The sequence below is a fragment of the Natrinema sp. LJW11 genome (genome assembly GCF_056135975.1).
Map to the genome: position 1 here is coordinate 56,769 of NZ_JBWBDM010000003.1, position 55,036 is coordinate 111,804.

Sequence of the window (55,036 nt, forward strand, 5' to 3'; positions counted from 1 at the left end):
GGTGGACGATCGCGGCGAGTCCGGCGGTCGCGAACAGCACGACGAGGAGGCCGGCGAGCAGCGCCGGCGAGAGGAGGTCCCCGATCGACCGGTCGTAGGTGGAGACGAAAATCAGCGCCGGCAGCGCGACGTAGTAGGCGACGGCGTTCAGCAGTTCGGTCCGCCGCCGGTCGAGGATCCCGGTCGTCCGCAACCCGGCTCCGACCAGCAACACGACGAGCAGCGCCAGCAGCCGACCGACGACTTCCATATCCCGCTCGAGTCGACTCGCGGGTTTGTACCGTTCGATCTCGAGCGACGGGACGATGGTGAGTCCCCTGGTCCGGCCGACTCGAGACCGAAAGCGATGACCGCGTCGCCCGACACGATCAAACGTTCATGGCGCTGGACGACGTGGAAGGCCTCGAGGAGATCGAATCACAGTGACCGAGAGCACCCTGTCGGACGTTCCGACCCGAATCAGAGCGGGGCTCCGAACCCGACTGCAGCGCCTTCGCTGGTGGGTCGCGCTGCGAGTCGGCGGCGCTCCGAACTGTGCGGTCTGTGGCGACGAGGCGGCGTGGATCGCCGAGACCGAGGACGAACCCCGTTGCTTTCGTCACATTCCGAGCGAGGGGATGGACGCGATACGAGACGTAGAACCCGCCGACTGTTTCACCGACTGGGAGAGCGACGCGTACTCTCGAGACTGACGGAAGGGAGTATCGGCGAACTCGAGGAAACGCCGGATTTGGCAACTCCGGAGACGTATCTGCCGAATCGAAATCTTTGTAGTAGAAACTATTCCAAATTGACGTATGGATAGAACGGATTGGTTCCTCGCGCTCATCACTTTTTTGTTGGCTGTAATCGCCCTCGAAACCGTCTCAGATGCGACGAACGAAGTCTTTCTAGATATTGGTGGTACCGCCTCGTTATTGGTGATCTTCCTCTTGCCGCTCTATCTGCTCGTCCACGTCGTGATGAACCATCACGAGGAACCGGACTGGTAATCGAACTCCGCTGTAAGTGGTGAGTTCACTACCGATGTCTGCGAGGGATGAAGTCGAGTTCGGAGGTGTGTGGACCGGACTGAGTACCATCCTCATCTCAGTGCTTGCATTGGGCGTATTCGTGCTCACGTCGGACCCGATCAACGTCGGTGGCGTCGTAGCGAGTATCGCCTTCGGCGCTTTCGGTCTTGCACAGCTCCTTGCTCCCCGACTGGCACCGTGGTTCGCTAGTCTCTCTCCTCGCTGGACTGGTCTCTTCTGGATACTCGTTGGTCTGGGGCTCGCCGTGCTCGGTGTTATCTCCTCGGTGACAGCCCGCCAATTCCCTAGTAGCCTACTAATAGGGACTCTATTCGTTCTCTACGGTTGCCTCACCGCACTTGATCCGTAAACACGGACAGAATATCCTGAATAAAGAAGTCGTCCCACTATTTACTGATGACAGAACGAATCAACTGCTCAGAAACGGGTTCGCAAGAAACGTAGTGGGTTGGGGCAGAGTTGAACTGCCGATCTCCTCCATGTCAAGGAGGTGTCATAACCAGACTAGACTACCAACCCGCCTGGTTTCGCGGTCACACAGCCCGACGCACGTCGTCACGCTGTCTGCACTCAGTCGTTGCCCGCCGCTACAATTGAAGGTTTCGAATCGACCGCCGTACGCGAGTCGCCCCCACGCGCCGGGGCGATACGCTTAAGTCGATGTACTCATTTGGTCATTACAAGACAACTACGTACATTGGTGTTCACTATGCAGGAATACGTCGAACGAGTGACGGAGGGGGACGACCTCACGCAATCGGACGCTCGAGCGGCTTCGACGGCCGTTTTCGAGGGTGCGACGGAGGCACAGATCGGCGCGCTGCTGGCGGCGCTCCGCGCGAAAGGCGAGACGGAGGCCGAAATCGCCGGGTTCGCCGAGGGGATGCGCGGCGCGGCCAGAACGATCGATCCCGACCGGGAGCCGCTGGTCGACACCTGCGGAACGGGCGGCGACGACTACGACACGATCAACGTCTCGACGACGAGCGCCATCGTCGCGGCCGGGGCCGGCGTTCCGGTGGCCAAGCACGGCAACTACTCGGTCTCGTCGTCGTCGGGCAGCGCCGACGTGCTCGAGGAAGTTGGCGTCGACGTCGAGGCCGAACCGCCGGCCGTCGAGGCGGCCATCGAGGAGGACGGCATCGGATTCATGCTCGCGCCGGTGTTCCACCCGGCGATGAAGGCCGTCATCGGGCCGCGCAAGGAACTCGGCATGCGGACGATTTTCAACGTTCTCGGGCCGCTGACGAATCCGGCCGGGGCCGACGCGCAGATCGTCGGCGTCTACGATCCGGAGCTCGTCCCCGTCCTCGCGGACGCGCTGTCCCGAATGGACGTCGACCGCGCGCTGGTCGTCCACGGCGCGGGCACCGACGAGATCGCGATCCACGGCGAGACCGTCGCCGCCGAGGTCGACGGCGATTCCGTCGAGGAGTACACGCTCGAGCCCGCGGATCTCGGTCTCACGGAACGCGATATCGACGACATCGCCGGCGGCCTGCCGAAGGAAAACGCGGCCGACATGCGCGGGATCGTCGAGGGGAGTATCACGGGTGCGAAACGCGACGTGATCCTCGCGAACGCCGGCGCGGCGATCTACGTCGCCGGCGAAGCCGACTCGCTCGAGGCGGGTGCCGACGCGGCCCGCGAGGCGATCGACTCCGGTTCCGCGGCGCGGAAACTCGACCGACTCCGCGGCGCGACGGCGGAGCCGGTCGGGGAGGAGCGATGACCCGCGTCAAGGTCTGCGGACTGACCACCGAATCCGACCTCGAGGCGGCGGTCGAGGCGGGCGCGGACGCGGTCGGCATCATCTGTGACGTTCCGGTCGACACGCCGCGAGAGGTCTCGCTCGAGCGGGCCGCAGCGCTCGCGGCGGCGACGCCGCCGTTCGTGACGAGCGTGCTGGTAACGATGCCCGCGGGGCCCGAGGAGGCGATCGAGCTGGTCGAGACGATCGAACCCGACGCGGTTCAGATCCACAGCGACATCCGGGTCGGCGACCTCGCGTACCTGCGCGCGAAACTCGAGGCCGAGATCCTGCTCGCGGTCGACGCCGACGACGCGACCACCGCCGAGATTTACGACGACATCGTCGACGGACTCGTCGTGGACACGGCGGGCGAGGACGGCGGCGGCGGAACCGGTCGTACCCACGACTGGGAGCGGACCCGGACGGCCACCGCGGACCTCGAGTCGCCGCTGATCCTCGCGGGCGGACTCACGCCCGAGAACGTCGGCGACGCGGTCCGGACCGTCGACCCGTTCGCCGTCGACGTGGCCAGCGGCGTCGAGGACAGCGGCGGCGTCAAGGACATCGACGCCGTGCGATCGTTCGTCGACCGAGCGAAGAACGCCCGCCGACCGGCACAGCCGTAACTGACTTACATGGACGATTCTACCGCCACCGTATCCGAACCGCCGACCGTCGACGTCGACCGTGAGACGTTCCGCGAGCACGCGGGGTCGAGCGCCGACCGCTCGGACCGACCCGCCGTCGTTCGCACCGTCGCCACCCTCGACGTCGAGACGACCCCGCTCGCCGCCTACGCGGCGCTTACCGGCCGAACGGCTGCGAGCGATCGCGAGCGTGCCCCGTACGCCTTCCTGCTCGAGAGCGCCGAGAAGACCGCCTCGAGCGACCCCGACGGTGCCTTCCGACCGAGCGCCGCGGACGCGGAGCGCCACGCGCGGTACTCCTACGTCGGGTACGAACCCGAGGCCGTCGTGACGGTCGAGTCGGGCGAGGCGACCGTCGAAGCGCTCACCGACGACGCGCCGCTCGACGCGATTCGGACGGACAGCGAGGGCGACACCGTCGACGCGCTTCGGGCCGCGATGCCGGACGTCCGTCTCGAGAACGTGCCCGACCACGACCGCCAGCACCTCGAGGGCGGGCTGGTCGGCTTCCTGGCCTACGACGCGGTCTACGACCTCTGGCTCGAGGAGGTCGGCTGCGAGCGCCCCGACTCGCGGTTCCCGGACGCGCAGTTCCTCCTGACGACGAAGACGCTGGCGTTCGACGAGCGCGACGGCACGCTCTCGCTGGTCTTCACGCCCGTGCTCGAGGCCGACGACGACCCGGACGAGGTGTACGACGCGCTCCGGGACGAAGCCGCCGCGGTCGCGGCAACGCTGCGCGAGGCCGAGCGGCCCGAGACGGGCGGGTTCGTCCGCGAAGACGAGAGCTCGGGTTCCAGGGCGGAGTACGAGGAGAGCGTCCGTCGAGCCAAAGAGCACGTCCTCGACGGGGATATCTACCAGGGCGTCGTCTCCCGCACGCGGGAACTGTACGGCGAGGTCGACCCGCTCGGCTTCTACGAGGCGATGCGGGACGTGAACCCGTCGCCCTACATGTACCTGCTCGATCACGGCGATCTCACCGTCGTCGGCGCCAGTCCCGAGACGTTGATCTCCGTCCGCGGGCGCGAGGTCATGTCCAACCCCATCGCCGGTACCTGCGATCGCGGCTCGAGCCCCGTCGAGGATCGCCGCCTCGCGGGCGAGATGCTGGCCGACGGGAAGGAACGCGCCGAGCACACGATGTTGGTCGATCTCGCGCGAAACGACGTTCGCCGAGTCTCGGAGCCGGGATCGGTCCGCGTCGACGAGTTCATGAACGTCCTCAAGTACAGCCACGTCCAGCACATCGAGTCGACGGTGACCGGCGAACTGACCGCCGACTCGGATGCGTTCGACGCGACGCGAGCGTCCTTCCCCGCCGGCACCCTCTCGGGCGCGCCGAAGATCCGTGCGATGGAGATCATCGACGACCTCGAGTCCGACCCTCGCGGTCTCTACGGCGGCGGCGTCGGCTACTACTCGTGGACCGGCGACGCGGACTTCGCGATCGTGATTCGGACGGCGACCGTTGAGAATGAAGGCGACCAGGATCGGATCACGGTTCAGGCCGGTGCGGGCCTCGTCGCCGACAGCGATCCCACCGCCGAGTACGAGGAGACCGAGCAGAAGATGGGCGGCGTCCTCGCGGCACTCGAGGAGATCGAACTACCGGGCGGTGACGATGACTCGAGTCCGGACGACGAACCCGGTGCGACGGCGGAGGTGAGCCGATGAGCGCGACCGCGACCGAAGAACGGGACACCACTACGGACGGGGACGGGAAGACGAACGCGGACGCGGACCCACTGACGGTCCTGTTCGTCGATAACTACGATTCGTTCACCTACAACCTCGTCGAGTACGTCAGCCAACTGGCCGGCACCGAAACCGAGATTCTGAAGAATACGGCATCGCTCGAGGCCGTTCGCGCCGTCGATCCCGACGCGATCGTCATCAGCCCGGGGCCGGGCCATCCGAAAAACGACCGCGACGTCGGGGTCACGATGGACGTGCTCCGGGAGATCAGCCCCGACGTGCCGACGCTCGGCGTCTGTCTCGGTCTCGAGGCCGCCGTCTACGAGTACGGCGGGACGATCGGCCGTGCCCCCGAACCGATCCACGGGAAGGCCTCCGCGGTGGACCACGACGGCGACGGCGTCTTCGAGGGGGTAGAGCAGGGCTTCCGCGCCGGTCGGTATCACTCGCTGATCGCGACCGAGGTCCCCGACTGCTTCGAGGTGTCGGCGACCGCGGAACACGGGGAACACACGCTCGTGATGGGCGTGCGCCACCGCGAACATCCCCTCGAGTGCATCCAGTTCCATCCGGAAAGCGTGCTCACGGCCGTCGGACACGATATCATCGAAAACTTCCTCGAGTCGGTCTGATACGGCTGCTGTCAGTCAGTTCCGATGCGACCGCGAGACGGACTGCGGTCGCACCGGTAAACCGTTACAGCAGACCGTATGACCGGCGGACCGACCGCGCGGGACGGCAGGGGTATTCCGAGAGCGAACAGCCCGGGGCGCCGGCGGTCTAGAACGGCAGAAACGACAGGTCGGTGAACCCGGCGGCGTAGAGTCCGGCGAGGACGACGGCGGCTACGATGCCAATGCGGACGGCCAGTTTGATCGCGATTTTGATTGCGACGACGGCGACGGCGAAGGCAGCCAGTCCGGCCAGTACGAGGAGGATCGTCGGCCCCGATGTCAGTGCTTCGATCATATGCGACCCCGCGTGCTGCAGGGACGTAATCTTTCTGGATATCGTGACTGACTCTCGAGAGTGACTGACTCGAGTGGCGCTGTCGTCCCGAGACACCGAACCACCCGCGAAAGAGAAAATCGCATGAAGGCGACGTACTCCAATCGTTCGCAGTCACTTTCAGTTCGGTCTGAAAATCGTTAAGTCGGTCGGCGACGTAGGACGTAGTAACCACACAGGCGGCCGTCTCGGCGGCCGCGGGAGGCGGCGAAACGATAGGTTACAGAGGCATCAATACAACTATAGTTGCAGTAGTACAAGAAAAGTGGGACAACAACACCACGTTTTATGATGGATGCATGAATACCGAACCTTCGTTACGAATGATGAGAGCAACGACCCGGATTGACGCCAGAATCGGTGTGCGCCAGCGGTGTAACGACGAGGTGACGCGCGCATGAGCGATGTCGAACTCTCCGCGGCGGATCTGACGCTCCCGATCAAGCGATCCGACGGGGACACCCTGGCGGAGCGATTGACGGAGAACGCCTACGAGAACATTTTGCCGGCCCGCTATCTGCGGAAGGACGCCAACGGCGATCTAATCGAGACGCAGGAGGACCTCTTCGATCGCGTCGGCACGAACATCGCGCTGGCCGAAGCCGTCTACGAGGCCGAGAAGCGCGACCTCGAGATCACGGTCACGCCCGACCAGCTGAAGCCCGACCACCCGCGACGAGACGAACTCGCCGCGGAGGTCTTCGGTGAGGGCGTCACGGCCGACGACGACGTCGAGACGGTCCTGACGGAGCGCAACGTCAACAAGTTCGCCTACGACACGATCGTTCCCGAACTCCCCGACGAGGTACGGGACCACGTCGAGGACGTCGCCGAGACCTTTACCGACGGGATGGAGTCGCTCTCCTTTATGCCGAACTCGCCGACGCTGATGAACGCGGGCAACGAACTCCAGCAGCTCTCGGCCTGTTTCGTTATGTCGCCCGACGACGACCTTTCCGACATCCACGAGACCGCCAAGAAGGCGGCCGAGGTCTTCCAGTCCGGCGGCGGCGTCGGCTACGGCTTCTGGCAGCTGCGACCCTACGGCGACTCGGTCGGCTCGACCGGCGGCATCGCGTCGGGCCCGATCACCTTCATGCGGACCTACGACCAGCTCTGCGAGACCATCGCGCAGGGCGGGACCCGCCGCGGTGCCCAGATGGGCATCATGCGCGTCTCCCACCCCGACGTCATCGAGTTCATCCACGCCAAGAACAAGGACGTCTCGCTCGCCCACACGCTGCGGCTGAACGACCCGGACGACTACACCTACACCACCTTCTCGGAGGCGCTCGAGGAAGCACGCGACCTCATCGACGAGGACGGACGCGTCCCCAAGCACCTGCGCAACGCCGTCGAGGGCCACCTCTCGAACTTTAACATCTCCGTCGGCGTCACCGACGGCTTCATGGACGCGGTCCGGAACGACGAGGAGTACACCTTCACCAACCCGCGGACCGAAGAACCCCACATCGCCACCGAGGAGACCAAGGAGATGTACAGCCGGTACGATCTCGGCGAGCACGTCGAGGTCGGCGAACCCCTCTCGATCCCGGCGGAACTCGTCTGGGAGCGCATCGTTCAGGGCGCCCACGAGAACGGCGAGCCCGGGGTCATCTACCTCGAGCGAGTGAACAAGGAACACTCCTTCGACGTCGAGAAGCAAGACGACCACCGGATGCTCGCGACGAACCCCTGCGGCGAGCAACCCCTCGAGGAGTACGAGGCCTGTAACCTCGGCCACATCAACCTCTCGACGCTGGCGGCTCTCGACGCGCCCGACTGGCGCGTCTGGTCCGACGAGCACGGCGACGAGTACGACTCCCAGGAGGCGGCCGTCTCGGCCTTCCTCGAGGAGGCCATCGACTACGCGGAGTTCGACGAGCGCATCGAGTACGGCACGCGCTTTTTGGAGAACGTCGTCACGATGTCGGACTTCCCCGTCGAGGAGATCGAGGAGAAGGTCCGCGACATGCGCAAGATCGGTCTGGGCGTCATGGGTCTCGCCCAGCTGTACGTCCAGCTCGGGATCAAGTACGGGAGCGAGGAGGGCAACGAAGTTGCCAGCCAGCTGATGACCCACATCAACCACGGCGCGAAGGCGACGAGCCACGAACTCGCCGAAGAGCGCGGCTCGTTCAACGACTGGAACGAGTCGAAGTACGCGACCCCGACCGAGTATCGCGAGTGGTTCGAGCGCCAGACCGGCGAGGACGCCGACGACTGGAAAGACGGCTTCCCCATCCGCAACCACAACGTCACGACCATCGCCCCGACCGGGACGACCTCGATGGTCGGCAACACGACGGGCGGCTGTGAACCCATCTACAACGTCGCCTACTACAAGAACGTCACCGACGACGTGCAGGGCGACGAGATGCTCGTCGAGTTCGACGACTACTTCCTCCGCGTCCTGGAGGACAACGAGATCGACGTTGACGCGGTCAAGGAAGAGGCTCAAGAGCAGATGGCGACGAACCAGTTCGACGGCGTCGAAGGTCTCTCGACGGTGCCGGACGCGATCGGCGAACTGTTCGTTATCACATCGGACGTCTCGGCGAAACAGCACGCTGCGGTGCAGTGTGCCTGCCAGAACGGCGTCGACTCGGCCATCTCGAAGACGGTCAACGCGCCCAACGACTCCACGCTCGAGGACGCCAAGGAGGTCTTCGAGTGGGTCTACGAGAACGGCGGCAAGGGGGTCACCTACTACCGCGACGGCACCCGATCGAAGCAGGTGCTGACGACGCGCGCCGACAACGCCGACTTCGCCGACGAGACCGAGGCCGCACAGGCGCTGGTCGAGCAGATCGACGAGATCTTCGGCGGACTCGAGGCATTCCTCGAGAGTCAGGAAGTCCAAGACGTCCTCGGAGAGGGCGCCGACTCGCTGTTCGGCGACGGCCGCCAGCCGGTTCAGGTCGACTTCACCGAGAAGCGCGAGCGGCCCGACGCCTTGCAGGGCGTCAGCCAGCGCATCGACACCGGCTACGGGAAGATCTACGTGACGATCAACGAGGATCCCGAGACCGGGCAGCCGTTCGAGCTGTTCGCGAACATCGGTCACTCCGGCGGGTTCACGAACTCCTTCACCGAGGCGCTGGCGAAGGTCATCTCGACCTCGCTGCGCTCGGGCGTCGACCCCGAGGAGATCGTCGACGAACTCTGTGGCACCCGCTCGCCGAAGGTGGCCTGGGACAAGGGCGAACAGATCCAGTCCATCCCGGACGCCATCGGCACCGCGATGCGCCGGTACCTCGAGAACGAGATCGACAAGCCGTACCCGAAACAGCAGACGCTCGAGGAGTCGGCCGACGCGGACCTCGGCGAGTACGACGGTCCCGAGACCGACGGCGGCGCGGCCGCCGTGGAGAGCGGTCCGTCCGCGGATGCGAACGCCGACGCTGACGACGCGACGCAGGACCTCATCGACGCCGGCGAGTCGCCGGAGTGTCCCGACTGCGGCTCGCTCGCGCTCGAGTTCAGCGAAGGCTGCAAAACCTGCAATAGCTGCGGCTGGTCGGAATGCTGAGCGCTGAGTAAGGCCGTTTCGGTGCTGTCGATTCTGCCGTTTTTCTCGGCTTCGTTTTCTCCCTCGTGTTCCCGTCGCCGAGCCGCCGGAACACCACACTTAGCATCGCCCGGTGAGAACACTGGCGTATGACTGTAGACGGCGGGGCAGGGTCGGACGGGACCGACGCGGCCGGCTCGAGCGATCGAGCGACCGGCGCGCCGCGCTGTCCACACTGCGAGGCCCCGATGTACAAGCGCCACTGCAAGTACGTCTGTCCCCAGCACGGGGCCATCATCGACTGCAGCGACCCCTTCCGTTGAGATCGCGGTAGTTGCGAGTCGAGCCGACTCTTTCAGCGGCCGACTCGAGCCGTGAGTCGCCCGGAACCCCTACAAGACGGCGGTCTGTGGTCTCGAGCAACGAACACATGTCCGCGCAACCGACGATCCTCGTCGTCGACGACGAACGGGAACTCGCCGACCTCTACGCGATGTGGGTCGGCGAGGATTACGAGGTCGTGACCGCCTACGACGGCTCCACCGCACTCGAGCGAATGAGCGACGCGATCGATATCGTCCTGCTCGACAGGCACATGCCCGACATCACCGGCGACCGGGTGCTCGAGGAGATCCGAGCGACGGGCTACGACTGCTGGGTGCTCATGGTGACCGCGGTCGATCCCGGGCTCGATATCGTCGAACTGGACATCGACGACTACCTCACGAAACCCGTCACGCGAACCCAGCTCACGCGGATCATCGAGAACCTCCGGGTTCAGGCTCGCTACGGCGACGACGACCGGCGGGAACTCGAGTCCATCTCGAACAAGATGGAGACGTTGGAAGACGAAGCGTCCATCGAAGAGCTGACCGACACCGAGGCCTACCGACGGCTCGAGGCGGATCTGAAGGAGATGAGCGATTCGCTCGTCGAGGATCTCGACGACGAGTAGCTCCCCGATCGATAGAGCCCGGTTGCAGAACGAATTCTCCCGACGCGATTCTCCTCCCCTGTCGATGACGGATTCGAACGAACAGTGATCGGAGAGTCCGAAATCGGAAGCCCGGGTATCGCGACGCCGGAATCGGCGACCTCGGAATCGAAGCGTTAGCTGTCCGCCGATCGTCCCGCGTTCTCCGTTTCGTCCGGTCCCGGTCGCCGTTCCGTCCGAACGATACGGTATGCCGGGCCGGCGAGGAGGACGAGGGCAGCGGCGGCACAGACGAGCGAGAACGCCACGCCGAGTTCGCCGACGCCGCTCGAGGTGACCGTCGCCGCCGAGGCACCGACGACGACCGCTGCGGTCGTCCACGGGAGTTCGCCGATCACCGTTCCGACCACGAACCGGCGGAGCGACACGCCGCTGACCGCAGCGGCACACGTCGCGATATCCGACGGAATCGGTGCGAGCCGCGAGGCGGTGACGCCCCGAAGCGGGCCCGCCGTCTCGTAGTAGCGCGCGACGGCGTCGCCGGCCCGCTCGAGGAGCCGGCTGCGATCGCCCTCGCTTTCGGGAGAGGACTCTCGAGTGGGAGGAATCGTCTCCGACGCAGCCGCGTCGTCGGCGCTGAGCCAGCGGGCGGCGACGAAGACGGGGAGCACGGTCACGACGACGCCGAGGAGTGCGATCGGGAGTCCGACGGCCGCGCCGAAGCCGTAGCCGACGACGGCTGCGAGCGGCGTCGTCGGCCACGCGAGCAGCGGCCGCACGAGGTAGAGGCCGGCGACGACGAGTCCGAACAGGAGCGGGTCCGCGGTGAGCGAGTCGACGGCGCCGAGCGTCGTCGACGGCGAGACGAGGAGGCCCGCAGCGACCGTCGCGGTGGCAACGACCGCACCTGCGAGCGCGCGCGTCCGAGCCGACGACAGCGACATCGATCGATGATTTCGCTCGAGTACTGAAACCTTTGTGTCTCTCGCGGTTCGATCGACGCCCGTACAGCGGGCGGATCCGGTGGGACCGTGAGCAGCGACGCTCGCGGAACGACCGGGTCGAGTATCCGTCGCTCGCTGGCCGCAATTTCGTGGGACACGGCCGCAGTCGCCGACCCAAAGGAAAGGGCTTTTATAATCACGCTGGATACGATTGAGTGCAGACAGAGACCGCGAGCGTGGGTAGCCAAGCCAGGCCAACGGCGCAGCGTTGAGGGCGCTGTCCCGTAGGGGTCCGCCGGTTCAAATCCGGTCCCACGCATCGCACCGGTGGACGATGTCCACCACTACGATGCAGGTGATTTCCCTTCGAGGACATCACCCACGCATAATCCTTTCCGATGCTACACCGACGAGCGATAGCCCCGTCGATCGGTACGCTATCGAGCCCCTGTGAATTCTGCTGGCAACACCACCCAAACGGATGGCTTACGAGCTATCGACGGGCATTGTCATCCGACGGCGATCCGTCTCGAAACCTCGTTTCTCGTAGAAGGCGATGGCACGTTCGTTGTCGACGTCGACCTCGAGTGCGAGTTCCGTACACGTCGCCTCCCGCGCTCGCTTCGTGGCACGGTCGACCAAGCCGTGGGCCAGACCGGTACCGCGGTAGGATTCGCGAACGTAGATGTCGGTAACGACCAGTCGGTCCGGCCGGTCGAAGACGGGAGGCGACTTGTCTATCTCAGTTGCCACGAAACCGGCGAACTCGCCGTCAGAAGGGGGGCGATCGTCCGACTCCCCGTCACAGCACCCGTCGACGGCGATCCACGTCTGATAGTCCCTCGTCTCGAGGCGTTCGAGCCGGAACGCGACTTCCGCGGCGAGGAGGTCCATGGTGTCGGTGTCCGCGAGTGCATGGCGGTCGACGATCGCCTCGAGTTCGCGGTGATACGGGAGCCACAGTTCGTCGACGTAGCGGCGAACGGCGGCCTCGTTAGCCGGAAGCGAGTATAACTCCATATGATTTCTGTCTGACGAAAACGCCTTAGCCGTGGCGGTCACAAAGCGGCCCACCTGATCGCTATCGGCGATCGGTCAGAGACGGTAATCCCTTTCCCGCTCCGCTCGAACCATCACACATGGAATACGTCCCTCGAGAGCGCGTGCGCCTCCTCACCGGCGTGTTGAGCGTCGTGTCGCTGGCGGTCGTCTTCGCGGCCGCGGGCGGCCGGATTCCGTCCTCGAGCGTGCCGGCGGCTCCGGAGCGGGTCATCGACGCGATTCCGCTCGTCAATGCCGTGCTCAGCGCGATCGCGATCGGAACGATCACGGTCGGCTGGCGAGCGATCAGACGCGGGGAGGTCGATCGCCATCGGGTCGCGATGGTGTCCTCCTTCGGCCTGTTCGTGAGCTTTCTCGCGCTCTATCTCTACCGGCTGACCGTGACCGGCGGCCCGCAGGACTTTCCCGGACCGGCGGCCATCGAACAGTTCGTCTACCTGCCGATCCTGGCCGTTCACATTCTGCTGGCGATCGTCTGTATTCCGCTGCTGTACTACGCGCTGTTGCTCGCACTCTCCCGTCCGGTCGCGGAGCTGCCGGAAACGAGTCACGCCCGTATCGGTCGGATCGCGGCGACGCTGTGGCTGATCTCGTTTTCGCTCGGAATCGTCGTCTTCGTCCTGCTCCACGTCATCTACTGAGGAGAGTCGTTCGAAGACGCGGATCGCCCGACTCAGTCCAGAATATCGCCGATACGGCGCGGCTCGCCCTGCAGGTTCGGCTGTTCGGCGACGATCTGCAACACCTCGTGGTCGGTCACGTCGTAGTAGGACTTCTCTATTGCGTCCTCGATGAGTTCCTGCTCGAGGCGGAACTCGGTCCCTTCGTAGACGACGTCGACGCCCTCGTCGTCGAATGCGAGCGTAGTCATGACTGGTCGTACGCAGCGGGAGTGTAAAAGCGAGGCGACTGTGTCCGACGGCCGCGAGACGCGAGCGATCGGAACGGCAGACGGGCGTCAGACGAACGAATGACGACGCGCGAGGTTTATTAGGCGGTACTCCCTTTGGATGCGAATGTGGCCTTCAGCAGGGATCCGCTCGACGAACTCGTCGTTCCCGACGGGACGGAAGCCCAAGAACGCGACCTCGTAACGGACGGGGACGTCCTCGTGGGCGGCCGTTCGACCATCGAGTTCGGCGTCCGCGGCCGAAACGTACTGGCCGGCGAGAGCGTCGAGTTTCGCGGTGCGATCGAGGCCGACGGCGACTGCAGGCTCGACATGTGGGTTGACGTCGCGGAAAACGTGCTCGTCGGGCAGGACGCCTACATCGGCGAGCGCGTCCACATCGGCGGGAAGCTGAAAGTCGCGGGCGACCTCGATATCGGCGACGACGTCGAGATCGAGGAGGGGTTCGAGGCCAACGGCTGGATCGTCATTCGGAACCCGATGCCGACGATCGTGTTGCTCTTCGTCTACCTCAAACACCTCCTCCTGATCGGCGAGGAAGACGCCGCCCAACGGCTCATCTCCGAACTGGTCGACGAGGAAGACGACGAGCCGGAGACCGAGCCGCTCGTTATCCCTCGGAACGCGACCGTCGGCGACGACGCCTGGCGGGTCTCGACGCCCGCGACGATCGGCGACGACTGCCGACTCCACGGCAACGTCCGCGCCGAGACGATCGACGTCGGTGCCGATTGCAACGTCTTCGGGAGCCTCCGAGCGCGCGGAGACGTCACCGTCGGCGACGGAACCCGCATCCACGGCGACGTTACCACTCGAGACGGCGACGTCACCATCGAACGGGACGCCCGCATCCTCGGCGACGTCTCCTGTGAGGACCTCGAGCTCGGCCCCGACGCCGAGGTCGACGGCACGATCCGTGCCGACGGCGAAATCTCGATGGGGACGACCGAACGCGAACGCGAATAACGCCGCACTTCTTCGGTCCGTTTGACTCACTTCGCCGTTCGGGGGAGCGGCCGTACTCCTCGCACTGTGAGACGGTCTGCTGTCACTCGGTTCCGGCGCAACCGCAGGCCGGTTCGCGGTCGCACCGGTACATCGGCACGGCAAACCGTCTGCGTCGGTGCGCCCGTCCCGGAGGCGTTTGACGCGGAAAGTGCGTTTTGACGGCGGTATTCACCCCTATTCTTAATACTGATACTATGATAGGGTGACACAGGAATGCTAAATAAAGCCACACACGGACGGGGGTATCCATGCGGTCGATCGTACTGACGAAAGGCGTTCCGGACTTCTCGGAGGGAGCCGTCTCGTTCGACGAGGACGGCCACTTAGAGCGCGGGAAGACCCCAACGGTGATGAATCCGAACGACGGGTTCGCGCTGCAGGCGGCGCTCCAGACCAAGGTGCGCCACGGCGGCCACGTCAGCGGGATGAGCATGGGTCCGCCGGGGTACGCCGACGTCCTGAAGGGGGCGATGGAGACGGTCTACACCGACGACAGCTACCTGCTTTCTGATCGGGAACTCGCCGCCTCCGACACGTGGGCGACGGCGATCACGCTCAGCGCCGGCCTCGAGACCTATCAGGAAACCGTTGCCGACGTAGACATCGTGTTCGCGGGGTTCAAGACGGCGGACGGCGAGACCGGACAGACCGGTCCACAGACCTGCTGGGCGATGGATTGGCCGATCGTTACCCACGTGGTCGCGCTCGACATCGACCCCGAGGAACGGACGCTACGCGCGAAACGACTCGTCGAGGGCGACGTCGACGAGATCGAGACGGTCGAAGCGCCCTTACCCTGCTTCGTCGTCACCGACCCCGAGTTCGAGCCCGCGTACCGAAAGGCCTCACACAGGCTAACGCACAAAGAGCTGCGAGCCGAAACCGAGGAGCGAGCTACCGAGCACGACGAGTACCTGACGACGTGGGATCACGAAGATCTCAATCTCGATCCCGACTACATCGGGCTCGACGGCTCGCCGACGATCGTCTCGTCGGTCGATCCGATCCCAAAAGCGCCCTCGGAGCGGGAGGCGACGATGATCGATCCCGACGACGGAATGGGCGAAGTGCTCGAGGAGATGCAGCCGTACGCCGCCGAGGCGGGTGAGGCGAAATGACGGCACTGGATCCGGACGACTACACGGTCGACGAACTGACCGAGAAACTCGAGACGATCGACGACGAGGACGAACTGCAGGCGATCCTCGAGGCCGAGCGGGCCGGACAGGAGCGGCAAACTGCCCGCGAGGCGGTCCACCGGCGCCTCGAGGAGATCGGTGCCGACGGCGACGAGAGCGGCGGTGTCGAGGAGGGTACGGAAACGGAAGGCGAGTACGAGGAGACGAAAGAAGACGTCGGCGACGAAGCCGAGGCCGACGAGGAGGAAGCAGAAGAGACGGATGGCGAGCCGGAAGAAACGGAAGCGACGGACGAGGAGCCGGCGGAAGACGACGGCCTCTCACATCCCACCCGCGACAAGAAACACGTCCGGGCGCTCGCGGACGGCGACTACGCGGACCTGTGGGTGTTCTGTGAGACCCAGGGCGGCGAGTTGCTCGAGGTCTCGAAGGAGATGCTCGGCAAGGGTCGCGAACTGATGGACGACTTCGCCGAGGAGTACGGGGACGAGGAGCGCGTCGTCGCGTTCCTGATGGGCGACGACTGCGAGGGTCTCGCCGAGGAGTGCATCGCCTACGGAGCCGACGTGGCCGTCTATCACGAGGACGAACGCCTCGAGCGGTTCCGCCACAAACCCTACACCGAAATCTCGGCGCACATGGCCCGCGGGGAGGGGACCGTCGAGAGCACCGACTGGCGCGACTACGACAAGCCGCGCTACGTTCTGTTCCCGGCGACGAACAACGGACGAGACCTCTCGGCGAAGGTCCAGGCCGAACTCGACTCCGGGCTGGCCTCGGACTGTTCGGACCTGTTCATCGAGGAAAACGAGATCTCGAACCCGGTCAAGACCGGCGAACCCGGCGTCAAGAAGACCGTCGAGAAGGTCCTGCACATGAAGCGACCGGACTTCTCGGGCTTCGAGTACTCGACGATCCTCTGTCTCGACAATCCGGATCGGGACTTCCACCCGCAGGGCTGTTCGGTGATTCCGGGCAGCTTCGATCCGATCGAGCGCGATCCCGATCGGGAGGGACTCGTCGTCGAACACGACATGGACCTCGAGGACGACTGGTTCCGCGTCGAGATCTCCGAGTACGACCGGCTCGAGGCCGGAATCGACCTCACCGGTCACGACGTGATCGTCTGTCTCGGCCGCGGAATCGCCGACGACCCGACCGAGGGGATGGAACTCGGCCGCGATCTGGTCGACGCGTTCGACGACGCCGAACTCGGCATCACGCGCGGGATCGTCACCTCCTCCTACCAGTTCGAGGGCCACGTCGAGCGGTACTCGAAAGAGGAACGACAGATCGGCGAGACCGGCCAGGTCGTCGCGCCCGACGTGTACATCGCGGCGGGCGTCTCCGGCGCGGTCCAGCACAAGGTCGGGATGGACGAGTCCGACACCGTCGTCGCGATCAACACCGACCCAGACGCCCGGATCCGTGACTTCTCGGATTACTTCGTCGAGGGCGACCTCTTCGACGTTCTGCCGCGTCTCACGGCGGCCGTCGAATCCGGTGAAACGGCCCTCGAGCCCGAGGCCGTCGCCGACGGGGGTGATGAGTGATGGCGGCAACAGCGGACGACTACGAACAGTACGAGGCCGTCGTGGTCGGCTGCGGTCCCGGCGGGGCCGCGGCGGCCGCGCGGCTGGCCGACCACGGCGTCGAGACGCTCGTCTTAGAGCGTGGAACCGAAGCGGGCTCGAAGAACGTTTCCGGCGGGCTGCTCTACGCCGAGGACTCGGCCCCCTATACGCTCGACGACCTCTTCGACGGCTTCCGCGAGGAAGCCGCCGAGCGACCGGTCACGGACTACTACATCCACAACGTGGCCGGAGACTCGGTCAAGACGTACGATCTGGCCGATCTCCACGAACACGACACCGACTGGTGCGATTCCGTGCTCCGTCGCGAGATGGACTCCTGGCTCGAGAAGCGCGTCCACGAGAAGACGAGCGAGACCGGCGGCGGCGTCCTGACGAACGTGCGGGTGAACGGCCTGCTCGAGGAAAACGGCGAGATCGTCGGCGTCACCTGCGACGAACTCGACCCGATCAGAGCCGATCTGATCGTCGCGGCCGACGGCGTCAACTCCGAGCTCGCCCGCGAGGCGGGACTGATGGACTGGGAGGAGCCCGACGAGTGGTTCCAGGGCGTCAAGGCCGTCGTCGATATGGATCCCGACGCGATCGACGACCGGTTCGATATCGGTCCGGACGAGGGCGCGGCCCACCTGTTCTCGGGCGACCTCTTCGAGGACGTCCGCGGCGGCGGATTCCTCTACACCAACGAGGATTCGCTCTCGATCGGGACCGTCTTCCACCTCGACAGCCTCGTCGAGCGGGAGGCCGAGCCCCACGAGCTACTCGATGCGCTGCTAACCCATCCGCTGCTGGCGGGCTGGTTCAAAAACGAGTATCACGAGCGCGAGTACGCGGCGAAGCTCGTCCCCGATTCGAAGAAGGTCGCCCACCGCGAACCCTATCGCGATCGGCTCATGCTCGTCGGCGACGCCGCCGGCCAGATGCAGGCCCAGGGGCCGATCATCAAGGGAATGAACCACGCCGTCACCGCCGGCGCGCTCGCGGCCGACGCCTTCGCCGTTACCCGCGGCAACAGCGATCCGGACGCTGCGGGGCGACGGTACGCGAAGATGCTCGAGGACTCGGGGACGATGGACAAGCTCCGCCCCCGGCGCTACGAGCTGAGCCGGACCGTCGGCGAAAACGACGCCGTTACCGCGGCGGTCGAACGGGTGCTCGAGTCGCCGGTCGGCTCGCTCGCGGTCGGCAATCCGATCGCGGACCGTCTGCTCCAGCGGGCGTACAACTCGCCGTTCCTCGTGTCGATGCTCCCCGATACGAAGACCGGCTACGTCTCCCTGCCGACGCTGATCGCCGAGGAACACGGCAAGACGATCCACTGGGAGAACGAGATCGAACCGCCGACCCTCGAGGAGCGCATCGGCGACCTGACCTACGATACCGACGTGGGCAATCCCCACATCGAGCTCAACGATGACTCGTACGCGGCAAGCGGCGCTGCCGTCAGCGCCTGTCCGGTCAGCGCCGAGGACTTCGGCGGCGGCTGTTACCGCTCGGAGACGGTCGAGACGAACGGCAGCGAGGAGACGCTGGTCAGCCTCGACACGCAGCCCTGCGTCGAATGTGGCACCTGTGCGATCGTCGCCGACACCGAGTGGGAGCACCCCCGCGGCGGCAAGGGCGTCGAGTATCGCGAGGGGTAGGATGAGCCGGTACGGTCCCCGAATCGCCGCGCTCGCCCGCCGGGCCGAACGCGAGCGGGCGGCGCTCGAGGGCGACAGTTCGGACGGCGAGGCGGCCGTCGACCCGAATCCGGACGCCGCCGGTGCGTACCTTCGCGAGGGGGCGGGTCAGGCCATCTGGCTCTACGTCGAGGCCCGTACCGGCGGTCGGCTGGTCCCGTTTTCCCAACCCGAACTCGAGGCGCTCGAGGACGCGATGAATCGCTGGCTCGAGTGTTACACGCGCTGTCACGGCGTCGCCATCGAGGCCGAGTTCACGGTTCGGGAGGCGGCGGAGCTGCTGCTCGAGACGCGGAACGTGATCGATACGGCGCAGCTGTTGACGCGCGTGCCCGAACGTCGCTGTGGCTGACGTGCACGCTCGCTTGAAGCTGTTTCTTCATCGATAGTAATAGGATCCTGTCAGTCTATCGACGGTGATATTCAAATATTGCAACCGGCGATATACCGCTTCAAACCGACCCGTACTTGACTTCCACGCAGTAGACGGGTATTCGACTATTCCCGTAGAGAGCAAAGTCACGGTGATGGCACGAGAGGATCGGTTATCCCGACGACGCATGCTCAAGCTAACAGGTGTCGCAGGTTCGACGGCGTTCGTCGCCGGCTGCGGTGGCGGTGGTGGCGGAAACGGGAACGGAAACGGAAACGGCGGCAACGGCGGTGGCGGCGATGGCTTTGAGATCGAACCCGGCACGGAGATCGATTTCAGCGGCCAGACCAGTGAATGGGAAGGCCTCGCGCCGTCTTCGATCGAAGGGGAATCGAACCCGACGCTCATTCTCCAGTCCGGCGAGACGTATACGATCGGCTGGTCAGAGGGCGACGATCAAGCGCATAATCTCCAGTTGCGGGGCAGCGACGGTAACGTCATCGACGGCTACACGACGGGCGATCCGGTTGCGAGTCCGGACGAGCCCCAGACCTTCGAGTTCGAAGCGAGCGACGACATCGCCGTCTACCGCTGTGAGCCGCATCCGCAGATGGAAGGCGAGATCCAGGTACAAGAGGGCGGCGGTGGCGGTGGCGGCAACGAAACGAGCGGTAACGAAACCGGCGGTAACGAAACTGACGGTAACGAAACCGGTGGCAACGAAACTGGCGGTAACGAAACCGGTGGCAACCTGACCGAGTAGACAGGGCCACCGCGCGCGAGCACGTCTTCGCGTCGAACCGCCCGATTAGTAGATCAGTTCGTCGTCGTTTTCGACCATATAGAGCGTCCGCGCGGCGATGTTGACCGTGTGGTCGCCGACGCGCTCGAGGTCGCGAATCGTCAACAGGAGCCGCGACACGTCCTGGAGCAACCGTTCGACCTCGCTCGGCGAATCGAGTTCGCGTTCGATGAGGTCGCGGACGACGATCTCGCTTGCGCGTTCGGCGAACTGATCGAGTTCGTCGTCGCGGGTCGCGAGTTCGCGACAGCGTTCGGTGTCCTCGGTATCGTACGCGAGCATCGCGTCCTCGAGCATGTCGAGGGTCAGGTCGCCCATCTCCTGGACGTCGACGTCGGGGAAGAGGTCCTGTTCGGCGTCGAACGTGTACTCCCCGAGGTTCGTCGCGAGGTCGGCGATCCGCTCAAGATCGGTGATGATCTTGAACGAGGCGGCGATAAATCGCAGGTCGCTCGCCACCGGCTGCTGGAGCGCGAGCAGGTCGATACAGTCCTGCTCGAGATCGAGATACATCCGATTGATCTCGCCGTCGCCCTCGATCACTTCGCGGGCGAGTTCTTCGTCTTTCTGTTCCAGGGCGTCGAGCCCCATACGAAGGCGTTCCATGACGACTTCGCTCATGTAGAGCACGTCCTCGCGGAGCTCCGTAAGCTTCTCCTGATAGGATTGTCTGGCCATGTCTTTGAAAGCTCGCTCGTCCCTGATAAAGACACCGTGCGAACGACTCGCTTCGCAGGCTCCGGTAGGAAGAGGACCGTCGTAATGCGATGGGAAGCCACGACGCGCAGGCGCGACGGCCGAGTCGGATCGATTTCGACCGCCGTCGAGGGAAACTACCGGGATTGTTCCGGTGTCGTTTCGGGGACGCGCGAGACGATTTGCTGGCCGATATCGTATTTCATGCCGAGCAAGCCGCCGAGGATCACGGTTACGGCGATGATCGATAGCAGCATATTCAGTAGCAGCCAATCGACGGAAATCCCGTACATCGTGAGGTCGAAGGGAGCGAACGGACGGACGCCGCCGCTCAGGAAATCGAGGAGGACATGCGAGCCGAACCCGACGGCGGCGGCCCGCCAGGGGCCGAACGCGGCGAGGAGGACGGTGAGAGCGATCCCGGCCAGCAGCGAGTGTGTCAGTCCCCGATGCATCCACAGCGCCCCCTCGACGTAGCCGAGCTCGACCAGCGGCCGAAAGACGAACGTATCGATGTCGGGGACGGCCGCCGCGAGCGCGGCGACGAGGTACGGTTCCGGCCGTTCGGATCGGAAGAGCAACGCGACCAGTGCCAGACTGATCAGAATGTGGACCCCGTTCGCTACCATGCGGATAGTTATCATGGAACGTAAACAGATAAACGGCACTGTCAGCGTTTGACAGTGATCAACGGTACAGACGGTCTCACGCAGTTACGGAGACCATGTCTCGTACCGGCTGGACCCGACAGTGTCGATGAAAACGGAGTGGACGGACCGGTACTCCGAAAGCTAGCCGAATTTGCCGGTGATGTAGTCCTCGACGCGGTCGTGTTCGGGATTCTCGAAGATCTTGTCGGTGTCGTCGAACTCGACGAGTTCGCCGCCGGTCAGGAAGACCGCCGTCTTATCCGAGATACGAGCCGCCTGCTGCATGTTGTGCGTGACGATGATGACCGTGTACTCCTCGGCGAGATCCTCGATCAAGTCCTCGATCTTCGAGGTCGCGACCGGGTCCAGCGCCGAGGCCGGCTCGTCCATCAGTATCACGTCCGGATCGGGGGCGATCGCTCGAGCGATACACAGCCGCTGTTGCTGGCCGCCCGAGAGTTCCAGCCCGCTCGAGTCGAGTTGGTCTTCGACTTCCTCGAGTAACGCCGCTCGCTCGAGGGCGGTCCGGACCTTCTCGTCGACGTTGTCGTCTTTTCCCTGGACTTTCAGTCCGTAGGCGACGTTATCGCGGATGCTCTTCGGGAAGGGGTTCGGTGTCTGGAAGACCATGCCGATCTTCCGGCGCAGCGCGACCGGATCGACGTTCTCGTCGTAGACGTTCTTTCCGTCAAACAGCAGTTCGCCGTCGATGCGAGCGCTGTCGACGAGGTCGTTCATTCGGTTGATACACCGGAGAAACGTCGATTTCCCACAGCCGGACGGGCCGATGATGGCCGTGACTTGTTTTTCGGGAATCTCGATGTCGACGTCGTTGAGCGCCCGTTCCTCGCCGTAGTAGACGCTCAGATCTCGCGCCTCGAGGAGCGTTCGATCCGTCGTCGTTTCTCCCTCCTCGGCGTCGCCGCGGTCGGCGAGGCCGTCGGTTCCCGGCGTCGGCGCTGGTTGATCGGTGGTCGATTCCGTTTCCGAGGAAGTCATCTGTTCGTTAGTCATTGTCAGGTTCGCTGTTGATAGCGGTTCCGGATGATGATCGCGATCGAGTTGATCGTAAGCAAGACGACGAGCAGCGTGACGACGCCGGCGGCGACGACGCCGTACTGGAACTCCGTCTGCGGGTAGGACGCCCAGTTGTAGATCTGCAAGGGCATGGCGCTGACCTTGCTAAAGAGGCTGTTAGGCATCCCGAAGACGGTCGTCGGCGCGGCGATCATGATTAGCGGCGCCGTCTCGCCGATGGCACGCCCGAGCGCGAGGATGGTACCGGTCATGATACCGGGCATCGCTCGCGGCAGGACGACGTTCCGAATCGTCTGCCACTTCGTCGCGCCCATCCCGTACGAGGCTTGCCGTTGGGAATCCGGAACCGCCCGGATCGCCTCCTGGGCCGCGATGATGATGATCGGGAGGATCAGCAGGCCGACGGTGAACGCGGCGGCCAGCACCGTTCCATACCCGAATCCGAGGAGGCCGACGAACAGCCCCAGACCCAACAGCCCGTAGACGACCGAGGGAACGCCCGCGAGGTTCGCGATGTTGAGCTGGATGAATCGCGTGAGGTAGCCGTCACTGGCGTACTCCTCGAGGTAGACCGCGGCCCCGACGCCGACCGGGAACGTGAGCAGCGCGATCAACAGCATGATCGCGATGGAGCCGATCAGGGCGGGGAGGAACCCGGCCTCGTACGGATTCGGATGCGGCGGACTGGTGAGGAATCCCCAGTCGAGCCAGCCGACGGCGTCGACGGCGACGTTCGCCAGCAGGGCAGCGAGCGAAACGATGCCGACGAGGGTCGCCGCCAGTGCGAGCAGGCGGAAGGCGACGTCTTTCGTCCGGCTGACCTGTCCGAAGCCGGAGTCGGCGGGCGCGTCTCGCGTGTCGGCCGCCATTAGCGATACACCTCCCGATAGCGCGAGGCGACGAGTTCACTGATGAGGTTCATGACGAAGGTGATGACGAACAGCGTCAGTCCGACCGCGAAGAGGCTCTTGTACGCGGGGCCCTGCCCGACGATGTCGCCGGTTCCGATCTGGACCATCGCGGCGGTCATCGTCTGGATCGAGTTGAGGAACAGTCCCGCGGGATCGGTCACGTCGATCAGTCGGGGGGTCTGGCCCGCCGCGATGGCGACGATCATGGTCTCGCCGATCGCCCGCGAGAGCGCGAGGATGAACGACGAGAAGATCCCCGAGAGCGCGGCCGGCACGACCACCGAGGTGGAGACGGTGAACTTCGTCGCGCCGAGGCCGTAACTGGCCTGCCGAAGTGAATCGGGGACCGCGCTCATCGCGTCCTCGCTGATCGAGGAGACCATCGGGATGATCATGATCCCGACCATGATCGACGCCGACAGCGTGTTGAACGTTGACAGCGGCAAGAACGTATCGAGCGCCGGCGTGACGTAGACGAGCGCGAAATAGCCGTAGACGACCGTCGGGACGCCCGCCAGCACCTCGAGCGCGGGCTTGAGGTAGGATCGTCGGCGCTCGGAGGCGTATTCGCTGAGGTAGATCGCGGTCAGCAGACCGATGGGGAGGGCGACCGCCGCCGCGCCGACGGTGACCGCCAGCGTGCCCGAGATCAGCGGCAGGACGCCGAACGAAGTCGGTTCGTTCGTCGGGCTCCACCGCGTGCCCGTCAGGAACTCGACGAGCGAAACCTGCGCGAAGAAATCGACCGCGTCGACGAGCAACGTCAGGATGATCGCGACGGTCGTCAGGATCGACAGCAGCGCACAGACCATGAAGAGGTACCGAAACGCCGTCCCCCGCGCCGTGCGGATCCCGTCGTGAGAGAAGTCCGGCTGGCTCATTCGGTTACCTCCTCGATCGCAGTCTCGAGTTTCTCGAGGTTCTCGTCGCGTTGCTCCTCGGTGTTCGGCACGTAGCCGACGTCGGAGACCAGTTCCGTCGCGGAACGGTTCATGTAGAAGCGCGCGAAGTCACGGACAGCGGGTTTGGCGAGCGATTCCTTCGCGACGTAGATGAACAGCGGTCGCGAGAGGGGCGTGTACTCGCCGGACTTGGCCGTTTCGATCGACGGCTCGACGCAGCCGTCCCCGTTGTCGATCGAAATCGCCTTGATCGAGTCCGGGTTCTCGCTGTAGTAGGAAAAGCCGAAGTAGCCGAGCGCGGCCTCCGAACCCTGGACCCCCTGCACGATCGTTCGGTCGCGCTCGGTCGCGTAGTAGTCGCTCCGGTGGTTCAGCTCTTCGCCGAGAATCGCCTCGTTGAAGTAGTCGAACGTGCCCGACGTCGTCGCGGCGCCGTAGAGTTCGAACTCCTCGTCGGGCCACTCCTCGTTGATATCGCTCCAGCGCTGGGCACCGTCGGCCCGCCAGATCTCCTGGAGCTGTTCGACGGTGAGACAGTCGACCCAATCGGCATCGGGGTTGGCGACGACCGTCAGCGCGTCCGTCGCGATCGGAAACTCGAGCGGCGTGACGCCGTTCCCGTTACACTGTTCGACTTCGGCGTCGGCGATCGCCCGACTCGCGTTGTTAATGTCGGTCCGTCCCGCACAGAAGAAATTGCCGAACCCGCCGCCCGTCCCCGTCTTGCTGAGCGAGAGGTTGACGGTCGGGTTTTCTTCGGAGAAGGCGGACGCGATCGCCTCGGTCACGGGAAACACCGTACTGCTTCCCGCGATGTTCACGTTGTTGCCCTCCGCGGCGAAGACGCCGGTGCAGCCGGCCAATCCGCCGGAGAGGGCAACGCTTGCCGCGGCGAGAAAATCACGTCGACCGGATACGGCCGACAAAGACGCCGTGGTATCTCTCGACATCACCGAATCGAAGCCACAGAGGAGGTAAGTATACTACTATGTGATCTATATAGGACTATGTACTCCATTCGCCGGATCGCGGGACGAGGCGTAGTAGCGCCCACGGGGCGCTGGACGGATATATGTGTCACCAGTTGGCATCCATCACGTTCGACCGTACCAGTAGTGCGTGCGGAGAGCGAACGATAGTCAGGACATATATAGACGAGGCGTGGATCGGAACCGATCCGACGGTCGCCATCAACCGAGCAGGGCCTCGTCGCTCTCGAGCGCGTACAGCGTTCGGGCGGCCACGTTCACCGCGTGATCGCCGATCCGCTCGAGGTCGCGAACGATCACGAACGTCCGCGAGACGTCGGCGAGCACGTCCGCGACTGGCGGGCCGCCGGCCTCGTCCCCGGCCCCGCGCTCCCGGTTCGTCCCGCTCCCGGCGCGGAGATCGATGAGGGTGCGCACGACGCGCTCGGCGACGCTGGCACAGCGGGCGTCCAGTTCGTCGTCGCGCGCTGCGATCGCAACGCAGCCGTCCGCGTCGTCCGTGACGAACGCCTCGATCGCCCGCTCGAGTTGCTCGAGCGCGAGCGCGGCGATCCGTTCGAAGTCGACGTCCGGAAGCGTCGGGGCCGAGCCGGTCGAATCTCGCGTGTACTCGGCCAAGTTGGTCGCGAGGTCGCCGACCCGCTCGAGGTCGGTGACGATTTTGAACGCGGCGACGACGAATCGGAGGTCGCCGGCGACCGGCTGCTGGAGCGCCAGCAAGTCGAGACAGTCGCCTTCGATCTCGCGGGAGCGACGGTTGACGCCCCGATCACCCGCGACAACGTCGCGTGCGAGTTCTCGATCGCCGCTAAACAGCGCACTGAGTCCGTCCGCGAGTTGCTCGCGGACGAGGTCGCCCAGCGCGACGACCGCCTCGCGGAGCCGCTCGAGGCGCTTTCGGTAGTCTTCGCGCGTCATCACCCGAACTTGCCGGTGACGTAATCCTCGACGCGCTCGCTCTCGGGGTTCTCGAAGATCTTGTCCGTGTCGTCGTACTCGACGAGTTCGCCCCCAGTGAGGAAGACGGCCGTCTGGTCCGAGATGCGAGCCGCCTGCTGCATGTTATGCGTGACGACGACGACGGTGTACTCCTCGGCGAGTTGCTCGATCAGGTCCTCGATCTTTGCGGTCGCGATGGGGTCGAGCGCCGACGCGGGCTCGTCCATCAGGATCACGTCCGGGTCGACGGCCAGACAGCGCGCAATACACAGTCGTTGTTGCTGGCCGCCCGAGAGTCCGAGCGCGTTGTCGTCGAGGCGATCGGACACTTCGTCCCACAGCGCGGCTTGCTGGAGTGAATGCTTGACGATCTGCCGTTCGGCCTCACGGTCGTCGTTCCCGAGCAGACGACCCAAGAGGCCGACGTTCACATCGCCGTGCTTTCGTGGCCCGTAGGAGACGTTCTCGCGGATCGACTTCGGGAACGGATTCGGACTCTGGAAGACCATCCCAACCCTCTTTCGGAGTTGCACCAGATCGGTATCGCCCTCGTAGATGTCCTCGCCATCGATCTCGACGGTCCCCTCGACCCGGGCGCTGTCGATTCGGTCGTTCATCCGGTTGAGACACCGGAGGAACGTCGACTTCCCGCAGCCGCTCGGACCGATCAGGGCCGTCACGCTCCGCTCGGGGATCTCCATCGAGATGCTGTCGATGGCGTGGTCGTCGCCGTAGTAGACGTCGAGATCGTCGACCGTAATCGCGGCCTCGCCCTCGAACTCGTAGTCGGTCCACGAGTCGACGAGTCGCTCGTCGGTCTCGGCATCGACCGTGAGACTGTTGGAGTGCTGTTCCTCGTTCGTCCGCGTCACTGTCTGTTCGCTCATTGGTGTAGTTTCCTCCTGAAGTAGATCCGCGAGGCGATGCCGATCGCATAGAAGCCGAGCACCACCATCAGCAGTACGAGAGCGGTCCCCCATCCGAACGCCTCCTCCTGGCCAACGCCGGCGGTGATCACGGCGTACAGCTGGTAGGGGAGCGCACTCGAGGCCTGCAACAGCGCATCGTTCTGGACGAACGGCGGCGTCGCCGTGAACCGGAACGAACCGAGAATGCTCGGCGCGCGTGTCGGAAACGGCTGCCCGCTCGTCACAAGCAGGATCGGCGCCGTTTCCCCGGCGATCCGCCCGACACCGAGGATCACGCCGGTCACGACACCGGGCATCGCGGCCGGTAGTACGACGCTCCGGATCGTCTGCCACTGGTTGACCCCGAGTGCGGCGCTGGCGTCGCGGTACTCGTCGGGGACGCTCTTGATCGACTCCCGGCTGGTGATGACGACCAGGGGCAACAGCATGAACCCTAGAACGATCATCCCTGCCAGCAGCGAACTGCTGTTCCCGAACCGCGGCACCAGAAACGCGTAGCCGAAGAGGCCGTAGACGATGCTGGGCGTACTCCACAGCGCGTTGGTGGCGGTCTCGATCACCGCGGTGAATCGACCCTGTTCTGCGTACTCGGTGAGGAAGACGGCGGCGCCGATTCCCATCGGCACAGCCAGTACCACCGCGCCGATCACGAGCCAGACCGTCCCGACGATCGCCGGGAAGATGCCGTTGTACTGCTGGCCCAGCATGACGCCGTTCGTGAGGAACGGGACCGAGACGTTCAGTCCCGGACCGAACTGTGCGCCCTCGAGGAGTTTCGGCAGCCCCTTCCGGGCTACGAAGAGGATCAACAACAGGAGCACGGCGATCATGCCGAAGGCGTTCAGTCCGATCAGCATGTACGCGCCGTTCTGGCGGCCTTGGCTACCGAATCCCTCCGAGACGATCGCACCGCTCCAGACGACGAGCAGGCTGAGCGCGATCGTCACCAGCGGCACGACGACCTGCGCGTGGAAGGCGGCATCGAGCGACGGCGGAGTCCAGACCCAGCCGACGTCGACGAGTCCGGCGGCGAGCAGCGCCCCCCAGGCCAGCGCGAGGAGGCCGACCGGGAGCGTCGTCCCGAGATCTTCCGGGAGCACCGCAACGGCGATCGTCGCGACGAGCGCGACGACCAGTCCCGCGATGACGCTCCCGGTCGCGCCGACACCGAGTAGGACTGTCGTCATGAGACCGCCGGTCGCGAAGCCGACGACGCCGAACGCGACGCCGGTGCCGAGTCCGGTGTACCGATCGGCGGTAGTCTCGAACAGTCCGACGTTCGACGCGATCCCGGAGACGATCAATCCGACGCCGGCGAGCAGGAACGCGGCACCGAACAGCGCGAACAGGGAGAGGCCCGCGACTGCGGTGGCCGGGCTCGTGCGCTCGAACAGCGTCGTCCAGCCGAGCAGGAACGTGACGATAGCGATCCCGATGATCCCCAGCGCGACGCGGTCGAACACGTCGACTGCCGGCGCGGCCGTCCGAGAGGCGGCCTCCCCGCTCATGATTTGCCCTCTAGCTGGTGTTTCATACGTCGTTCAATATACTGCGAGGTGATCGACAGCACAGTGACGCTGACGAACAGCACGACGCCCGCGGCGAACAGCGCACTCATGTGGGTCCCGCTGGCGACGCCGTACTGGCTCGCGATGAGACTCGTGAGCGTCTCCGTGTTACCGAAGACATCGTACAACGGGTCGGGGAGCCGCTGAGCGTGGCCCAGGATCACCGTCGCCGCCATCGTTTCACCGACGGCGCGCCCCACGCCGAGCAACACCGCCGCGGAGACGCCGGAGAACGCTGCGGGCAGGGTGATACTCTTGATCGTCTGCCAGTCGGTGGTCCCGAGCGCAAGAGACCCGCTCTTCATCGACTCGGGGACGCTCGCGATAGCGTCTTCTGCGACCGAGACAACCGTCGGCAGCGACATCAGCCCGACGACCAGTCCCACGATCACGAGGCTGCCGGACGTCGACAACTCGAGGTTCTCCATCATGTAGCTGTTTAGGATGGTGAAGCCGATGAACCCGTAGACGATCGAGGGGATGCCCGCGAGCGTCTCGACGGCGGGCTTGACGACCTCGCGGACTGCGTCGGGAGCGATCTCGCTGATGAACAGCGCGCCGGCAACACCCAGCGGTCCGGCGATCAGCATCGCGAGGATCGTCGTTACGAGCGTGCCCCACATCATCGGGACCAGCGAGTAGATCTCCTCGCCTCTGGTCCGCCACAACGGCTCACTGGTGTGGGTGAACATCTCCGCACCCATGAAACGGATCGCAGGCAGCGCCTCGATGAGCAGATAGATCGTGATTAGTGCAAGGATCGCTCCAGTCCCGATCGTCGCGAGAAAGGTCAGGGCTTTCGCCGTCGCGGCCTGGTACTCGTACAGTCCGTACGCTACCGTAAACAAGAACCCCGCGAAGGGAAACGCCGCGAACGGCGATCCGATCAGGAATGCGACGACCGCCCCGAGCAGGCACAGTACGCCCGCTGTGGCGAGCGCGATGAGGCGATCGTCGGTGGTCTCGACCCCAAACTGGTCTTTCAGTTGTTGGTGTATCTCTTTCGTTGACATGAAATATCGGTAGTCGAAAGCCGACTCGCCTTAGTTCTCCTGCTCGGGCAGCTTCGATCGCTGCTCTTCGCGCTCCTCCGGCGGCAGCATGAAGTAGTTGTTCGGCTTGACGAAGTGTTGCTGACCGAACTCGCTAAACAGCATGTTGAGGAACGCCGCCTCCTTCTTGCTGGTTCCCTCGTAGGTGTAGCAGTGGAGTTCGCGGGAGAGCGGGTAATCCTTCGAGCCGAGGTTCTCGCCGAGCGTGTACGTCGTGCCGTCGAGTTCGAGCGAGATTGCCGGGACGCGGTTCTCGTCGACGAACGCCAGCGCCATGTAGGCGATTGCATTATCGGAGTCGGCGACGGTAGTCTGGACCTGTTGATTCTGGCCCTTACGGACGTCAACTCCGGGCATGTCGGCTTCCGAATCGCCGAGCATGTTAGCGCGGAATGCGGTGTCGGTACCAGAGCCGACCGCGCGGCCGACAGCCTGGATCTCCTTGCCCGGGCCGTCGTAGCTGGGGATCTCGGACCAGTTGGTGATCTCTCCTCGGTAGATCTGGCGAACCTGATCGCCGGTGAGTTTCGTCACGCCAGCGTCATAGATCTCTTTGCTGACGACGACGGGCTGGCCGTCACGGGCGACGACGTGGTCGGTGAACTTGTCTAGTTCCTCCTGACTCGCGTCGGGGAGTTCAGCCGAGACCGGGGCGCTGGAGTCACCGATGTCGACCTGCTCGTTCGAGACCTTCTCGATGCCGGTTCCGGAGTGGCTGAGGCCGACGTTGACCGGGAACGGCGGCGCTGCGCCGTCGCTAGATTCGAAGCCGTAGAGGCCCGCCCAGTAGTCAGCGAGAGCCTTGTCATCTGAGTTGTCGATCGCGTCGTAGCCGGATGCAGTGTTCTCGTCGTTGGAACCCCAGTACTCGCCGTCGTCGGCGGGGTGGTTGGAGTTCCAGTAGGACGCCGCGTCGGACGTGATCGGGTAGACGGTGGAGGAACCGTCGGCCGTCAGTGGTTCGCTGTCACTCCCCCCGGCGCTCCCCAGACAGCCGGCTGCTGCCACGGCACCGGTAACACCCGTCGCGGCGATGAACTTCCGTCGCGATACTGCGTCGCGTCCGAACTGGTTGTCTGCCATCACGTGAGTGATTCGAGAGGCTATAAAAATAGGATGCTATGAGCCATATATATCGATCAGCGCCCACATAGTTCTATATAGTCCTACTGAAGTGAAATGTCGCTCGAGCCGGCACTCACGCGAGTCTACTCCTCGACGGCTCCACTGCTCGTGTGATTCACTGCAAACGCCCCGACGAATCGCTACACTGACTTACGGCCGGTAGTAACGTTCGAGGTATGGTTTCGCTGCAGGGAGTCGCCGTCGCGGTGGTCGGGTTCGCGGTCGTCCTCGGCTGTGCCGGTGCCGTCTACCGGGACGCGGCCCGGCTCGAGGTCTCGAGACCCGCGCTCTGGGCAGGGATCGTGTTCGCCACCTGCGGGGGAGCGCTGGTCCTCTATCTCGCACCCCCGGACGTGCCGATCCCCGGTCTGCTCGTGATCGTCGTCGGCGGGCCGGCGCTCTACCTGTTCGAGCGCGACGACACCAGACACGGCGACGAGCCGCCCGACCCCCACTCGCTGCCGGAGGGCCCCGGCGGCGGTTCCGCTGGCGACGAGCAGCGCGACGAGTGACCGATCGCCGAGCCGACTGCCCGGAACACCACACGCCTTTTGACCGCGCCCGCCCAACGGCCGCACCATGAGCGACTCCGCGAACCCCGGGGCCGACGGCGGCGACGGCGACGACGGCGGGCCGGCACAGGTCTCGAGCCCGGACTACCACAGCGAGAATCACACGGCCGCCCAGACCTGCGGCTGGACGGCCAATGCCCTGCGCGGCGAGGGGAAGTGTTACAAGAACATCTTCTACGGCATCGAGTCCCACCGCTGCATCCAGATGACGCCGGTCGTCCGGTGTAACGAGCGCTGCGTCTTCTGCTGGCGCGACCACAAGGGCCACTCCTACGAGATGGACGACGTCCAGTGGGATGACCCCGAGGAAGTAGTCGACGCCTCGATCAAACTCCAGAAGAAGCTCCTCTCGGGCTTCGGCGGCAACGAGGAGGTCCCTCGAGAGGTGTTCGACCAGGCGATGGAGCCGCGCCACGTCGCCATCTCGCTGGACGGCGAACCGACGCTCTACCCCTACCTGCCCGAACTCATCGAGGCCTTCCACGACCGCGACATCACCACGTTCCTCGTCTCGAACGGCACCCGGCCCGAGATGCTTCGCGACTGCGATCCCACGCAACTGTACGTCAGCGTCGACGCCCCCGAACGCCACACCTTCGACCAGGTCGTCGGCGCGATGGAAGACGACGCCTGGGAGAAGCTCCTCGAGACGATGGACGTCCTCGCGGAGAAAGACGAGACCAGAACCGTGCTCCGGACCACGCTCGTCAAGGGCGAGAACATGCGGAATCCGGACTGGTACGCCGGCTTCTACCAGCAGGCCGACCCCGACTTCATCGAGCTGAAGGCGTACATGCACGTCGGCCACTCGAGAGGGCGACTCGACCGCTCGGCGATGCCCGAACACGAGGAGGTCATCGAGTTCACCGAGGCGGTCCGGGAGTACATGCCCGGATTCGACGAGGTCATGGGAGTCCCGGCCTCCCGCGTCGCCCTGCTCTCGCAGACCTCGGACACGTGGGTCCCGAAGCTGCAGAAGGGAAGCGAATTCTGGGAGCGAGATCCGGTCACCGGCGACTGAGACGGACCGCTTCGCCGGCGATCTCCCCGATCGGCGAGAACGTTTAAGAGTCGAATTCGACAACGTGTACGGGTGACACTTCGATCGTTCATCGACGACGTTGGTCCCCCGAACCAGACGATCGCGGTCATCAGCGACGACGCGGCGGGGCCCCTCGAGTCGATGCTCGCCGAGACGTTCGCGGACCAGCCGATCGCCGTCGAGAGCGGACTCAGACCCGATGAGGTCGCCGATCCGCCGCCAGCAGTGGCCCGGACGCTCGAGGCCGAAGGCGACACGGCCGTCCTGCTCGAGGACGGGCGACCGGTTGCGGCCTCCTCGATGCTCGAACTGTACGACTCGTTGCTCGCGATCAACTCCGATCTATTCGTCACTGGCGCGCGCGGCATCGGCGAGATCGAGTTCCCCGACGTCCTGGCGGGCCTCGAGAACACGCGACTTCGACTTCGCGGCTATCCGCTCGCGCACAAGGAGAAACTGCTGTTGATCATCGTCTCGCGATACATCGAGCAACGCGCCTGGAACGCGGGCGACGGGACGCTTCGGAGCGCGTTTCAGAAACTCTCGCGCATCGACGACGAGATCGGGACCGCCGAGGTCTACGCCGAATTCGCGGCGACGGACGTCGAGACGCACGTCTACGGCGTCGATGACGGGACGACGGTCGACCTCGATCTGACCGCCCACACCGGAACGGAGGCCGAGTATCGGGACGGCTGGTTCGTCGTCTACGAACCGGACGACTCCGCCGCTCACGAGGACGGTCAGGCGACCCAGCCGATGGCACTGCTCTGTCTCGAGACCGAGCCGCGCATCTGGGACGGGTTCTGGACGGACGACCCGACACGGGTCGCGGCAATCGGCGACTATATCGCCGAAAGCCTGTAACAGCGGCCCCACCACCGTAGGGCGGCCGGGCCTACAACTCGAGTCGCGAACTGCGGACGACGCCTCTGATCGTCACGCGGAGCTTTCGGCTGATGGCCGTCAACGTGACGCCGTAGACCGCCGCACCCAGCGCGACGATCGCGAGGAGGTGATACCAGTGGTCGATCGGAACGGCGCGTTCGGCGGCGACGACGACGACGAACATCACCGCGCCGGCCGCGAACTGTTCGCCGAGCGTCCGGGGAAACAGGACGACCGACGAGAGCTCACGTTTGACGACGGCGGCCGAGAGGGCGTACCGGAGCGTCTCGGCGACGGCCGTCGCGATCACGACGCCGATCGCGCCGTAGGCGAGCGTCAGCGCGACGCCGAGAGCCACGTTGATCGCCAGCGTCAGGGCCGAGACGCGCGTGTTGATATCCGGCCGGTCGATCCCGTAAATCACGCTCGTGAGCACGCCGGCCTGGGTCTTCGCGATCTGGTACGCCGCCAGTCCGACGAGGAGCCCCGCGGCAGCGGCGTAGTCGGGACCGAAGACCGTCACCACGAGCTGTTCGGACAGCGCGACGGCACCGAAAAACATCGGGATCGCGAAAACGCTCGTAAACGAGAGCGTGTTCGAGACGTCCGTCCCGAGCTCCTCGCCCTCGCTGTGACGGTGGCTCACGCGAGCCATCAGCCCGCTCGAGGCCGCCATCGTCACGAACGTCGCCGGCACCGTGAGCTTGAGCGCGACCTCGTACCGCCCGGCGGCGGCGGGCGCGAGCAGGTAGCCGAGCAGGATGATGTCGAAGCGGTCGTAGGCCTGTCCGAGAAACGAGTTCGGAATGCTGTACCTGGCGTACGACCAGAGGTTCGAAACGGTCTCCCGGCTCGGCGCGACCGGCCGCGTCCGGACGTAGTACCAGAGGACCGGCACCGTCAGGAACGTCGCCGCGGCCAGGCCGTAGGCCATGCCCGCAGCGCCGAATCCGAGAACGATCAGGCCGAACTGGAGCGGGAAGGTGAGCAGCGATCGAAGCGTATCGGTCCACATCGAGGCCCCGACTCTGCCGCGCGCCTGCACGATCAGATCGAGCGGCTCGAAGAGCGTGACTGCGAACAGCAAGAGGACGAACAACACCGGCGCGTCGGGGAGGCCCGTGTAGGAGGCGAGCCAGTTCGAGGCGACGGCGGCGGCTGCGATTGCCACCGCCGTCCACACCAGGGTGAACAGCCCCTGGCTGGCGATCAGCTCCCCCGACGGGGCGTCGGCCTCCGAATACCGCTTTTTGACCGCCGTTCCCCAGCCGTTGACCGCCCGATCGGCGATCTTCACCAGCGAAAAGAGGAGGTAGTAGCCGCCGAACCCGGTCGGTCCGAGCGCACGAGCGAAGACGATCGTTCCGAGGAACCCGATCGCGGCCATCGTGAACTTCGCGGCCGTCGCCTTGACCGTCTCGCCGCCGAGGCTGACCGACGTCGCGTCGCTCATGGCTGTACTGAGACGGCGGTCACAGGTACCCCAGATCCTCGAGTTGCGATTCGAGCCCGGAGAGATCCGCCTCGTCGAGGCCGTCCCGCGTCTCCAGGTCGGCGATCAGTCCCTCGAGGGCCGACTCGAGGGCCGCCGGGTCGCAGTCGCCGAGCAGTTCGGTCCCGAACGGGCCCTCGAAGTAGTAGCAGTCGGCCGTCGCGATGCCGTGGCGCTCGCGGTCGACGGGCGCGATGTCGTAGCCGTCCTCTGCGAGCGCGAGCGCTCGTCGCTTCGAGATGCCGTGGTACTCGAGTAGCGCGTTCGCCCGGGGATCCGTCGCGATCGGATCGCTCGAGAGCAGCGGCCGAAACGACTTCCCGCGGCGGTGATCGGACTCGATTCCGGCGAGGTCGAGCACCGTCGCGTAGACGTCCAGCAGGTTCACGAGGGCGTCTCGCGTCGCTCGCTGCGCGCCGTCCGCGTTCGGGGTTCGATCGTCGGGGGTCGGTCCGGGCGCGGAGACGACCAGCGGAATCTCCGTCACGGGCGGGTGGAGCCCGCCGCCGTGTTGCCACGCGCCGTACTCCCCGAGCGCTTCGCCGTGGTCGGCGAGCGTCACGACGTAGTCGAACTCCGCGGCGAGTTCCCGGTAGATCTCTCGGTACACGTCCGAGAGATATCGCACGGCGTCGTCGTACGCGGTCCTGATCCGGTCCGGATCGGCCGACGGCTCCCGGAGCGTGGCTTTCACGCTGTCGAAGTGTGGCGATTCCTCGTCCGGATAAGTGCGGTACTCGTCGGGCGGGTCGTACGGCAGGTGGGCCTCCATGAGGTTCGCGAAGAGGAACTCGCCATCCCGGTTCCACGAGCTATCGCGGACGTATTCGAGGAACTCGGCCGCGCCGTCGTCGGGGTGACGGCCTTTGAGCCCCATATCGCGGAGCTTCATCAGGGCCCCCTGCTTCAGGGACTGGGTCGTGTCGCAGTCGTCGTCGACGCAGCGCCAGAGCGCCCGGAGGTAGCGCTCGGGGCCGTCGGCTCGGTGTTCGGCGATGAACTCGTCCCAGTCGAAGACGTCCTCGCCGAGGCCGCGGAGCCGCCAGCCGCCGTCGAACTCGTCGAACCCGTGGTGCCAGCCCAGTTGCTCCGAGATGTTGACGTTACAGCTGAACGCCCGCGTCCGATACCCCCGATTCTGCAACAGTTCGGGAAGGCGCGTCGTCTCTCGATCGAACGCTTGCGATTTGATCGTCACGCCGGCCTCGACCGCGTAGCGCCCAGTGAACAACGAGGCGTGAGCCGGGGCCGTCCAGTGGGTCGTGCTCCACGCGTTGGTGAACTGCACGCCGGGCACCCACTCGAAGTGCTCGTCGAACGAATCCGCGCGGAGCGTGTCGAGCACGATGACGGCGATGGATGGCTCGTCTCCCATGGTCGCGGTTCCGTTCATCGTTCCATACCTCCGGTAAAGAACCTAGTCCCGGCAATGGGACCGGCCGTCGGAGAGCATCGAGTCCCCGTCACGGCTCCGTTCACAGGACCGTCGCGACCCCCTCCTCGAGCGCCTCGACCTGCGCGTCCTTCTCGCGCTCGAGTTCGTCCATATCGAACCGGACCGGCTCGCTCGTGACGTCGCCGTCGATCGGCACCCGATCGAACAGGTTCGCTCGCGGGGTGTCGAAGTAGAACTGGGCCCGGTTGCCGTAGGTCAGGGCCGGGAGGCAGGCGTGGATTCGGTCCGACCGCACCACGTCCGCGTTGGCGTAGAGGAACAGGTAGTCGGTCACGAGGTCGGAGACGAAGACGTTCTCCTCTTCGAACAGCGGCGTCTCGAGGCCGACCAGTTCCCGCGCCCGTTCGCCGACCGGGAAGTGATACGGTTCGTCGAAGGGAGCGTGATCGGGCCGAATGATCGTCGATGCGCCGTCGACGTCGGGCTCTTCCCCTTTGTCGAACGTGTGGACATCGAATTCGCGGTTCGCCTCGGGCGGCCGGTCGCGGTCGCCGAGGAACAGCGAACAGTCGACGCCGTCGTACAGGTACTCGGCGAGGTCGCCGTACTCCTCGTAGGCTGTCCGATCCCGCGTGAGCAGGACCTCGATGTCGAGCGCGTCGAAGACGGCTTCGACGTATTTCCGCTCGTCCGCGTCGTACTTCTCACCGCCGCCGCCGATGACGGCGATCGGAATCTCTCGCTCCCTGAGTTGCCGGAGCGTGTCGTAGTACTTCCGGAACGTCGGTCTCGAGAGCACGCAGCCCGGCAAGACGGCCAGGTCGGCGTCGATCAGTTCGCTGACGTTCACCGTATTCCGCCGAATCCGGTGAGTCGGCGACTCGTAGTCGGACTGCCCGATCCCCGTCATCCGCGCGAGCTTCCGGGTGCCGCCCCACAGCGCCGCGGTGTCCGACGCGTGGTTGGGATAGCCGCCCGTTTCGACGATCTCCGCGCCGGGAAACGCCCGCTCGAGCATCGCTCTCGCCCCGTAGTCGATGAACCCGTTCCCGATGTTCGTCGTCCACGTCCGGAGAAGCAGGATTCGCATTGCGGTCCCCTCCACCGGAACGGGGCATAATTATGCGGGGGCTACAGCCCGCACGCGGCCGATTTGGCGTCGAATCGCCGGTTCGTATACGACGCTCTCGAGTCGAATCGCCTCGAGGAGACTGGCGTCTGAAACTGATTTTGCGAGCGTGTCGTCGGGCCGCCGGTCTTTCGGAGACAACGATGGAACAGTTCCGTTCAACGTGATTGGGGAACCGAAGCGTCCTGCTACCGTGGTAGCTAGGGGAACCACACCCTCCCCAGCCGATTCGTTCGCTCCCTCCAGTCGCTCACTCATCCCTCGCGCAGTATCGTCCGTGGCCTCACTGTCCGTTCGGCCAGCGGACAGCGCGCGCCACCGCATATCGGTTGGTCAGCCGGAACGACACAGAAGCCATTGATACCGATCGAGACACCGACTGACGGTCGAGCGGTTCGGTGCTAGCGGTCAGTCGAGGTAGCCGAGTTCGCGCAGGCGGTCGGTCGGCATGTCGATCCCCTCGTCGCCGCCGGCTGCGCTCGCTCCGGACGCCGCCGCGCGTTCCTCGACCCATCGCCGCACGTCGTACACCGACTCCGGAGCGGTCTCGGCCGTGGAACTCGCGTACGCGCGCCAGGAGTGACTCGCCGGTTTCTCGCCCACGTCGGGCGGATAGAACGCGGCGCGCATCCCGTGATCGCTGACGACGAGGAGGTCGTCGTCCTCGCCGAGGGCGGCGACGATCTCCGCGACGTACTCGCCGACGCGCTCGTAGGCGCGACCCAGCGCGTCCTCGTCGTCGGCGTAGGCGTGGCCCGCCGCGTCCAGCGTGTGGACGTGGACCCCGGCGATCGAGACCGGGTGCGCGAGCATCTCGCGAGCCCAGCCGAACTGCTGGGCGCAGAGTCCGAACAGTTCGCGCTCGAACTCGTGGCGGGGCATCCCCTCCGCGACGGCGTTCATCAGGTCCCAGGCCCGCTGGAGCGGCCGTCCGTCGTGGACGCCCGGCCAGTTGTGGACGACCGCGTCGTCGGCGTCGAACATCGACTTGCGGTCCGTCTCACCGATCCGCTCGCGGTTGCCGGTCCGCGACCGGACGAGTTTGCCGAGCGTCCCCCTGGTGGACTCGTCGAGGCGACCGGTGAACGACGACGCGAGGTCGAGCGCGGGATTCTCCCACTCGCTGGTGCCGCCGCCGGTGATCCCGTGGTCGGCCGGCTCGAGCCCGGTCGCGACGGTCGCCCAGACCTCCGGCGTGTACGGAACCGACTGCGTGTTCGCGAACGTCTCGATCTCGCCGCCGGACTCGAGGCGGACGGCGTCGAGGTCGAAGTGGTCGACCAGTCCGGCGTCGAGCGCGTCGAGCGCCAGTACGACGACCGTCATGCGTAGCCCAGATCCTCCAGATCTTCCTGCAGCGCGTCTTCCTTGACGACGTAGGCGGGATCGAACCGCTCGAGTTCGCCCTCGAGAGTGGGGTCCTCCACCCTCTCGCCGTCCGCGAGTCGATACGTTCCCGCCTCCGTCGCGATGCGGTCGGCGGTCATCGCGGCCTTTCGATCCCCGTAGGCGGCGAAGGCGGTTTCGCGCTCGAGCGTGCCGACGCCGTGTTCGGTTCCCCGCAGGATCGTCGGCACGTCGACCAGCGAGACGACCTCGCCGAGGTCGGGCGCGTTTCGCGTGCCAAAGGGGACGTTCAGGAGTTCGGACCGCATCTCGCCGGGGTGGCCCCACAGCCCGTCCTCGCCGAGCAGTTCGCCGTGATCGCCACAGAAGACGACGCGAGTGTCCTCGGGGATCGCGTTCCAGAGGGCCTCGAGAGCCGCGTCGAGTTCGGCGACCTCCCGCCGGTAGAGCTCTCTGACGAGGGCCTCGTCCCCCTCGGAGCCGCGACCGGAGAGCACGCGGCGAGTGATCCGCTGTGCCTCCGCTCGACCGACGTCCGCGCCGTCGGGATCGTAGGGATGGTGGGGTTCCATGAAGTGCAGCCAGCCGAACCACTCTTCGCGGCCGTCGATCTCGTCTCCGAACTGGTCGACGACGGCGTCCGCGGGTCTGAACGACTTGGCCGTCTCGTCGACGTAACTCCGGAGCTGTTGGTACCGGTTGTAGCCCCAGCTGGCGACTTTGTAGGGGAGCGAGCCGCGCTCGAGCACGATCGCGCCTTTGTCCTTCAGCGACTCGCCGCCGCCTTTCGGCGACGTGAACGAGTCGAACCCGGTCGCGTAGTCGTACTCCGCGGACAGCAGGTGATTCGTCGTGATCCCGACGCAATGGGCACCGAACTCGCGGGCGACGCTCGCGTTCGGCTCGAGGCCGTTGCCGGCCGGGTACTCCCCGCCGATGATCGCCGGGAAGCTGCCGGGCGTCGCGGTGCTCGTGGCGAAGGCGGCGTCGTGGGTGTCGTCCAGAAACGCTAGCGTGTTGGGCATGAACTGCAGGTGATCGGTTCTGAGCGAATCGACCGTGACCAGCAGGGTCGTCTCCGATGTGTGTTCGGTCATAGGTATCCCAGATCCTCGAGTCGCGCGCGGCTCGCCGCGTCGACCTCCTCGGCGAACGCCTCCTCCTCGTGCCCGTCGTCAGTGACCCAGTCGCCGAAGGCGGACTCGAAGAGGCCGTCCGGGACCGTCTCGTCGGGCAGTTCGACCTGCTTCGACGGCGGCCCGGAGACGTCGTACACCGCCTCGGTGCCGAGCTGGTCGCGGTAGTACTTCCGGTCGCCGCGATAGACGACCCGCTGTCCCCGGTCCCAGTACGATTCGTCCCCGCCCTCCGGGATGCCGGAGCCCGAACCGACGATCTCGGCTCGAGCGCGCTCGCGTTCGAACGCGGACGGATCGAACGGCTCCTCGCTCGCGAGCGCGCGGATCACGTCGCCGAGATCGGCGTGAGAACTGAGTCCGTTCACGTCGACGGGTGTCTCTTCGGCGACCTCGAGGGCGCGGTCGCTCGTGGGGACGACGTCGAAGGGCACGTGCAACAGCCCCTCCGAGAGACTGCTCATGTGATTCATGAGGAAGCCGTCGGATTCGTAGCCGAGGTTTTCGCCGTGGTCCGCCGTCACGAGGAGGATCGACTCGCGGTCGTCGCCGGTCTCCAGCGCAGTGACGAGGTCGGCGACGATCCGGTCGAGGTAATCGACGGTCGCGGCGTAGAGTCGGCGGACGCGCTCGACGTCCGCGGCGTAGTCACCGAGGCCGTTCGCGGCGTTCACGTCCGAATCGCGAAACGAACTCGAGTGGAACGCCGCGGAAACGCCGTGAATCGACTCGTCCAACCCGCGAAACGGGGTGTGTGGTCCGTGGGCGTCCATGAGGTTGGCGAAGGCCACCACCGGCCCGTCGGGGTCGGTGACCTCGCGCTCGAGGGCTCGAGCGATCGATCGACCGCCGAAGTCGGTCGGCTTCTCGATCGGCAGCTTCCGACTCACGTCGTCCAGTTTGAGGAGGACGCCGTTGGCGAGCGATCGCAGCGGATGGTCGTGGTCGAGGGCTTGACGGACGAAATCGGCGTAGGCCTCGACGCCGTCGGTCGATCGGTCGGAGATGTGTCGCTGGACGTCCATCCCCGCGGGAAGCCTGCGACTCGGCGAGACGGGGACCGTCCGGTCGAAGAACCGGTCGAACCCGAAGACGGGACTGGCGTAGATGTTCGACGTGACGCAAACCGAGTCGTACCCCGCTCGCGCGAGGGGCGCGATCCAGGTGTCCGCGGCATCGATCGGGTCGAAGCGGCGCTGGTGGGCGTGAACGCCCGTCTCCGAGGGGACCGAGCCGGTCACCATCCCGGCGTGGCTCGGGACGCTCCAGCCGCCGAGCGCCCGCATTCCCTCGAAGCGGACGGACGCCAGTTCCCGTAGCCGGGTCGCGTATCGATCGTAGATATCCTTTCTGACAGTGTCGAGACAGACGACGACGACGTTCGGTCGATTCGGTCGGTCGGCTCCGGTCATGTGAATCGTTCGAGTGCGGCGCTGAATCGATCGCCCTGATTCGATTCGGTCAGGTCGGTCACGAGGTTGCGCTGCTCGCTGCCGACGGATCGCCGCTCCGCCGGATCCCGCTCGAAGACGTCAAACAGCCCCTCGAGCAGGCCCGCCTCGGTCGGCGGAACGACCTGTCGAGACGGGAGTAGCTCCCGAACGCCGGTCGCGTCGGTGACCATCGTCGGCGTCCCAGAGAGGATCCCCTCGAGCGCCGCGACGGGAAACGCGTCGCCCCGGGAGGACTGAACGTAGACGCTCGCGCGGTCGAACCGGTCGGCGAAGGTGTCGAGATCGACGAAGCCGGGCGTGATCACGTGCGATCTGTCCGCGTACGCTTCCGCCTCGTGGCCCTCGCCGAGTATCACCAGCCGAACGTCGCTTTCGACTACGCTGGCGAATCGTCTGACCGCTCGAGTCAATCGATCGTAACCGTTCGCGGGTTTGGCCTCGCCCGCCGAAAGGATCGCAAACGGATCGGCGGGCGAGTTCGGGGAGAGCGACGCGAGTCGCTCGTACTTCTCGTCGGCGATCGGCGGCCGGACGTACGCGACCGGGACGTCGCCGATGTACGGTCGCGCCCAGCGGTAGACGTCGCGACCGACCGCGATCACGCCGTCCAGCAGCCGGCTCGAGAGCGGCCTGAGACCGCGCCAGAGGTGTCGCGTCGGCCGCTCGGAGAGGGTGTAAAACGTCTCGTCGGCGGCGAGATAGACGAGGGTCGTTCGCGGCCGCCGCAGTTTGTACGCGAGCGCGGTCTGGAGCGGAGCGCTCCCCTCGGCGATGATCGTCTCGTACGCCGGCAGCGTCCCCGCGGTCCGGAGCCGATCGACGGTTCGTTCGGTGTTGCCGTCCGGTTCCGGCGCTCGAGCGCCGGTCTCGAAGTGACGACGCTCGGCGCGCACGGCGTCGGCGAACACCCGGTGTGCGGGGTGTGCGTCGCTGTTCTGGTAGAGCAGACACCGGTCGCTCGTCGCGACTCGCCGCGGACGCGGCGTCTCGGTCCCCGTCCGTCCCACCGAATCACCGTCTCGACTAGCAGCGCTCGAGTCGCCGTCTCCGCCGCGAGTCGTCGTGCTCGCCGTCATCGATCCGTCGCCTCCTCGAGATCGCGGGGTTCGTCCGCGTCGTCGATCGGCTGTGATATCTCATCGGCGCGCTGCTGGCCTGCGGTTCCTCTCGATTCGGTCGGACGCTCCGGCCGCCGATCCGATTCGCGCTCCGGCGTTTCGACGTCGGCGGCCGCCGTCTCCGCGACGACCTCGCGGAGCCCCTCGGCGAATCGATCGTACTCGTATCGCCTCGCCGCCGCCCGAATCTCCGTCGAATCGAAGTCGTCGGGATCGAACCGCTGAACCGTCTCCCGAACGGAGGCAACCGTCGGCTCGAAGAGCAGTCCCGTTCGACCGCCCCGTACCTGGTACCGCGTGAACCCCTCGTTCACGCCGAGCAGGGGTTTGCCGGCCATCATGGCCTCGGCCCCGACGAGGCCGAAATCCTCCTGCTTGGGCGCGTAGACGACCGCGGTCGCTCGCGCGACGAGCGACTCGATGTCCTCGACGTAGCCCCGCACCTCGATGTTGTCGTAGTTCGACGCGAACGCCTCGAGTCGCTCGCGCTGTTCGCCGTCGCCCGCGATCACGAGCCGCTCGTCGAGCCCGGCGAAAGCTTTCGCGATCAGGTCGATCCGCTTCTCGGGGGCGAGTCGGGACCAGGTGACGAAGTAGCCGTCGTCGCCGTCGTTTCGCCAGTCGCCGGTCACCGGCGGATAGACGACCGTCGCGTCGCGGTCGTAGAACCGACGAATCCGATCGCGGACGAGTTCGCTGTTCGCGACGAAGCGATCGACGTAGTCGTTGGCCTCCTTGTCCAGCGCCCGCCACCCCTTCGCGTAGGCCTTGAGCCCCGTTTCGACGAGCGGGTACTGGAACGACGAGAGCCGGTCGCGATAGAGATCGTACAGCCACCGCGGCGGGCTGTGAGGGTAGTGGACGATCCGCTGACCGACGTCGGGAACGTAGTACTTCGAGAGCGGCGCGCTCTCGAGGATCACGTCGTACGCCGCGAGATCCGGGTGGGCGTCGGTCATGTCGAGCGCGACGTTGAGCGTCTCGAGGGGGTTCATCCCCTCGTTCTTCCACTCGAGGAAGGGCCGCCACGGCAGCGAGGAGTACTTGGCCTGCCGGAACGGGATCACGTCGACGTCGTCCGGGATGTCGGTCCCCTCGGCGACGTAGGTCGTGTAGATCGGCGCGTCGAGCACCCGAGCGGCCTCGAGGGCGAACTCCTCGCCGCCGCCGATACCGGGGAAGCGATCGTGGAGGATGGCGACGGCCGTCACTGCAACACCTCCCGGAGTTCCTCGTCGGGCGACCAGGTGCCGTCGTGGCTCGTTTCGTCCCCGTCGACTCGAGCGCGGACGAGCGAGACGCTCGCCCGAAGGAGCGAGATCTGGGTGTCGAACAGGGAGTACAACGGCTGGAGCGGTCCGAGCGCGTCGCGCGAGCCCAGCGCGGTGAACGCGAGAACGCCGGCCGGGGTCGCCAGCCCGAACGGCCCGGCGACCGCCAGCGAGCCGATCGTGGCCACGGCGATTCCGGTGGCGACCAGCCACGGGGAGACGATCATGAACCACCAGTTAAAGGGCAGGACGATGCGGCCGTATGCCCCGTGACGGCCGAGCGCGTCGCGCTGTCGCCACAGTAATCGGAGGAGTCCCATCGCGCGACGGTCCTTCTGTTCGCGGCGCTTGCTGAACTCCGAGTGAGCCGCCTCCCTGTAGTGGATGTCGGGGTCGAAGACGACCCGGTCGCCGTTGCGCCGGATCTTGAGCGCGAGTTCGGTGTCGTCGGCGATCGAGTCGTCGTCGATCGGGACGATCGCGTCGCGCTCGAACGCCGAGAACGGCCCGTGGAAGATCAGCGTCGAGTCGATGTGAGACTCGAGGATCTGGATCATCGTCTGGATGTCGCGATACCCTTGCTCGACCTCGCTGTCGCCGATGACCTCGGCGTTGCGGCCGGTCACCGCTCCCACGTCGGGATCGGCGAGGTTCGCGACCGCCGTTCGAACCGCGTCGGGTGCGAGCCGCGAGTCGCAGTCGGTCTTGACGACGACTTCGTTCGCCGCGGCGGCGTAGGCCCGATTCAGGGCGGTCGCCAGTCCCCGCCGCTCGTCCTCCCGGATGAGCGTCAGCTTCGGCTCCTGCCGGCCGGCGAAGAACGTCTCGACCAGGTCGGCCGTCCCGTCGTCGCTCGAGTCGACGACGACGAGTTCGACCGTCTCCATGGGGTAGTCGAGTTCGACCAGTTCCTCGAGTTTCGACTCGACGATGGCGGCCTCGTTGTACGTCGGCAGGACGATGCTCACCGACGGCTCTCGGGGCCACGCGTCGGCGGGCGACCCCGTCGGCCGTCGGACGTAGTACGCGCCGAGGTAGATCAGATACGGGAGGCCCGTCAGTGCGATCAGTCCGAACAGGGCCTCGAGGAGACGTTTCATGCGAGCGTACCTAAACGCTCTATATTCTACGGTAAAACCAGTCTCCTTGCATTATACAAGAAGAAATGCGTTAATTTACCACTCTTATTTATTTCATAGGATCGAGAGAATCTTCTGGCACCGTAATTCAACAGATCGGACAATCGATCGCTACGGGAAATCCGCCGTACGGTGGAGACAGGACGGACGGATCGACCGAACGCCCTCGGAGAGTGTATCGGATCGGTGGCTTTTTCCACCTCTCTCGAGATGTCCGAGTACGCGATAAACGGTCGTGAACGCCATCACAGTTCCGTTACGCATGCCACATTCGATATACTTTTACGGGGCTACGGTATAGATGCGCGTATGTCAGTGATAGCTGAGTCCGCAGTCGGGCACGACGAACTCGCCGTGCTCAAACTCCTCGCGCTCGAAGGCGGGCTCGAGGGCGACGTCAAGATCTCCTGTTCTCACCTCGCGGAGCGCCTCGACGCGTCGAATCAGACCGCTTCGCGGCGACTTCAGCGCCTCGAGAGCGCCGACTTACTCGAGCGCGACACCGTCAGCGACGGCCAGTGGGTCGCGATCACGGAGACCGGCGAGCGAACGCTCCACGCCGAGTACGAGGACTACCGTCGCATCTTCGAGACGGACTCCCAGATCGGCCTCGAGGGGACCGTCACCAGCGGGATGGGCGAGGGTCGCCACTACATTTCGCTGTCGGGCTACCAGCGCCAGTTCGAGGAGCGACTCGGCTACGAGCCCTTCCCCGGCACGCTGAACGTCGACCTCCGCGAGGACAGCGTCCGCCGGCGCAGCGCCATGGCCTCGCTCGATCCCGTCCCAATCGACGGCTGGGAGTCCGACGAGCGGACCTACGGCCCCGCCGTCTGCTATCCCGCGACGATCGAAACCGCCGACGGCGAGACCTACGAGAACGCCTACACCATCGCCCCCGAACGCACCCACCACGACGACGACCAGCTCGAGGTCATCGCCCCCGAGAAACTCCGGGAGGAACTCTCCCTCGAGGACGGCGATCACGTCACCGTCTCCGTGGGGGATCGCGAATGACGGGCCACCACGCCGGTCCGCGGTCGAACGCCGACGCCGGGGCGAACTCGAGCGTCGACCCGTCCGCGAACTCGTTCGAACGCGCCCTCGAATCGCTCCGCACCGGCGAGCCGATCCTCGTCCACGACGCGGCCGACCGCGAGGGCGAGACGGACCTGATCTACCACGCCGATAGCGTGACGCCCGAGGCCGTCGCCCGACTGCGCAACGACGCCGGCGGTCTGGTCTGCGTCGCGCTCGGCCACGATATCGCGGAGGCGTTCGACCTGCCCTTCTACTCGGACGTGATCGACCATCCCGCGACGGCCGACCACGAACTCGGCTACGACGACCGCTCGTCGTTCTCGCTGACGGTCAACCACCGAGACACCTACACCGGGATCACCGACGACGATCGATCGACGACCATCCGAGCGCTCGGCGACGCCGCCGCCGCACCCGACGAAACCGAGTTCGCCGCGGAGTTCCGAGTCCCCGGTCACGTCCACCTGCTCAAGGCCGCGCCGGGCCTGCTCGCCCAGCGCGAGGGCCACACCGAACTCGGGATCGCTCTGGCCGAGGCCGCCGATCTCTCGCCCGCCGTCGTCGTCTGCGAGATGCTCGACGACGAGACCGGCGAGGCGCTCTCGCCCGCCGACGCCCGCGCCTACGCGGACCGACACGGCTTCGCCTATCTCGAGGGTCGCGAGGTCCTCGAACGCTGTCGGTAGTCGCCGGCGCTTCGAGCCGGCGCGCACCGCCGACGATCCGAGAGAACGACGCGGAGTTGCCCGGGAGAACGGTTCCTCGAGCGGAACCGCGAATACTTAGTACACTGGCTTGCAACACTCCCGATCATGGGATTCGACGAGATGGACGTCGACACGATCTGGATGGACGGCGAGTTCGTCGACTGGGACGACGCGCAGATCCACGTTCTCACGCACGGGCTCCACTACGGGAGCGGCGTCTTCGAGGGCGCGCGCTGTTACGACACCGAAAACGGGCCGGCGCTCTTTCGCTGGGAGGAACACTTAGAGCGACTGTTCCAGTCCGCGAAACCGTACGAGATGGACATCGAGTACACGAAAGAAGAACTCACCGAGGCGACGAAAGAACTCATCAAGCGCCAGGAACTCCCCTCCTGTTACATCCGGCCGATCGCCTTCTACGGCTACAACTCGCTGGGCGTCAGCCCCAAGGACTGCCCGACACGCACCGCCGTCGCGGCGTGGCCGTGGGGTGCCTATCTCGGCGAGGACGCCCTCGAGAACGGGATCGACGTGATGATCTCCTCGTGGCGGAAACACGCCTCGAGCCAGATCCCGACGAACGCGAAGACCACCGGCCTCTACGTCAACAGCATGCTCGCGGGCGAGGAAGCGCGCCGGAACGGCTACGCGGAAGCCATCGTCCTCAACAAGGAGGGGAACGTCGCGGAGGGCCCCGGCGAGAACGTCTTCCTCGTGCGCGACGGCGAACTCTACACGCCCGGCCTCTCGGAGTCGATCCTCGACGGCATCACTCGAGATTCGGTCATTCGGATCGCGGAAGATCTGGGGTACACCGTCCACGACAACGTCTCGATCTCGCGCGGCGAACTCAACACGGCCGACGAGCTGTTCTTCACCGGCTCCGCGGCCGAAGTGACGCCCATCCGGAAAGTCGATAACGTCGTTATCGGAAACGGCTCCCGCGGCCCCGTCACCGAAGAGATTCAGCAGAAATTCTTCGAAATCGTCGAGGAAGGCTCCGAGGAGTACGACGAGTGGTTCGAGTACGTCGACGTGTAAGAAGCGCTGATTTTCGACAGCGAACGCGTCTGATCGATCTCGAGATAGCGACTTCAGGACGAAGCGAGCCAGATTCTTCTACCGGTCTATGCACGATTGCGTGCTGTGGCCGGGAGCGCGCCTCGAGCACTGCGAGAGGCGCGCGACCCGGGGAAGGGCAGGCCGTTACCCGCAGTCACCGCGAGCGAAGCCGTGCGCGGCGCTACGCGCCGCGAACAGTCGAACGGCCGAAGGCCGTGAGACGGGGTGAGCGAGCGGGCCGACGACCGACCCAGCGGGGAGGGAGGAGTACTTTTGCTCGAGCTTTTGCCGAGGGCCAGCTTTGCTGGCCCGCAGCGCAAAAGGTCGGTGCTTAATCGTCGTCGGCGCGATCGGTTCCGGCGCGGTCAGTTTCGGCGCGGTCGGTTTCGCCGCGATCGGGTCCGGCGCGGTCGGATTCGTTCGCTTTCGCGTCGTCGATGACGTCGATAGAGATGCCGGCGTCCATGCCGCGGTGGTTGGCGTCGCCGAAGCCGGCGCTCAGGACGCGAGTGAGCGCGTCCTCGACGTCCTCGTCGAGTTCGGTGATCTCGTCGGACTCGACTTCGACGACGTACCCCGTCGTGATGTTCGGCGAGGTCGGCAAGAAAAGCACCTCGCGACCGTCGTCGGTCACCTTTCCTGTCTTGAACGCCGTCATCCGAAGCCCCTCCCAGGTCTCGATCTTGACCGGTTTCTGGAGCGAATCCTGCTCGCCGAAGGCCGTCTCGGCGGCCATCTTCGAGGCGTTGTAGACGACGCGAATCACGGGCACGCGGTTCGCGATGTTGTCGACCAGCCGTTCGACCAGCCCGCCGACGGTCGTCCGCATGAGATACCCGACGGAAAACGTGAGAATGACGAAGACGGTCAGCGCGACGATCACGCGGAGGAACTGCGCGAGTTGCTCGCGCGTCTGGACCGCCTGATCGCTCGAGCCGGGAATAAGCGGCGTGAGCGCACCGGAATCGAGAATGAGACCGGGCGTCAGCCCGGCGACGAGTCCGTAGAGCCAGTAGATCGCGTAGAGCGTGACGAGGATGGGGCCGAGGACGACGAGCCCGCTCGCGAAATCCCGCTTCCACGAAGCCATGTGCTGGCTCTCACACTACTGGCTAATGAGCCCTTCCCTTTGTCGTATCCCACGCAGTCAGCGTCGGTGGTAGCGCCAGCGGCAGCGTCGGACGACGGATCAAATTTCAAGCCGTCGGCCTGCGAAGCGACGCGCATGAGCCTCGAGCAGGAGTCCACGGCTCAGGAGGCCGATCCGCTGGATCCGTTCCGACAGTTCTTCGCGCTCGAGCGGGACGTGCTCGTCCTCTCGGTGGCGATGTTCGCGTTCAGCCTCGGCTTCCAGATGACGAGCCGATACATGGCCGAGTACATGTCGGCGCTGGGCGCGTCCGTGTTCGTCGTCGGGCTGTTCGGCACGTTCGGGAACGTCATCAGCGCCGTCTACCCCTATCCGGGCGGGGCAATCTCCGATCGAATCGGCTCGCGGTACGCCCTGACCGCCTTCGGCCTGTGCTCGACGCTCGGCTTCGGGATCTGGCTCGGTGCGCCCGCGCTCGCCGGCGTCTCGATCGGCTCGACCTCCCTGGCCATCGTCGCGATCTTCGTCGGATTAGCGCTCTCGCAGGCCTGGAAGTCCTTCGGGCTCGGGGCGACGTTCGCCATCGTCAAGCAGTCGGTCCCGCCCTCGAAACTGGCCGCCGGCTTCGCGAGCACCGAGACGTTCCGCCGCACCGCCTTCCTCGTCGGCCCGCTGTTCGCCGCCGCGCTCTTCTATCCGTTCGGCTCGAGCGACGGCGAGATCGTCACCGCGTTCCAGCTCATCCTGCTCGTCGCCGTCGTCTTCGGGGTCTTCGGGACCGTCGTCCAGCACGTCCGCTATCGGTCCGCGGACGACGATTTCGGCAAGGAGTTCGAAGGAGCGTCACAGCTCGTCGCCGATCTCCGGGCGATGCCCGACGAGCTCCGACCCCTGCTCGTGGGCGATACCCTCGTCCGGTTCGCGAACGGGATGGTCTACGTCTTCTTCGTCATCGTCGTGACGCGGTTTCTCGAGGTCGGTCTCTCCGTTTCCCTGCCGGCCGTCGGCGCGGTCGATCTCTCACCGCAGTCGTACTTCGGTATCCTGCTGGGGATCGAGATGGTGGTCGCCCTGGTGACGATGATCCCGGTCGCGAAGGCCGCCGAACGCGTCGGCCTCAAACCGGTCGTCGCGCTCGGGTTCGCGGTCTACGCGATCTTCCCGATTTTGCTGATCAACTCGCCCGAAGACGCGGCCGTCCTCGCGGCCCTCTTCGCGTTCTCTGGCCTGCGGTTCGCGGGGCTGCCCGCACACAAGGCGCTGATCGTCGGTCCCGCGGAACGGGGTGCCGGCGGCCGGGTGACCGGCGCGTACTACCTCCTGCGGAACCTGATCGTCATCCCGAGCGCGGCGCTGGGCGGACTGCTGTGGGGCGGGTTCTCGAACCCGCTGACAGGGACGCAGGTGTTCGCCGGCGATCCGACGGTCGCGTTCACCCTCGCGACGGGAATCGGGCTCGTCGGCACCGCCTACTTCCTGGTGTTCGGGAAGGAGTTCGCGGCCTATCAGTAGCGACGCGGCGTCGAGAACTGCTTCCATTTCGCTACCGCCCTCGTCGTCATCTCGTCCGTTGCTCGGAGTTGCTCGAGGAGGCGACTCGGTCGATAGAGAGTATACACCGACCGTGGTAGCTGCGAGTGATGAAGACCGGTTCAGAGTTGGCAGGGTCGTCCGAGTTCTTGTTCGTACTTCGTTTTGATCTGCTCGAACAAGTCCTCACCAAATTCCGTCTGGAAGCGTGGCGCGGCTGTGGCAAAGAACTCATCCAGGTTCTCGAATTCGGCGAAGTGATCGTTCGCCTCGGCGTCGTCGTACCGATTTTGGCGCTCGTACTTGAGCGCCTGGAGACAGTTATCGATTAGGTCCATGTCTTTGACGAACTGTGCGGTCGGGGTATCACGGGCTTCGTACTCCTCCCAGAGCGACAGCAGCTCGCTGTCCTCGAAGGGTTCCACGAGGTCAGTTACTGCGCTGCGTTCAGCCGACTCTTTTTCGCACGTTGAGATGGTCTGGCGTCCGTCCTCCGCGCGGGTTGCGATATCGCCCGTGCGAGCTTCGCCGAGGTCGTGGATGAGTGCCATCGTCACTGCCTTCTGTGGGTCAGCCTCTTCTCGCTTGGCGTAGAGCAGACAAAGCGCCGCTGTCCCCCACGTGTGGGCTGCAACGGACTCAGGCGAGTCGATGTTTCGGAGTTCCCATCCCGTCCGGAGTTCGTCCTTCAGGTCGAACCACTCCAGCAGGGAGCCAAGTTCGTCGGTCATATCGGGGAGACTACGTGGTGACCGTTCAATATGCCGAATCCACTCTGTGGAGCATCTACCACTGCTTCAGTAGGTCTACACGAGAAACGTATCGAACGGCGCTTCGCAGAGAACGACGCTTGCTTAGAGAAAGAACCGATAGTAGAACGGACTGACGAACCCCTCGATAATCGCGGCGATCGCCAGCAGGATCCCGATCCCGATCAGTACCCAGAACGCCCGCTCGAGCGCGTCCGCGAGAGCCGTTCGACTCGCGCGACCCCGCCACGTCCGCCACGCGGTGACGCCGACGGACACCCCCAGCGCGCCCGCGATCAGGATCGCCGGAATCTCGAGGACGCCGTGGGGAACGACGAAAGCGGCGAGTTCCAGCGGATCGACCTCGAGGCGTGCCATGATCCCGAGGAAGACGCCGTTGAACAACAGCGACACGATCGCGGGGATCGCGAGCGCGACGCCGGCGTAAGCCGTCGTGAGCGCGACGAACCAGTTGTTGCCGAACAGGTTGGCCGCCATCGTCGGCGGGAAGATCCCCTCGAGGCGAGCCGTGATCGACGCGTCGAACGTTCCGACGTAGGGTCCGGCGGCGGCCCACCCCATCCAGAATCCGAGGAGGCCGAGGCCGAGGACGAACGCGTGCGTCCCGGGTCGCGCCCGGACGAACGACACCAGTTCGCGCCAGCCGCGGCGGAGTCCGGATCGGATCCCGTCCCGGAGCGATCGCGTCGGTGGCTCCGGCGGATTCAATCGGTCTCGATACCCACAGTAGACGGCGGATTTCAGTAGATCGAGGGCCGGCATCGCGACCAGCGCTGAGACCAGCGAACCGACGGTGACGACGTCGACGAGCGAGAACAGTCCGGTGAGGGTCGAGAGTCCGACCAGCATCCCGATCGCGACCACGTAGTAAAAGGCAGCGTTCACCGGTCGCGCGCGAACGAATCCGGCGGCGTTACGGAGCGAGCCGAATACCCCCGCATCGTCGACGACGATCGCGACCGGCGCGAAGGCGAACAGCGCACGGACGACGAGCAGGACGACGAACGCGACGAGCGCACCGAGCAAGACCACGGGGAGAGCGAGGGCCGCGGACCCCGTCGCGAGCGAGACGATGCCGCCGAACAGCGCCGTTCCGATACCGAGTACACCGAGTACCGCCACCCAGCAAACCAACTCGAGGACGAACAGGCCGAGAAACCGAAGCCAGTAGCGGCGCACGCCGTCGATCCCGGCGACGAGGCCGCGCTCGTCACGGAGCCGACCGTAACAGGCCGCGAGCTGGCCGGCGGCGACGACGGCGGACAACACCACGAACAACAGGGCGCTCGCGATGATCGTCACGACGGCGAGGACCGCGAGAGGGAGCGTCAGCAACTGGTCGACGATCGGCTCGAGGCCGTTCGCCCACGCCTCGAACGCCTCCGGATCGGCGTCGGGGCTCGGCGGTGAGTCGAGTTCGACGAGATGTGTTCGGATCGCCTCGAGCCGCCCGGTTCGCGAGAGGAAGAGATAGGCGACGCCGATCGCGAGAAACGGAACGACGCGAACGATCGCGGGGATCGCGACGCCGAGCAGGTACAGGGGAAGGAGATCCCCCGGGCGGCGACGGAGGACGGCGACGACGGCGGCGACGAAATCTGACAGAGCCATACCCGACGGTTGAACGGCGTATCAGTTAAATGAACGCTCTCGGCGGCCGTGAGCTGTGACCGATCGATGCCGCCTCGCAACAGCTGTCGCGAAGTCGATGGTGATCCTGGCACCTGTCGCGATATCGGTGACGATCCTGGCAACTGACGACTCAGTGTTTACGTCCCTCGTCGTCGTACGATCGTGTATGGTCACCACAATCTCGCCCGAACGGCTCGCCGAGTTGCAAGACGAGAACGCCGATTTCGCGCTCGTCGATACCCGTCCCGAAGAGAGCTACGCATCCTGGCACATCGCGGGCGCGCTCCACTTCCCGTTCGGTCCCGAGGAGGAACTGGACGGCCGACTCGAGGACCTCGAGGCCGTCGTCGGCGACGCCGACCGCGTCATCACCGTCTGCGCGAAGGGGCTCTCCTCGGGCAACCTCGCGACGCGCCTCGAGTCGGCGACCGACGAGTACGAAGTGGCGGCCGTCGACGGCGGCATGAAGGGGTGGAGCGGGGTCTACGACCGAGTGGAGATGAACGTAGACGACGGGCTGACGGTCGTCCAGATCCAGCGGCGCGCGAAGGGCTGTCTGGGCTACGTCGTCGGCTGTGCGGAGACCGGCGAGGCCGTCGTCGTCGATCCGACCGCGGACACCGACGAGTACGCGGTCGCGGCCGAGGAGGTCGGCCTGACCGTTACCGGCGTGATCGACACGCACGTGCACGCCGACCACATTTCCGGCGGTCGCGACCTGGCGGACGACCTCGCGGTGCCGTACTACCTCGGCGAGCGCGCGAGCGAGCGCGACGTCGAACGGGAGTACACGCCGCTCGAGCGCAACGAGGTCCTGTCCGTGGGCGAGCGCGAGATCAAGGCGGTCTCCGCGCCGGGACACACCAGCGAGATGATCAATCTGCTCGTGGACGACCGCGCGCTACTGACCGCCGACACGCTCCACGTCGATTCGACGGGGCGGACGGAACTCGAGTTCAGTGAGGACGAAGGGGAGAGAGGGGCTCGAATGCTCTACGAGACGCTTCACCGGACGATTCTGGCCGAACCCGAGAGGGTCGCCGTTCTTCCGGGACACGTGACGGTCACCGCCGACGGCGAGTTCGAACACGGCGCGCCGGGCGACCCGATTCGGACGACGATCCACGAGGCTCGGACGGGGATCGACCTGCTCGGACTCGAGAGAGCGGCGTTCGTCGAGCGAATGGCCGACGCCGGCGAGAAGCCGTCGAACTACGAGGAGATCATCGAGTACAACCGCGGCGTGGCCGAGATTCCGCCCGAGGAGCGGGTCGAACTCGAGTTGGGACCGAACAACTGCTCGGCGTGAGCCGAACGCTCTGATGGGGGCCGTCCGGCCGCAGGGTCCGATCCGACGCGGGGACGTCTAGTGTTTCGCGCCGGCGACGCCGCTCCCGATAGCCGCGCCGCACTCGGTGCACGCGACGAGGTAGAATCGCTTCGATGCCGCAAAGAAACCGGTCGTGGCGTCCATTTCGACGAACTCGACGTCGGTCTTCTCCGAGAGGGTCGCTTCGCATTCGGGGCAGTGGACCATGGCGCAATATCTGATAGATGAGCTATATTTCTTCCCATCTCACACTGCCCCGCCGCCACCGCCGGCTTTCGCGCCTGCGACACCGCTACCGATCGTCGCGCCGCAGGCGGCGCACGTCGTCACGTAGAACCGTTTCGATGCGGCGAGAAAACCGGTCGTCGCGTCGGTTTCCACGAACTCGATGTCCGAGCGCTCCGCGAGAGTGGCCTCGCATTCGGGGCAGTGGACCATGTTCGCGGAATAGTTGGTAACCCTGAAAGTACTTTCGCGGGGTACGCTCCCGCGTCCGTACTGGAGACGGGAGTCACCCGATCCCGCTCGAGGGCTCGCCCACGAGACGCACGACACCGTACCCGCCGTCACCGAGAGTACGTCTCGAGTCGGGCCAGCCGTCCGCCGTCGGTTTCGAAGAAGTCGGCGAATTCGAAGAGCGTCGTCCCCTCTTCGATGACGCGGCCGCGCGCCGCGACCCGACCGTCCCCGACGATCACCGCCTCGAGTTCGTGACTGGTGTCCGGGTTCGGTCGCTTCTCGCGCATGAATTCGACGAACTCGTCGCGGTTCTCGAACGACCGATCCGGTCGATGTTGGACGAACGCCGGTGTAAGGACGTCCTCGAGTGCGTCGTACTCGTGTTCGTCGAGTGCGTCGTAGTATCGCCGGACGAGGGCGCGCATATCGCCGCCCGAGTCGTCTTTCGCATCCGACTTCGTATCCATATCACTCCATTCGTCCCCACCGGCAAAAACGTACGACCCCGGTTCTCGAACCGTGTCCTTTTCTCCCG

55 protein-coding genes and 2 tRNA genes (1 of these 57 running past the window's edge) are annotated in these 55,036 nt (G+C 65.4%); 25 read left to right on the forward strand and 32 right to left on the reverse strand.

Annotated elements, in window-relative coordinates:
• Positions 1 to 250: the 5' portion of an AEC family transporter gene (locus tag AC0QDI_RS09190; RefSeq protein WP_474667432.1), read on the reverse strand. Its footprint begins 659 nt before the window's first position; 250 of the gene's 909 nt are visible here — the first part of the coding sequence; the start codon lies at positions 248 to 250; its stop codon lies beyond the left edge, outside the window.
• A 172-nt stretch (positions 251 to 422) separates the two neighbouring features.
• Here AC0QDI_RS09190 and AC0QDI_RS09195 point away from each other — a divergent pair, with 172 nt between their 5' ends.
• Both AC0QDI_RS09195 and AC0QDI_RS09200 read left to right on the forward strand, forming a co-directional pair.
• Complete coding sequence (locus AC0QDI_RS09195; RefSeq protein WP_474667434.1) at positions 423 to 692, forward strand: hypothetical protein; 270 nt, start codon at positions 423 to 425, stop codon at positions 690 to 692.
• 105 nt (positions 693 to 797) lie between these two features.
• Positions 798 to 992 carry a hypothetical protein gene (locus tag AC0QDI_RS09200; protein ID WP_474667436.1) on the forward strand — a complete coding sequence of 65 codons (195 nt, stop codon included), beginning with the start codon at positions 798 to 800 and terminating at the stop codon, positions 990 to 992.
• Between the two features lie 486 nt (positions 993 to 1,478).
• Here AC0QDI_RS09200 and AC0QDI_RS09205 read toward each other — a convergent pair.
• Positions 1,479 to 1,553, reverse strand: a tRNA-Val gene (locus AC0QDI_RS09205).
• Positions 1,554 to 1,743: 190 nt separating this feature from the next.
• Between AC0QDI_RS09205 and trpD the strand changes: the two genes are divergently transcribed.
• Genes trpD through trpG form a run of 4 tightly spaced genes read left to right on the forward strand, consistent with a single transcriptional unit; the run spans position 1,744 to position 5,764 of the window.
• Positions 1,744 to 2,766 carry an anthranilate phosphoribosyltransferase gene (gene trpD, locus AC0QDI_RS09210; protein WP_474667438.1) on the forward strand — a complete coding sequence of 341 codons (1,023 nt, stop codon included), beginning with the start codon at positions 1,744 to 1,746 and terminating at the stop codon, positions 2,764 to 2,766.
• Positions 2,763 to 3,413: a phosphoribosylanthranilate isomerase gene (locus AC0QDI_RS09215; protein ID WP_474667440.1), complete on the forward strand. Its 651-nt coding sequence runs from the start codon at positions 2,763 to 2,765 to the stop codon at positions 3,411 to 3,413. The genes trpD and AC0QDI_RS09215 overlap by 4 nt, the downstream gene beginning before the upstream one ends.
• 9 nt (positions 3,414 to 3,422) lie before the next feature.
• A complete protein-coding gene (trpE, locus tag AC0QDI_RS09220; RefSeq protein ID WP_474667442.1) occupies positions 3,423 to 5,111 on the forward strand; it encodes an anthranilate synthase component I in 1,689 nt (562 codons plus the stop codon).
• Positions 5,108 to 5,764 (forward strand): anthranilate synthase component II, encoded by a 657-nt coding sequence (trpG, locus tag AC0QDI_RS09225; protein ID WP_474667443.1) that lies wholly within the window; start codon positions 5,108 to 5,110, stop codon positions 5,762 to 5,764. The genes trpE and trpG overlap by 4 nt, the downstream gene beginning before the upstream one ends.
• Positions 5,765 to 5,912: 148 nt before the next feature.
• On the opposite strand, the gene AC0QDI_RS09230 is transcribed toward trpG, so the two are convergent.
• Complete coding sequence (locus AC0QDI_RS09230) at positions 5,913 to 6,101, reverse strand: hypothetical protein (RefSeq protein WP_098726120.1); 189 nt, start codon at positions 6,099 to 6,101, stop codon at positions 5,913 to 5,915.
• A gap of 436 nt (positions 6,102 to 6,537) precedes the next feature.
• On the opposite strand from AC0QDI_RS09230, the gene AC0QDI_RS09235 reads away from it, so the two are divergent.
• The 3 genes from AC0QDI_RS09235 to AC0QDI_RS09245 all read left to right on the forward strand — a co-directional run bounded on the left by AC0QDI_RS09235 (position 6,538) and on the right by AC0QDI_RS09245 (position 10,606).
• Entirely contained in the window at positions 6,538 to 9,672 is a 3,135-nt protein-coding gene (locus tag AC0QDI_RS09235) for an adenosylcobalamin-dependent ribonucleoside-diphosphate reductase (protein ID WP_474667445.1), read from the forward strand.
• Positions 9,673 to 9,800: 128 nt separating this feature from the next.
• A complete protein-coding gene (locus AC0QDI_RS09240; protein WP_474667447.1) occupies positions 9,801 to 9,974 on the forward strand; it encodes an HVO_2523 family zinc finger protein in 174 nt (57 codons plus the stop codon).
• A 107-nt stretch (positions 9,975 to 10,081) separates the two neighbouring features.
• A complete protein-coding gene (locus tag AC0QDI_RS09245; RefSeq protein WP_474667449.1) occupies positions 10,082 to 10,606 on the forward strand; it encodes a response regulator in 525 nt (174 codons plus the stop codon).
• A 155-nt stretch (positions 10,607 to 10,761) separates the two neighbouring features.
• Here the strand turns inward: AC0QDI_RS09245 and AC0QDI_RS09250 are convergent, their stop codons facing one another.
• On the reverse strand, positions 10,762 to 11,529 hold the full coding sequence (locus tag AC0QDI_RS09250; RefSeq protein WP_474667451.1) for a TVP38/TMEM64 family protein: 768 nt from the start codon (positions 11,527 to 11,529) through the stop codon (positions 10,762 to 10,764).
• Positions 11,530 to 11,763: 234 nt separating this feature from the next.
• On the opposite strand from AC0QDI_RS09250, the gene AC0QDI_RS09255 reads away from it, so the two are divergent.
• A tRNA-Leu gene (locus tag AC0QDI_RS09255) sits at positions 11,764 to 11,848 on the forward strand.
• Positions 11,849 to 12,015: 167 nt separating this feature from the next.
• On the opposite strand, the gene AC0QDI_RS09260 is transcribed toward AC0QDI_RS09255, so the two are convergent.
• Positions 12,016 to 12,549 (reverse strand): GNAT family N-acetyltransferase, encoded by a 534-nt coding sequence (locus AC0QDI_RS09260; RefSeq protein WP_474667453.1) that lies wholly within the window; start codon positions 12,547 to 12,549, stop codon positions 12,016 to 12,018.
• Positions 12,550 to 12,668: 119 nt separating this feature from the next.
• Here AC0QDI_RS09260 and AC0QDI_RS09265 point away from each other — a divergent pair, with 119 nt between their 5' ends.
• Entirely contained in the window at positions 12,669 to 13,232 is a 564-nt protein-coding gene (locus AC0QDI_RS09265; protein WP_474667455.1) for a DUF420 domain-containing protein, read from the forward strand.
• 32 nt (positions 13,233 to 13,264) lie between these two features.
• On the opposite strand, the gene AC0QDI_RS09270 is transcribed toward AC0QDI_RS09265, so the two are convergent.
• Complete coding sequence (locus AC0QDI_RS09270; RefSeq protein WP_474667457.1) at positions 13,265 to 13,462, reverse strand: DUF5800 family protein; 198 nt, start codon at positions 13,460 to 13,462, stop codon at positions 13,265 to 13,267.
• A gap of 147 nt (positions 13,463 to 13,609) precedes the next feature.
• Here AC0QDI_RS09270 and AC0QDI_RS09275 point away from each other — a divergent pair, with 147 nt between their 5' ends.
• The 6 genes from AC0QDI_RS09275 (at position 13,610) to AC0QDI_RS09300 (ending at position 20,058) form a co-directional block, all read left to right on the forward strand.
• Positions 13,610 to 14,467: a polymer-forming cytoskeletal protein gene (locus AC0QDI_RS09275; protein WP_474667459.1), complete on the forward strand. Its 858-nt coding sequence runs from the start codon at positions 13,610 to 13,612 to the stop codon at positions 14,465 to 14,467.
• A gap of 290 nt (positions 14,468 to 14,757) precedes the next feature.
• A complete protein-coding gene (locus tag AC0QDI_RS09280; protein ID WP_474667461.1) occupies positions 14,758 to 15,627 on the forward strand; it encodes an electron transfer flavoprotein subunit beta/FixA family protein in 870 nt (289 codons plus the stop codon).
• Complete coding sequence (locus AC0QDI_RS09285; protein ID WP_474667463.1) at positions 15,624 to 17,201, forward strand: electron transfer flavoprotein subunit alpha/FixB family protein; 1,578 nt, start codon at positions 15,624 to 15,626, stop codon at positions 17,199 to 17,201. The genes AC0QDI_RS09280 and AC0QDI_RS09285 overlap by 4 nt, the downstream gene beginning before the upstream one ends.
• The gene (locus AC0QDI_RS09290; RefSeq protein WP_474667465.1) at positions 17,201 to 18,883 is read left to right on the forward strand and encodes an FAD-dependent monooxygenase; all 1,683 of its coding nucleotides are present in this window, start codon (positions 17,201 to 17,203) and stop codon (positions 18,881 to 18,883) included. Before AC0QDI_RS09285 ends, AC0QDI_RS09290 begins: the two co-directional genes overlap by 1 nt.
• A 1-nt stretch (position 18,884) precedes the next feature.
• Positions 18,885 to 19,274, forward strand: a complete 390-nt coding sequence (locus AC0QDI_RS09295) for a DUF8055 family protein (RefSeq protein WP_474667467.1) — start codon at positions 18,885 to 18,887, stop codon at positions 19,272 to 19,274.
• A 208-nt stretch (positions 19,275 to 19,482) separates the two neighbouring features.
• Positions 19,483 to 20,058, forward strand: coding sequence for a cupredoxin domain-containing protein (locus AC0QDI_RS09300; protein WP_474668337.1), 576 nt, complete (start codon positions 19,483 to 19,485; stop codon positions 20,056 to 20,058).
• A 45-nt stretch (positions 20,059 to 20,103) separates the two neighbouring features.
• Here the strand turns inward: AC0QDI_RS09300 and phoU (AC0QDI_RS09305) are convergent, their stop codons facing one another.
• The 11 genes from phoU (AC0QDI_RS09305) to AC0QDI_RS09355 form a co-directional block, all read right to left on the reverse strand.
• Entirely contained in the window at positions 20,104 to 20,775 is a 672-nt protein-coding gene (gene phoU, locus AC0QDI_RS09305) for a phosphate signaling complex protein PhoU (RefSeq protein WP_474667469.1), read from the reverse strand.
• A 155-nt stretch (positions 20,776 to 20,930) separates the two neighbouring features.
• A complete protein-coding gene (locus tag AC0QDI_RS09310; protein WP_474667471.1) occupies positions 20,931 to 21,422 on the reverse strand; it encodes a metal-dependent hydrolase in 492 nt (163 codons plus the stop codon).
• A gap of 162 nt (positions 21,423 to 21,584) precedes the next feature.
• Complete coding sequence (pstB, locus tag AC0QDI_RS09315) at positions 21,585 to 22,457, reverse strand: phosphate ABC transporter ATP-binding protein PstB (protein WP_474667473.1); 873 nt, start codon at positions 22,455 to 22,457, stop codon at positions 21,585 to 21,587.
• A 2-nt stretch (positions 22,458 to 22,459) separates the two neighbouring features.
• Positions 22,460 to 23,350, reverse strand: coding sequence for a phosphate ABC transporter permease PstA (gene pstA / locus AC0QDI_RS09320; RefSeq protein WP_474667475.1), 891 nt, complete (start codon positions 23,348 to 23,350; stop codon positions 22,460 to 22,462).
• On the reverse strand, positions 23,350 to 24,273 hold the full coding sequence (gene pstC / locus AC0QDI_RS09325; protein ID WP_474667477.1) for a phosphate ABC transporter permease subunit PstC: 924 nt from the start codon (positions 24,271 to 24,273) through the stop codon (positions 23,350 to 23,352). The genes pstA (AC0QDI_RS09320) and pstC (AC0QDI_RS09325) overlap by 1 nt, the downstream gene beginning before the upstream one ends.
• A complete protein-coding gene (locus AC0QDI_RS09330) occupies positions 24,270 to 25,244 on the reverse strand; it encodes a PstS family phosphate ABC transporter substrate-binding protein (RefSeq protein ID WP_474667479.1) in 975 nt (324 codons plus the stop codon). Before AC0QDI_RS09330 ends, pstC (AC0QDI_RS09325) begins: the two co-directional genes overlap by 4 nt.
• Before the next feature lie 240 nt (positions 25,245 to 25,484).
• A complete protein-coding gene (phoU, locus tag AC0QDI_RS09335) occupies positions 25,485 to 26,201 on the reverse strand; it encodes a phosphate signaling complex protein PhoU (protein WP_474667481.1) in 717 nt (238 codons plus the stop codon).
• Positions 26,201 to 27,109, reverse strand: a complete 909-nt coding sequence (pstB, locus tag AC0QDI_RS09340; RefSeq protein ID WP_474667483.1) for a phosphate ABC transporter ATP-binding protein PstB — start codon at positions 27,107 to 27,109, stop codon at positions 26,201 to 26,203. The genes phoU (AC0QDI_RS09335) and pstB (AC0QDI_RS09340) overlap by 1 nt, the downstream gene beginning before the upstream one ends.
• Positions 27,106 to 28,659 carry a phosphate ABC transporter permease PstA gene (gene pstA, locus AC0QDI_RS09345; protein ID WP_474667485.1) on the reverse strand — a complete coding sequence of 518 codons (1,554 nt, stop codon included), beginning with the start codon at positions 28,657 to 28,659 and terminating at the stop codon, positions 27,106 to 27,108. The genes pstB (AC0QDI_RS09340) and pstA (AC0QDI_RS09345) overlap by 4 nt, the downstream gene beginning before the upstream one ends.
• The gene (gene pstC, locus AC0QDI_RS09350; protein ID WP_474667487.1) at positions 28,656 to 29,732 is read right to left on the reverse strand and encodes a phosphate ABC transporter permease subunit PstC; all 1,077 of its coding nucleotides are present in this window, start codon (positions 29,730 to 29,732) and stop codon (positions 28,656 to 28,658) included. Before pstC (AC0QDI_RS09350) ends, pstA (AC0QDI_RS09345) begins: the two co-directional genes overlap by 4 nt.
• Before the next feature lie 30 nt (positions 29,733 to 29,762).
• Positions 29,763 to 30,854: a PstS family phosphate ABC transporter substrate-binding protein gene (locus AC0QDI_RS09355; RefSeq protein ID WP_474667489.1), complete on the reverse strand. Its 1,092-nt coding sequence runs from the start codon at positions 30,852 to 30,854 to the stop codon at positions 29,763 to 29,765.
• Between the two features lie 218 nt (positions 30,855 to 31,072).
• On the opposite strand from AC0QDI_RS09355, the gene AC0QDI_RS09360 reads away from it, so the two are divergent.
• The 3 genes from AC0QDI_RS09360 (at position 31,073) to AC0QDI_RS09370 (ending at position 33,377) form a co-directional block, all read left to right on the forward strand.
• A complete protein-coding gene (locus AC0QDI_RS09360; RefSeq protein ID WP_474667491.1) occupies positions 31,073 to 31,408 on the forward strand; it encodes a hypothetical protein in 336 nt (111 codons plus the stop codon).
• 67 nt (positions 31,409 to 31,475) lie between these two features.
• Entirely contained in the window at positions 31,476 to 32,489 is a 1,014-nt protein-coding gene (gene twy1, locus AC0QDI_RS09365) for a 4-demethylwyosine synthase TYW1 (protein ID WP_474667493.1), read from the forward strand.
• Positions 32,490 to 32,561: 72 nt separating this feature from the next.
• Complete coding sequence (locus tag AC0QDI_RS09370; protein ID WP_474667495.1) at positions 32,562 to 33,377, forward strand: histidine kinase; 816 nt, start codon at positions 32,562 to 32,564, stop codon at positions 33,375 to 33,377.
• Positions 33,378 to 33,408: 31 nt separating this feature from the next.
• Here AC0QDI_RS09370 and AC0QDI_RS09375 read toward each other — a convergent pair whose 3' ends face one another.
• The 9 genes from AC0QDI_RS09375 to AC0QDI_RS09415 form a co-directional block, all read right to left on the reverse strand.
• The gene (locus tag AC0QDI_RS09375) at positions 33,409 to 34,851 is read right to left on the reverse strand and encodes an oligosaccharide flippase family protein (RefSeq protein WP_474667496.1); all 1,443 of its coding nucleotides are present in this window, start codon (positions 34,849 to 34,851) and stop codon (positions 33,409 to 33,411) included.
• A gap of 19 nt (positions 34,852 to 34,870) precedes the next feature.
• Positions 34,871 to 36,283 (reverse strand): sulfatase-like hydrolase/transferase, encoded by a 1,413-nt coding sequence (locus tag AC0QDI_RS09380; protein ID WP_474667498.1) that lies wholly within the window; start codon positions 36,281 to 36,283, stop codon positions 34,871 to 34,873.
• Positions 36,284 to 36,365: 82 nt separating this feature from the next.
• Positions 36,366 to 37,376 carry a polysaccharide pyruvyl transferase family protein gene (locus AC0QDI_RS09385; RefSeq protein ID WP_474667500.1) on the reverse strand — a complete coding sequence of 337 codons (1,011 nt, stop codon included), beginning with the start codon at positions 37,374 to 37,376 and terminating at the stop codon, positions 36,366 to 36,368.
• Positions 37,377 to 37,823: 447 nt separating this feature from the next.
• Positions 37,824 to 38,741 carry an alkaline phosphatase family protein gene (locus AC0QDI_RS09390; protein WP_474667502.1) on the reverse strand — a complete coding sequence of 306 codons (918 nt, stop codon included), beginning with the start codon at positions 38,739 to 38,741 and terminating at the stop codon, positions 37,824 to 37,826.
• On the reverse strand, positions 38,738 to 39,859 hold the full coding sequence (locus AC0QDI_RS09395) for a sulfatase-like hydrolase/transferase (protein ID WP_474667504.1): 1,122 nt from the start codon (positions 39,857 to 39,859) through the stop codon (positions 38,738 to 38,740). The genes AC0QDI_RS09390 and AC0QDI_RS09395 overlap by 4 nt, the downstream gene beginning before the upstream one ends.
• Positions 39,856 to 41,310: a sulfatase-like hydrolase/transferase gene (locus AC0QDI_RS09400; RefSeq protein WP_474667506.1), complete on the reverse strand. Its 1,455-nt coding sequence runs from the start codon at positions 41,308 to 41,310 to the stop codon at positions 39,856 to 39,858. The genes AC0QDI_RS09395 and AC0QDI_RS09400 overlap by 4 nt, the downstream gene beginning before the upstream one ends.
• Positions 41,307 to 42,428 (reverse strand): glycosyltransferase family 4 protein, encoded by a 1,122-nt coding sequence (locus AC0QDI_RS09405; protein WP_474667508.1) that lies wholly within the window; start codon positions 42,426 to 42,428, stop codon positions 41,307 to 41,309. The genes AC0QDI_RS09400 and AC0QDI_RS09405 overlap by 4 nt, the downstream gene beginning before the upstream one ends.
• On the reverse strand, positions 42,425 to 43,681 hold the full coding sequence (locus AC0QDI_RS09410) for a glycosyltransferase (RefSeq protein ID WP_474667510.1): 1,257 nt from the start codon (positions 43,679 to 43,681) through the stop codon (positions 42,425 to 42,427). The genes AC0QDI_RS09405 and AC0QDI_RS09410 overlap by 4 nt, the downstream gene beginning before the upstream one ends.
• On the reverse strand, positions 43,678 to 44,841 hold the full coding sequence (locus AC0QDI_RS09415; RefSeq protein ID WP_474667511.1) for a glycosyltransferase: 1,164 nt from the start codon (positions 44,839 to 44,841) through the stop codon (positions 43,678 to 43,680). Before AC0QDI_RS09415 ends, AC0QDI_RS09410 begins: the two co-directional genes overlap by 4 nt.
• A gap of 348 nt (positions 44,842 to 45,189) precedes the next feature.
• Here AC0QDI_RS09415 and AC0QDI_RS09420 point away from each other — a divergent pair, with 348 nt between their 5' ends.
• From AC0QDI_RS09420 to AC0QDI_RS09430, 3 genes are all read left to right on the forward strand, one after another.
• Positions 45,190 to 45,897, forward strand: coding sequence for a DUF120 domain-containing protein (locus AC0QDI_RS09420; RefSeq protein ID WP_474667513.1), 708 nt, complete (start codon positions 45,190 to 45,192; stop codon positions 45,895 to 45,897).
• On the forward strand, positions 45,894 to 46,607 hold the full coding sequence (ribB, locus tag AC0QDI_RS09425) for a 3,4-dihydroxy-2-butanone-4-phosphate synthase (RefSeq protein ID WP_474667514.1): 714 nt from the start codon (positions 45,894 to 45,896) through the stop codon (positions 46,605 to 46,607). The genes AC0QDI_RS09420 and ribB overlap by 4 nt, the downstream gene beginning before the upstream one ends.
• Before the next feature lie 126 nt (positions 46,608 to 46,733).
• A complete protein-coding gene (locus tag AC0QDI_RS09430) occupies positions 46,734 to 47,669 on the forward strand; it encodes a branched-chain amino acid transaminase (protein WP_474667516.1) in 936 nt (311 codons plus the stop codon).
• Between the two features lie 352 nt (positions 47,670 to 48,021).
• Here the strand turns inward: AC0QDI_RS09430 and AC0QDI_RS09435 are convergent, their stop codons facing one another.
• Complete coding sequence (locus AC0QDI_RS09435) at positions 48,022 to 48,780, reverse strand: DUF502 domain-containing protein (protein WP_474667518.1); 759 nt, start codon at positions 48,778 to 48,780, stop codon at positions 48,022 to 48,024.
• Between the two features lie 135 nt (positions 48,781 to 48,915).
• Here AC0QDI_RS09435 and AC0QDI_RS09440 point away from each other — a divergent pair, with 135 nt between their 5' ends.
• Positions 48,916 to 50,292, forward strand: a complete 1,377-nt coding sequence (locus AC0QDI_RS09440; protein WP_474667520.1) for an MFS transporter — start codon at positions 48,916 to 48,918, stop codon at positions 50,290 to 50,292.
• Between the two features lie 140 nt (positions 50,293 to 50,432).
• Here the strand turns inward: AC0QDI_RS09440 and AC0QDI_RS09445 are convergent, their stop codons facing one another.
• On the reverse strand, positions 50,433 to 51,041 hold the full coding sequence (locus tag AC0QDI_RS09445) for an HD domain-containing protein (protein WP_474667522.1): 609 nt from the start codon (positions 51,039 to 51,041) through the stop codon (positions 50,433 to 50,435).
• Between the two features lie 123 nt (positions 51,042 to 51,164).
• On the reverse strand, positions 51,165 to 52,691 hold the full coding sequence (locus tag AC0QDI_RS09450; protein ID WP_474667523.1) for a stage II sporulation protein M: 1,527 nt from the start codon (positions 52,689 to 52,691) through the stop codon (positions 51,165 to 51,167).
• Between the two features lie 187 nt (positions 52,692 to 52,878).
• Here AC0QDI_RS09450 and AC0QDI_RS09455 point away from each other — a divergent pair, with 187 nt between their 5' ends.
• A complete protein-coding gene (locus AC0QDI_RS09455) occupies positions 52,879 to 54,021 on the forward strand; it encodes an MBL fold metallo-hydrolase (protein WP_474667525.1) in 1,143 nt (380 codons plus the stop codon).
• Positions 54,022 to 54,078: 57 nt separating this feature from the next.
• Here AC0QDI_RS09455 and AC0QDI_RS09460 read toward each other — a convergent pair whose 3' ends face one another.
• The 3 genes from AC0QDI_RS09460 to AC0QDI_RS09470 form a co-directional block, all read right to left on the reverse strand.
• On the reverse strand, positions 54,079 to 54,249 hold the full coding sequence (locus AC0QDI_RS09460) for a hypothetical protein (RefSeq protein ID WP_273741237.1): 171 nt from the start codon (positions 54,247 to 54,249) through the stop codon (positions 54,079 to 54,081).
• A gap of 39 nt (positions 54,250 to 54,288) precedes the next feature.
• Positions 54,289 to 54,480 (reverse strand): hypothetical protein, encoded by a 192-nt coding sequence (locus AC0QDI_RS09465; protein WP_474667527.1) that lies wholly within the window; start codon positions 54,478 to 54,480, stop codon positions 54,289 to 54,291.
• A gap of 128 nt (positions 54,481 to 54,608) precedes the next feature.
• Positions 54,609 to 54,968: a nuclear transport factor 2 family protein gene (locus AC0QDI_RS09470; protein ID WP_474667528.1), complete on the reverse strand. Its 360-nt coding sequence runs from the start codon at positions 54,966 to 54,968 to the stop codon at positions 54,609 to 54,611.
• Positions 54,969 to 55,036: the final 68 nt, after the last annotated feature.

Bases quoted from the DNA above. Each gene is read 5' to 3' on its own strand.
- AC0QDI_RS09415 (WP_474667511.1), bottom strand. From the start codon at position 44,841: ATGAAACGTCTCCTCGAGGCCCTGTTCGGACTGATCGCACTGACGGGC.
- AC0QDI_RS09285 (WP_474667463.1), top strand. From the start codon at position 15,624: ATGACGGCACTGGATCCGGACGACTACACGGTCGACGAACTGACCGAG.
- phoU (WP_474667481.1), bottom strand. From the start codon at position 26,201: ATGACGCGCGAAGACTACCGAAAGCGCCTCGAGCGGCTCCGCGAGGCG.
- AC0QDI_RS09430 (WP_474667516.1), top strand. From the start codon at position 46,734: ATGGGATTCGACGAGATGGACGTCGACACGATCTGGATGGACGGCGAG.
- trpE (WP_474667442.1), top strand. From the start codon at position 3,423: ATGGACGATTCTACCGCCACCGTATCCGAACCGCCGACCGTCGACGTC.
- AC0QDI_RS09395 (WP_474667504.1), bottom strand. From the start codon at position 39,859: ATGACCGAACACACATCGGAGACGACCCTGCTGGTCACGGTCGATTCG.
- pstB (WP_474667483.1), bottom strand. From the start codon at position 27,109: ATGAGCGAACAGACAGTGACGCGGACGAACGAGGAACAGCACTCCAAC.
- AC0QDI_RS09215 (WP_474667440.1), top strand. From the start codon at position 2,763: ATGACCCGCGTCAAGGTCTGCGGACTGACCACCGAATCCGACCTCGAG.
- AC0QDI_RS09385 (WP_474667500.1), bottom strand. From the start codon at position 37,376: ATGCGAATCCTGCTTCTCCGGACGTGGACGACGAACATCGGGAACGGG.
- AC0QDI_RS09440 (WP_474667520.1), top strand. From the start codon at position 48,916: ATGAGCCTCGAGCAGGAGTCCACGGCTCAGGAGGCCGATCCGCTGGAT.
- AC0QDI_RS09360 (WP_474667491.1), top strand. From the start codon at position 31,073: ATGGTTTCGCTGCAGGGAGTCGCCGTCGCGGTGGTCGGGTTCGCGGTC.
- AC0QDI_RS09435 (WP_474667518.1), bottom strand. From the start codon at position 48,780: ATGGCTTCGTGGAAGCGGGATTTCGCGAGCGGGCTCGTCGTCCTCGGC.
- AC0QDI_RS09240 (WP_474667447.1), top strand. From the start codon at position 9,801: ATGACTGTAGACGGCGGGGCAGGGTCGGACGGGACCGACGCGGCCGGC.
- AC0QDI_RS09450 (WP_474667523.1), bottom strand. From the start codon at position 52,691: ATGGCTCTGTCAGATTTCGTCGCCGCCGTCGTCGCCGTCCTCCGTCGC.
- twy1 (WP_474667493.1), top strand. From the start codon at position 31,476: ATGAGCGACTCCGCGAACCCCGGGGCCGACGGCGGCGACGGCGACGAC.
- trpG (WP_474667443.1), top strand. From the start codon at position 5,108: ATGAGCGCGACCGCGACCGAAGAACGGGACACCACTACGGACGGGGAC.
- AC0QDI_RS09465 (WP_474667527.1), bottom strand. From the start codon at position 54,480: ATGGTCCACTGCCCCGAATGCGAGGCCACTCTCGCGGAGCGCTCGGAC.
- AC0QDI_RS09265 (WP_474667455.1), top strand. From the start codon at position 12,669: ATGGAATACGTCCCTCGAGAGCGCGTGCGCCTCCTCACCGGCGTGTTG.
- pstA (WP_474667475.1), bottom strand. From the start codon at position 23,350: ATGGCGGCCGACACGCGAGACGCGCCCGCCGACTCCGGCTTCGGACAG.
- AC0QDI_RS09470 (WP_474667528.1), bottom strand. From the start codon at position 54,968: ATGGATACGAAGTCGGATGCGAAAGACGACTCGGGCGGCGATATGCGC.
- trpD (WP_474667438.1), top strand. From the start codon at position 1,744: ATGCAGGAATACGTCGAACGAGTGACGGAGGGGGACGACCTCACGCAA.
- AC0QDI_RS09400 (WP_474667506.1), bottom strand. From the start codon at position 41,310: ATGACCGGAGCCGACCGACCGAATCGACCGAACGTCGTCGTCGTCTGT.
- ribB (WP_474667514.1), top strand. From the start codon at position 45,894: ATGACGGGCCACCACGCCGGTCCGCGGTCGAACGCCGACGCCGGGGCG.
- AC0QDI_RS09445 (WP_474667522.1), bottom strand. From the start codon at position 51,041: ATGACCGACGAACTTGGCTCCCTGCTGGAGTGGTTCGACCTGAAGGAC.
- AC0QDI_RS09280 (WP_474667461.1), top strand. From the start codon at position 14,758: ATGCGGTCGATCGTACTGACGAAAGGCGTTCCGGACTTCTCGGAGGGA.
- AC0QDI_RS09230 (WP_098726120.1), bottom strand. From the start codon at position 6,101: ATGATCGAAGCACTGACATCGGGGCCGACGATCCTCCTCGTACTGGCC.
- AC0QDI_RS09460 (WP_273741237.1), bottom strand. From the start codon at position 54,249: ATGGTCCACTGCCCCGAATGCGAAGCGACCCTCTCGGAGAAGACCGAC.
- AC0QDI_RS09270 (WP_474667457.1), bottom strand. From the start codon at position 13,462: ATGACTACGCTCGCATTCGACGACGAGGGCGTCGACGTCGTCTACGAA.
- AC0QDI_RS09300 (WP_474668337.1), top strand. From the start codon at position 19,483: ATGCTCAAGCTAACAGGTGTCGCAGGTTCGACGGCGTTCGTCGCCGGC.
- AC0QDI_RS09235 (WP_474667445.1), top strand. From the start codon at position 6,538: ATGAGCGATGTCGAACTCTCCGCGGCGGATCTGACGCTCCCGATCAAG.
- pstC (WP_474667487.1), bottom strand. From the start codon at position 29,732: ATGTCAACGAAAGAGATACACCAACAACTGAAAGACCAGTTTGGGGTC.
- AC0QDI_RS09260 (WP_474667453.1), bottom strand. From the start codon at position 12,549: ATGGAGTTATACTCGCTTCCGGCTAACGAGGCCGCCGTTCGCCGCTAC.
- AC0QDI_RS09310 (WP_474667471.1), bottom strand. From the start codon at position 21,422: ATGGTAGCGAACGGGGTCCACATTCTGATCAGTCTGGCACTGGTCGCG.
- AC0QDI_RS09295 (WP_474667467.1), top strand. From the start codon at position 18,885: ATGAGCCGGTACGGTCCCCGAATCGCCGCGCTCGCCCGCCGGGCCGAA.
- AC0QDI_RS09420 (WP_474667513.1), top strand. From the start codon at position 45,190: ATGTCAGTGATAGCTGAGTCCGCAGTCGGGCACGACGAACTCGCCGTG.
- AC0QDI_RS09330 (WP_474667479.1), bottom strand. From the start codon at position 25,244: ATGTCGAGAGATACCACGGCGTCTTTGTCGGCCGTATCCGGTCGACGT.
- AC0QDI_RS09405 (WP_474667508.1), bottom strand. From the start codon at position 42,428: ATGACGGCGAGCACGACGACTCGCGGCGGAGACGGCGACTCGAGCGCT.
- AC0QDI_RS09355 (WP_474667489.1), bottom strand. From the start codon at position 30,854: ATGGCAGACAACCAGTTCGGACGCGACGCAGTATCGCGACGGAAGTTC.
- AC0QDI_RS09290 (WP_474667465.1), top strand. From the start codon at position 17,201: ATGGCGGCAACAGCGGACGACTACGAACAGTACGAGGCCGTCGTGGTC.
- pstA (WP_474667485.1), bottom strand. From the start codon at position 28,659: ATGAGCGGGGAGGCCGCCTCTCGGACGGCCGCGCCGGCAGTCGACGTG.
- AC0QDI_RS09245 (WP_474667449.1), top strand. From the start codon at position 10,082: ATGTCCGCGCAACCGACGATCCTCGTCGTCGACGACGAACGGGAACTC.
- AC0QDI_RS09390 (WP_474667502.1), bottom strand. From the start codon at position 38,741: ATGACGGTCGTCGTACTGGCGCTCGACGCGCTCGACGCCGGACTGGTC.
- AC0QDI_RS09455 (WP_474667525.1), top strand. From the start codon at position 52,879: ATGGTCACCACAATCTCGCCCGAACGGCTCGCCGAGTTGCAAGACGAG.
- AC0QDI_RS09380 (WP_474667498.1), bottom strand. From the start codon at position 36,283: ATGAACGGAACCGCGACCATGGGAGACGAGCCATCCATCGCCGTCATC.
- AC0QDI_RS09200 (WP_474667436.1), top strand. From the start codon at position 798: ATGGATAGAACGGATTGGTTCCTCGCGCTCATCACTTTTTTGTTGGCT.
- pstB (WP_474667473.1), bottom strand. From the start codon at position 22,457: ATGACTAACGAACAGATGACTTCCTCGGAAACGGAATCGACCACCGAT.
- pstC (WP_474667477.1), bottom strand. From the start codon at position 24,273: ATGAGCCAGCCGGACTTCTCTCACGACGGGATCCGCACGGCGCGGGGG.
- AC0QDI_RS09250 (WP_474667451.1), bottom strand. From the start codon at position 11,529: ATGTCGCTGTCGTCGGCTCGGACGCGCGCGCTCGCAGGTGCGGTCGTT.
- AC0QDI_RS09375 (WP_474667496.1), bottom strand. From the start codon at position 34,851: ATGAGCGACGCGACGTCGGTCAGCCTCGGCGGCGAGACGGTCAAGGCG.
- phoU (WP_474667469.1), bottom strand. From the start codon at position 20,775: ATGGCCAGACAATCCTATCAGGAGAAGCTTACGGAGCTCCGCGAGGAC.